The sequence below is a fragment of the Pseudomonas sp. Root569 genome, assembly GCF_001427465.1.
Classification (GTDB): domain Bacteria; phylum Pseudomonadota; class Gammaproteobacteria; order Pseudomonadales; family Pseudomonadaceae; genus Aquipseudomonas; species Aquipseudomonas synxantha.
The window spans coordinates 181,174-238,844 of record NZ_LMGQ01000024.1 but is presented as its reverse complement, the minus strand read 5'-3'; the positions used below and the strand labels follow the sequence as shown (position 1 = coordinate 238,844).

The 57,671-nt window shown below is 61.2% G+C and carries 47 protein-coding genes, 2 pseudogenes and 1 riboswitch (1 of these 50 running past the window's edge); of the genes and pseudogenes, 34 read left to right on the top strand and 15 right to left on the bottom strand.

What is annotated here, in order from left to right:
- Nucleotides 1–808 carry the 3' portion of a glycosyltransferase family 4 protein gene (locus tag ASD70_RS18615; RefSeq protein WP_056847120.1) on the top strand. Its footprint begins 341 nt before the window's first position, so the window shows 808 of its 1,149 coding nt (coding positions 342–1,149); its start codon lies off the left edge, out of view; it ends in the stop codon at nt 806–808.
- A complete protein-coding gene (locus ASD70_RS18610; RefSeq protein ID WP_056847119.1) occupies nt 805–1,686 on the top strand; it encodes a glycosyltransferase in 882 nt (293 codons plus the stop codon). The genes ASD70_RS18615 and ASD70_RS18610 overlap by 4 nt, the downstream gene beginning before the upstream one ends.
- A gap of 120 nt (nt 1,687–1,806) precedes the next feature.
- On the opposite strand, the gene ASD70_RS18605 is transcribed toward ASD70_RS18610, so the two are convergent.
- Complete coding sequence (locus tag ASD70_RS18605) at nt 1,807–3,648, bottom strand: bifunctional O-antigen ligase/aminoglycoside phosphotransferase family protein (RefSeq protein WP_046070616.1); 1,842 nt, start codon at nt 3,646–3,648, stop codon at nt 1,807–1,809.
- 158 nt (nt 3,649–3,806) lie between these two features.
- On the opposite strand from ASD70_RS18605, the gene msbA reads away from it, so the two are divergent.
- Nucleotides 3,807–5,612, top strand: coding sequence for a lipid A export permease/ATP-binding protein MsbA (gene msbA, locus ASD70_RS18600; RefSeq protein ID WP_043047927.1), 1,806 nt, complete (start codon nt 3,807–3,809; stop codon nt 5,610–5,612).
- Nucleotides 5,613–5,863: 251 nt separating this feature from the next.
- Nucleotides 5,864–7,288, top strand: coding sequence for a bifunctional D-glycero-beta-D-manno-heptose-7-phosphate kinase/D-glycero-beta-D-manno-heptose 1-phosphate adenylyltransferase HldE (gene hldE, locus ASD70_RS18590; RefSeq protein WP_046070617.1), 1,425 nt, complete (start codon nt 5,864–5,866; stop codon nt 7,286–7,288).
- 33 nt (nt 7,289–7,321) lie between these two features.
- Here hldE and ASD70_RS18585 read toward each other — a convergent pair whose 3' ends face one another.
- Genes ASD70_RS18585 through ASD70_RS18570 form a run of 4 tightly spaced genes read right to left on the bottom strand, consistent with a single transcriptional unit; the run spans nt 7,322 to nt 10,698 of the window.
- A complete protein-coding gene (locus ASD70_RS18585) occupies nt 7,322–8,281 on the bottom strand; it encodes a hypothetical protein (RefSeq protein ID WP_043047922.1) in 960 nt (319 codons plus the stop codon).
- A 41-nt stretch (nt 8,282–8,322) separates the two neighbouring features.
- On the bottom strand, nt 8,323–9,135 hold the full coding sequence (locus tag ASD70_RS18580; RefSeq protein WP_056847118.1) for an aldo/keto reductase: 813 nt from the start codon (nt 9,133–9,135) through the stop codon (nt 8,323–8,325).
- Complete coding sequence (locus ASD70_RS18575; RefSeq protein ID WP_056847117.1) at nt 9,132–10,307, bottom strand: NAD(P)/FAD-dependent oxidoreductase; 1,176 nt, start codon at nt 10,305–10,307, stop codon at nt 9,132–9,134. Before ASD70_RS18575 ends, ASD70_RS18580 begins: the two co-directional genes overlap by 4 nt.
- Nucleotides 10,308–10,362: 55 nt before the next feature.
- On the bottom strand, nt 10,363–10,698 hold the full coding sequence (locus tag ASD70_RS18570; protein ID WP_043047919.1) for a DMT family transporter: 336 nt from the start codon (nt 10,696–10,698) through the stop codon (nt 10,363–10,365).
- 199 nt (nt 10,699–10,897) lie between these two features.
- Here ASD70_RS18570 and ASD70_RS18565 point away from each other — a divergent pair, with 199 nt between their 5' ends.
- Nucleotides 10,898–11,788, top strand: coding sequence for a LysR family transcriptional regulator (locus ASD70_RS18565; RefSeq protein ID WP_056847116.1), 891 nt, complete (start codon nt 10,898–10,900; stop codon nt 11,786–11,788).
- Nucleotides 11,789–11,811: 23 nt separating this feature from the next.
- On the top strand, nt 11,812–13,089 hold the full coding sequence (waaA, locus tag ASD70_RS18560; protein ID WP_056847115.1) for a lipid IV(A) 3-deoxy-D-manno-octulosonic acid transferase: 1,278 nt from the start codon (nt 11,812–11,814) through the stop codon (nt 13,087–13,089).
- Nucleotides 13,090–13,150: 61 nt separating this feature from the next.
- Here waaA and ASD70_RS18555 read toward each other — a convergent pair whose 3' ends face one another.
- Entirely contained in the window at nt 13,151–14,590 is a 1,440-nt protein-coding gene (locus ASD70_RS18555) for a TolC family outer membrane protein (protein WP_046070623.1), read from the bottom strand.
- Nucleotides 14,591–14,785: 195 nt separating this feature from the next.
- A riboswitch (TPP riboswitch) is annotated at nt 14,786–14,891 on the top strand.
- 149 nt (nt 14,892–15,040) lie between these two features.
- Between ASD70_RS18555 and thiC the strand changes: the two genes are divergently transcribed.
- Both thiC and cytX read left to right on the top strand, forming a co-directional pair.
- Nucleotides 15,041–16,930: a phosphomethylpyrimidine synthase ThiC gene (gene thiC, locus ASD70_RS18550; RefSeq protein ID WP_056847114.1), complete on the top strand. Its 1,890-nt coding sequence runs from the start codon at nt 15,041–15,043 to the stop codon at nt 16,928–16,930.
- A gap of 140 nt (nt 16,931–17,070) precedes the next feature.
- Nucleotides 17,071–18,360: a putative hydroxymethylpyrimidine transporter CytX gene (gene cytX, locus ASD70_RS18545; protein WP_056847113.1), complete on the top strand. Its 1,290-nt coding sequence runs from the start codon at nt 17,071–17,073 to the stop codon at nt 18,358–18,360.
- On the opposite strand, the gene ASD70_RS18540 is transcribed toward cytX, so the two are convergent.
- A complete protein-coding gene (locus ASD70_RS18540; protein ID WP_056847112.1) occupies nt 18,329–19,075 on the bottom strand; it encodes an RsiV family protein in 747 nt (248 codons plus the stop codon). The two genes, cytX and ASD70_RS18540, sit on opposite strands and share 32 nt — an antisense overlap.
- A gap of 194 nt (nt 19,076–19,269) precedes the next feature.
- Between ASD70_RS18540 and ASD70_RS18535 the strand changes: the two genes are divergently transcribed.
- The 8 genes from ASD70_RS18535 to ASD70_RS18500 all read left to right on the top strand — a co-directional run bounded on the left by ASD70_RS18535 (nt 19,270) and on the right by ASD70_RS18500 (nt 28,219).
- Nucleotides 19,270–19,887, top strand: a complete 618-nt coding sequence (locus ASD70_RS18535; RefSeq protein WP_046070627.1) for an NUDIX domain-containing protein — start codon at nt 19,270–19,272, stop codon at nt 19,885–19,887.
- Nucleotides 19,878–20,327: a DUF1249 domain-containing protein gene (locus ASD70_RS18530; protein WP_043047907.1), complete on the top strand. Its 450-nt coding sequence runs from the start codon at nt 19,878–19,880 to the stop codon at nt 20,325–20,327. The genes ASD70_RS18535 and ASD70_RS18530 overlap by 10 nt, the downstream gene beginning before the upstream one ends.
- 98 nt (nt 20,328–20,425) lie before the next feature.
- Nucleotides 20,426–21,241, top strand: a complete 816-nt coding sequence (gene cpdA / locus ASD70_RS18525) for a 3',5'-cyclic-AMP phosphodiesterase (protein ID WP_046070628.1) — start codon at nt 20,426–20,428, stop codon at nt 21,239–21,241.
- Nucleotides 21,242–21,443: 202 nt separating this feature from the next.
- The gene (locus tag ASD70_RS18520; RefSeq protein ID WP_043047904.1) at nt 21,444–22,052 is read left to right on the top strand and encodes a YqiA/YcfP family alpha/beta fold hydrolase; all 609 of its coding nucleotides are present in this window, start codon (nt 21,444–21,446) and stop codon (nt 22,050–22,052) included.
- 46 nt (nt 22,053–22,098) lie between these two features.
- Nucleotides 22,099–24,003, top strand: coding sequence for a DNA topoisomerase IV subunit B (gene parE / locus ASD70_RS18515; RefSeq protein WP_046070629.1), 1,905 nt, complete (start codon nt 22,099–22,101; stop codon nt 24,001–24,003).
- The gene (locus ASD70_RS18510) at nt 24,003–24,998 is read left to right on the top strand and encodes an esterase-like activity of phytase family protein (protein ID WP_046070630.1); all 996 of its coding nucleotides are present in this window, start codon (nt 24,003–24,005) and stop codon (nt 24,996–24,998) included. Before parE ends, ASD70_RS18510 begins: the two co-directional genes overlap by 1 nt.
- A 73-nt stretch (nt 24,999–25,071) precedes the next feature.
- On the top strand, nt 25,072–27,336 hold the full coding sequence (gene parC, locus ASD70_RS18505; RefSeq protein ID WP_046070631.1) for a DNA topoisomerase IV subunit A: 2,265 nt from the start codon (nt 25,072–25,074) through the stop codon (nt 27,334–27,336).
- Between the two features lie 172 nt (nt 27,337–27,508).
- A complete protein-coding gene (locus ASD70_RS18500) occupies nt 27,509–28,219 on the top strand; it encodes a PqiC family protein (protein WP_043047900.1) in 711 nt (236 codons plus the stop codon).
- A 174-nt stretch (nt 28,220–28,393) separates the two neighbouring features.
- Here ASD70_RS18500 and ASD70_RS18495 read toward each other — a convergent pair whose 3' ends face one another.
- Complete coding sequence (locus tag ASD70_RS18495; RefSeq protein WP_056847111.1) at nt 28,394–29,929, bottom strand: AhpA/YtjB family protein; 1,536 nt, start codon at nt 29,927–29,929, stop codon at nt 28,394–28,396.
- A 133-nt stretch (nt 29,930–30,062) separates the two neighbouring features.
- On the opposite strand from ASD70_RS18495, the gene serB reads away from it, so the two are divergent.
- Nucleotides 30,063–31,277, top strand: coding sequence for a phosphoserine phosphatase SerB (serB, locus tag ASD70_RS18490; protein WP_056847110.1), 1,215 nt, complete (start codon nt 30,063–30,065; stop codon nt 31,275–31,277).
- A gap of 132 nt (nt 31,278–31,409) precedes the next feature.
- Here the strand turns inward: serB and asd are convergent, their stop codons facing one another.
- The 3 genes from asd to ASD70_RS18475 are packed head-to-tail and all read right to left on the bottom strand — an operon-like array spanning nt 31,410 to nt 34,694.
- A complete protein-coding gene (asd, locus tag ASD70_RS18485) occupies nt 31,410–32,270 on the bottom strand; it encodes an archaetidylserine decarboxylase (RefSeq protein ID WP_056847109.1) in 861 nt (286 codons plus the stop codon).
- Between the two features lie 15 nt (nt 32,271–32,285).
- Nucleotides 32,286–33,101: a rhodanese-like domain-containing protein gene (locus ASD70_RS18480; protein WP_056847108.1), complete on the bottom strand. Its 816-nt coding sequence runs from the start codon at nt 33,099–33,101 to the stop codon at nt 32,286–32,288.
- Nucleotides 33,102–33,158: 57 nt separating this feature from the next.
- Nucleotides 33,159–34,694 carry an HDOD domain-containing protein gene (locus ASD70_RS18475; RefSeq protein ID WP_046070636.1) on the bottom strand — a complete coding sequence of 512 codons (1,536 nt, stop codon included), beginning with the start codon at nt 34,692–34,694 and terminating at the stop codon, nt 33,159–33,161.
- A gap of 166 nt (nt 34,695–34,860) precedes the next feature.
- Between ASD70_RS18475 and motA the strand changes: the two genes are divergently transcribed.
- The gene (motA, locus tag ASD70_RS18470; protein WP_043047893.1) at nt 34,861–35,712 is read left to right on the top strand and encodes a flagellar motor stator protein MotA; all 852 of its coding nucleotides are present in this window, start codon (nt 34,861–34,863) and stop codon (nt 35,710–35,712) included.
- Between the two features lie 3 nt (nt 35,713–35,715).
- Nucleotides 35,716–36,735, top strand: a complete 1,020-nt coding sequence (motB, locus tag ASD70_RS18465; RefSeq protein WP_046070637.1) for a flagellar motor protein MotB — start codon at nt 35,716–35,718, stop codon at nt 36,733–36,735.
- Nucleotides 36,736–36,903: 168 nt separating this feature from the next.
- Here the strand turns inward: motB and rsgA are convergent, their stop codons facing one another.
- On the bottom strand, nt 36,904–37,935 hold the full coding sequence (gene rsgA / locus ASD70_RS18460; RefSeq protein WP_005784215.1) for a small ribosomal subunit biogenesis GTPase RsgA: 1,032 nt from the start codon (nt 37,933–37,935) through the stop codon (nt 36,904–36,906).
- A 108-nt stretch (nt 37,936–38,043) separates the two neighbouring features.
- On the opposite strand from rsgA, the gene orn reads away from it, so the two are divergent.
- Both orn and ASD70_RS18450 read left to right on the top strand, forming a co-directional pair.
- On the top strand, nt 38,044–38,586 hold the full coding sequence (orn, locus tag ASD70_RS18455) for an oligoribonuclease (protein ID WP_010213620.1): 543 nt from the start codon (nt 38,044–38,046) through the stop codon (nt 38,584–38,586).
- Between the two features lie 131 nt (nt 38,587–38,717).
- Nucleotides 38,718–39,335, top strand: a complete 618-nt coding sequence (locus ASD70_RS18450; RefSeq protein WP_172833454.1) for a trimeric intracellular cation channel family protein — start codon at nt 38,718–38,720, stop codon at nt 39,333–39,335.
- Here ASD70_RS18450 and queG read toward each other — a convergent pair.
- Entirely contained in the window at nt 39,332–40,396 is a 1,065-nt protein-coding gene (gene queG, locus ASD70_RS18445; protein ID WP_046070638.1) for a tRNA epoxyqueuosine(34) reductase QueG, read from the bottom strand. The two genes, ASD70_RS18450 and queG, sit on opposite strands and share 4 nt — an antisense overlap.
- A 63-nt stretch (nt 40,397–40,459) precedes the next feature.
- On the opposite strand from queG, the gene ASD70_RS18440 reads away from it, so the two are divergent.
- From ASD70_RS18440 to ASD70_RS30000, 13 genes and pseudogenes are all read left to right on the top strand, one after another.
- The gene (locus tag ASD70_RS18440) at nt 40,460–41,320 is read left to right on the top strand and encodes an NAD(P)H-hydrate dehydratase (protein ID WP_046070639.1); all 861 of its coding nucleotides are present in this window, start codon (nt 40,460–40,462) and stop codon (nt 41,318–41,320) included.
- A complete protein-coding gene (gene tsaE / locus ASD70_RS18435) occupies nt 41,308–41,778 on the top strand; it encodes a tRNA (adenosine(37)-N6)-threonylcarbamoyltransferase complex ATPase subunit type 1 TsaE (RefSeq protein ID WP_046070640.1) in 471 nt (156 codons plus the stop codon). The genes ASD70_RS18440 and tsaE overlap by 13 nt, the downstream gene beginning before the upstream one ends.
- Before the next feature lie 17 nt (nt 41,779–41,795).
- On the top strand, nt 41,796–43,217 hold the full coding sequence (locus ASD70_RS18430; protein ID WP_056847107.1) for an N-acetylmuramoyl-L-alanine amidase: 1,422 nt from the start codon (nt 41,796–41,798) through the stop codon (nt 43,215–43,217).
- Nucleotides 43,217–45,133 (top strand): DNA mismatch repair endonuclease MutL, encoded by a 1,917-nt coding sequence (gene mutL / locus ASD70_RS18425; RefSeq protein WP_046070642.1) that lies wholly within the window; start codon nt 43,217–43,219, stop codon nt 45,131–45,133. The genes ASD70_RS18430 and mutL overlap by 1 nt, the downstream gene beginning before the upstream one ends.
- Complete coding sequence (gene miaA / locus ASD70_RS18420; protein WP_046070643.1) at nt 45,133–46,104, top strand: tRNA (adenosine(37)-N6)-dimethylallyltransferase MiaA; 972 nt, start codon at nt 45,133–45,135, stop codon at nt 46,102–46,104. The genes mutL and miaA overlap by 1 nt, the downstream gene beginning before the upstream one ends.
- 94 nt (nt 46,105–46,198) lie before the next feature.
- On the top strand, nt 46,199–46,459 hold the full coding sequence (hfq, locus tag ASD70_RS18415; protein WP_003188059.1) for an RNA chaperone Hfq: 261 nt from the start codon (nt 46,199–46,201) through the stop codon (nt 46,457–46,459).
- 12 nt (nt 46,460–46,471) lie between these two features.
- The gene (gene hflX, locus ASD70_RS18410) at nt 46,472–47,773 is read left to right on the top strand and encodes a ribosome rescue GTPase HflX (RefSeq protein ID WP_043047876.1); all 1,302 of its coding nucleotides are present in this window, start codon (nt 46,472–46,474) and stop codon (nt 47,771–47,773) included.
- Nucleotides 47,774–47,869: 96 nt separating this feature from the next.
- Complete coding sequence (gene hflK / locus ASD70_RS18405) at nt 47,870–49,045, top strand: FtsH protease activity modulator HflK (RefSeq protein ID WP_046070644.1); 1,176 nt, start codon at nt 47,870–47,872, stop codon at nt 49,043–49,045.
- Nucleotides 49,045–49,911, top strand: coding sequence for a protease modulator HflC (gene hflC / locus ASD70_RS18400; protein ID WP_010213607.1), 867 nt, complete (start codon nt 49,045–49,047; stop codon nt 49,909–49,911). The genes hflK and hflC overlap by 1 nt, the downstream gene beginning before the upstream one ends.
- 293 nt (nt 49,912–50,204) lie before the next feature.
- A complete protein-coding gene (locus ASD70_RS18395; RefSeq protein WP_056847106.1) occupies nt 50,205–51,392 on the top strand; it encodes an ATP phosphoribosyltransferase regulatory subunit in 1,188 nt (395 codons plus the stop codon).
- 54 nt (nt 51,393–51,446) lie between these two features.
- Nucleotides 51,447–52,736, top strand: coding sequence for an adenylosuccinate synthase (locus ASD70_RS18390; protein WP_043047871.1), 1,290 nt, complete (start codon nt 51,447–51,449; stop codon nt 52,734–52,736).
- Nucleotides 52,737–52,848: 112 nt separating this feature from the next.
- Nucleotides 52,849–53,904, top strand: a pseudogene (locus ASD70_RS30005) (methyl-accepting chemotaxis protein); the annotation flags it as partial.
- Between the two features lie 390 nt (nt 53,905–54,294).
- A pseudogene (locus tag ASD70_RS30000) lies at nt 54,295–54,810 on the top strand (methyl-accepting chemotaxis protein); the annotation flags it as partial.
- Nucleotides 54,811–54,901: 91 nt separating this feature from the next.
- Here ASD70_RS30000 and ASD70_RS18380 read toward each other — a convergent pair.
- Nucleotides 54,902–56,455, bottom strand: coding sequence for an ABC transporter permease (locus ASD70_RS18380; RefSeq protein WP_056847104.1), 1,554 nt, complete (start codon nt 56,453–56,455; stop codon nt 54,902–54,904).
- On the bottom strand, nt 56,455–57,480 hold the full coding sequence (locus tag ASD70_RS18375; RefSeq protein WP_056847103.1) for an iron ABC transporter substrate-binding protein: 1,026 nt from the start codon (nt 57,478–57,480) through the stop codon (nt 56,455–56,457). The genes ASD70_RS18380 and ASD70_RS18375 overlap by 1 nt, the downstream gene beginning before the upstream one ends.
- Between the last annotated feature and the right edge of the window lie 191 nt (nt 57,481–57,671).

Genomic DNA, 57,671 nt, shown 5'->3' with positions numbered 1-57,671 from the left:
GCTGTGCATCGGCATCTCCCACGGTTTCGGCGAGTACGCCCGTGGTTACCGTCGACGCCAGACCCAGCGCTGGGTCAGTCCGGCATGGCGGTTTGTCGGGGTGTCGGAGGCGGTGAAGGACTACCTGGTGAACCTCAACTGCGGCTTTACCCGCGACAACACCACCTATGTCACCAACGCCATCGACATTCCCCAGGCCGAAGCCTTGCAGTTGACCCGCGAGGACGCCCGCAAGGCCCTGGGCCTGCCAATGGACGCACGGATGATCGGCGCCCTGGGCCGCCTGGTACCGATCAAGGGCCACACCCATCTGCTGCAGGCCTTTGCCACCCTCAAGGACAAGTATCCTGAGGCGCAGGTAGGCATCATCGGCTCCGGTCGCGCCGAAGCCGACTTGCGTGCCGACATCGAGCGCCTGGGCCTGACTGGTCGCGCGCACTTGCTGGGCTTTCGCGAAGACGGCATGAAGTACGTGCGCGGCTTCGATATCTGGACCATGCCGTCGTTGTTCGAGGGCCTGGGGCTGGCGCTTCTGGAAGGCATGAGCGGCCATCTGCCGGTGATTGCCTCCAATGGCCCGGCGATGCTGCCGCTGGTGCAGGGCGCGGGCGGCCTGTCCCACGATCCTGGCAACGTCGAGCAACTGGCCGCGGCCCTGGATACCTACCTGGCGCTGAGCGATGAACAATTGCGCGCCAAGGGTGAAGAGGTGTTCCGCTATCTGCAGGCCAATCACACTCTTGAAGAGTTCAAGCACAAGTACCTGACCCTGATTGAAACCGGTTTGCGTGAAGTAGGTAGAGCATGAATCAGCCACAACCCATGGTCTCGGTGATTATCGCCTCCTATAACCACGGCCAGTACATCGAACAGAGCATCCTTAGCGTGTTGGGGCAGACCTACCCCAATATCGAATTGCTGGTGGTGGATGATGGCTCCAAGGATGATAGCGTCGAACGTATCCTGCGCTTGCAGGCCGAGCACGGCTTTGATTTCCAGGTGCAACAGAACCAAGGCCTCAGCGCCACCCTGAATGGTGCGATCGCGCGCGCCAAGGGCAGCCTGATCGCACCGTTTGGCTCGGATGACATCATGCTGCCTGACCGTATAGCCACCCAGGTGGCGTATATGGATGGCAAGCCGAAGGTGGGAATGTGTGCCGGCAACATCGAGCTGATCGATGGTGATGGCAACCTGCATCCGGAGAAAAAACAACGTCGTGACCTGCCGTTTCGCAGTCTCGACTTCGACGATATTTTCATGGACCGCAAGCCGTTCCCACCGGCGCCGACCATGCTGATTCGTCGGGAAGTGCTGGAGCAAGTCGGTGGCTTCGACCCGCAGATTCCCCTGGAGGACCTGCTGATCCAGTTGAAGATCACGGCAGCGGGCTACACCATCGACGCCCTTGGCGTGGTGATGGCCAAGTATCGCCAGCACGCGAGCAATACGTACAAGAACCACCGCTACATGATCCAGAACATTCTCAAGACCTATGCCAAGTTCAGCGACCACCCGGCCTATGACGCGGTGCGCTACAACTTCCTGAACTCGATGTTCCTCAAGACCGCCGACCGCGATCGCCCACTGGCGCGGGAGATTCTCCAGCAGATCCCGTTGAAGTTCTGGGGGCGCAAGACATTGCGCGGTTTGGTGCGTTTGTACCTGGCGCCGCTCAAGAACTGAAACGGCGCCTCACCCTGTAGGAGCGAGCTTGCTCGCGAAAAAACGGAGAACACCGCGGGCAACTTGAATGCCCGCGTCATTGTTCACGATTTTCGCGAGCAAGCTCGCTCCTACAGATGTTTAAAGGCTCTGGACCTGCTCGCGGATTTTCGCGGTAGCCGCTGGGCTTGCCACCGAGGCGTAGCCTTTGACCAGTTGCTCGAAGTGCGTTTCGAACAGCCAGTTACGGTCCTGCGGATAACGCTGCATATGGCGCAGGTTACGCTGGCGCAGCGCGTAGCGCAGTGAGGACGGGTAGATGCGCAGGTCGGCCACGTCGATCAGGCCGAACTCACCGTCGTCCATCAACAGCACGTTACCCAGGTGCAGCGAGCGGAAGTACACGCCACGCTCGTGCAGTTGCGCCATGAACCGGCCAAAACGCTCGACCAGCGATTCGCGCAAGCTGCTGTCCAGGCTTTGCAAGGCCTGGCGCAGGGTGAGGCCGGGCAATGGCGTATAGGTCACGGCGCTGCTGGCATCGCTCAGGCGATAGAGTCCGAGGATTTCCGGCGTGGGGATGCCCAGGGTGCGCAACTGCTCGCTGTTGCTGGCAAAACGCTCCGAATACGGGTTGAAGCTGCCGGAGGTGTACCAGCGGCGTGGGCGGAATATCTTTAGGAAGCTGCCGTCTTCCAGGCGTAGAACTTTAGGTCCCAGGCCATCGGCTTCAATGACATGGGCATTGCTGCACATCTGCTCGAAGGCTGCGGTCTTCAGGTTTTGCACCGGCATACGCAACAGGCTGCGATGGCGCTGGGCGATGCTCAGGCCGGTGATAATCGCCAGGGGAATCCACAGCAGGAACCAGTGTTCCTTGGGTCGCGAAAGAATGCCGCCGCCTTCGGTCAGGCCGGCGCCGATGCCATAAGCCAGCAGCGAGGAGGCCAGGATGAACAGCGGCTGCGCGCGTTCCTTGAGGCTCTTGTACAGGGCCCAACCCAGCATGAATATCCAGGGGATAAAACCGATGATGCCGACGTAATAGAGCACCCCGAGGGCGAAACTATGGGGTTCGCGCAGTTGGTAGCCATCTGAGACTGTCAGGTATAGCTCAGAGTCGTAGCTATGCCCGAGCCAGGGATGCTCGGCGATAAGCTGCAAGGTCATGCTCCACAGCTCGAGGCGGAACGAGCTGCCACGCCCAGTGACCAGCTCGGGGAAGAACAGCAGGAGTGCGGCAGCCCCCAGGACCATGCCAGTGATAAGCAGTGCGGCGCGGCGATTGCGGCTGACAAAACTCATCCACAGGATGGCCAGCGTCAGCGCTACCAGGGGCGTGCGTGATCCAGTCGCCAGAACGGCCGCGGTCATGATCGCCAGGGCCGGTACGCTGAACCACAACACTTTGAGGCGCTGGGTCGTCATGCAGACGTACAGCCAATACACGCTGAAAAAGCCGAAAAGATGCGAGCTCAGTAGCGGGTTGTCGAGGGCGCCAAGGCCTCCGATCATGCGCATGCCTGGTTGAAAGCCTTTGGCGAACGCCACCAGGTTGCCCAGGCTGACCGCCAGCGCAATGACAGCGGCGCTGAAGAAGATCGGCTTGAACAATTCATTGCGATAATGCAGCAACAGCCCGCACCCGCCAAACAGCATGAAAGTGTTCAGCGGTCGCTTGAACAGGTCGGTGTCGGTGCTGTGTTCCGGACTCCAGAGCAGGCTGGTCAGCGCCCAGGCGGAAAATGCCAGGAAGGCGATCGCCAGGGGCTCGCGCAACAGATCCTTGAATTCCCTGGGGCGCATGCACAACAGAAACAAAGTCGGTACGCTGAACAGGATGTAGAAAATCCGGTGCAGTACATTACGATTGCCGACGAAGAACAGTGCACTCAGGAGCAGCAATAAGCCAACAGGCAAAATCCATAGGACCAGGAAGTCGAAAACGCGATTTGAGCCATAGTTAAGGCGCTTGGAGTGCATACAGTAGAGCCATTCCAGAAAGAGAAAGCCAACCATCTTAAGCTAGTGGCCATGTAATGTCGCCGGTCGGATCCAACCGGGCCGCGGGTTACACCGGGTGCAAGTACAACAGAGAAGCTGTGCTAAAGTCAGCCTCCTTTTTCAAAACGCCGCGTGATATGACCGACTCCAGTCCGAGCGCAAGCCCTTCGAGCTTGAAAATATACTTCCGTCTGCTCAGTTACGTTAAGCCCTATATGGGCTTGTTCGCCTTGAGTATCCTCGGATTTCTGATTTTCGCGTCGACCCAGCCGATGCTGGGTTACATCCTCAAGTACTTTGTCGACGGCCTCTCCAACCCGGAAGCCGTGCTGTTCCCGACCGTGCCATTCCTGCGCGACCTGCAATTGCTACAGGCTGTACCGCTGCTGATCATCCTGATCGCGGCCTGGCAGGGCCTGGGTTCGTTCCTGGGCAACTATCTGCTGGCCAAGGTTTCCCTGGGCCTGGTCCACGACCTGCGGGTGCAGTTGTTCAACAACTTGCTGACGCTGCCCAACCGTTATTTCGATAACCACAACTCCGGGCATCTGATTTCCCGCATCACCTTCAACGTGACCATGGTCACGGGGGCGGCGACCGACGCCATCAAGGTGGTAATCCGCGAAGGCATGACGGTGATCTTCCTGTTCGCCTCCCTGCTGTACATGAACTGGCGCCTTACGCTGGTGATGATCGCGATCCTGCCGTTGATTGCCGTGATGGTCAGCACCGCCAGCAAGAAATTCCGCAAGCAGAGCAAGAAGATCCAGGTGGCCATGGGCGACGTCACCCACGTGGCCTCGGAGACCATCCAGGGCTATCGCGTGGTGCGCAGCTTCGGTGGTGAAGTCTATGAAGAGAAGCGCTTCCTCAAGGCCAGCCAGAGCAACACCAACAAGCAATTGCGCATGACCCGCACCGGGGCGATCTACACCCCGGCGCTGCAGTTGGTGATCTACTCCGCCATGGCTGTGCTGATGTTCCTGGTCCTGTACCTGCGTGGCGACGCCTCTGCCGGTGACATGGTGGCCTACATCACCCTGGCCGGTTTGTTGCCCAAGCCGATCCGCCAACTGTCGGAGGTCAGCTCGACCATCCAGAAAGGTGTGGCGGGCGCCGAAAGCATTTTCGAACAACTGGACGAAGACGTTGAGGTCGACCACGGCACCATCGAGCGTGACAAGGTCAGCGGTCGCCTGGAAGTGCGCAATCTGAACTTCACCTACCCTGGCACCGAACGCCATGTGCTCAAGGACATCAGCTTCACCGCCGAGCCTGGGCAGATGATCGCCCTGGTGGGACGTTCGGGCAGCGGCAAATCAACCCTGGCCAGCCTGATCCCGCGTTTCTACCACCATGAAAGCGGCGAAATCCTGCTCGACGGCGTAGAGATCGAAGACTACAAGCTGCTCAACCTGCGCAAGCACATTGCCCAGGTCACCCAGCACGTGACCCTGTTCAGCGACACCGTCACCAACAACATCGCCTACGGCGATCTGGCCGGTGCACCTCGCGCCGACGTTGAAGCGGCGGCGGCGGATGCCAACGCCAAGGACTTCATCGACCAGTTACCCAAGGGCTTCGATACCCAGGTTGGCGAGAACGGCGTGCTGTTGTCCGGCGGCCAGCGCCAGCGCCTGGCAATTGCCCGGGCCTTGCTCAAGAATGCGCCGCTGCTGATTCTCGACGAAGCCACCTCGGCCCTCGACACCGAGTCCGAGCGGCATATCCAGGCGGCACTGGACAAGGTCATGCAAGGCCGCACGACCCTGGTGATCGCACACCGCTTGTCGACCATCGAGAAGGCTGACCTGATCCTGGTGATGGACGACGGCCGAATTGTCGAACGCGGCACCCACGGCGAGTTGCTGGCGCAGAACGGTTATTACGCTCGCCTGCATGCCATGGGGCTGGATGCGCCGGTAGCGGCTGACATCACCTGATCAACAGGCGTCACGGCTCGAATGTGGGAGGGGCTTGTCCGAAGGTTTTTTTGTAGGAGCGAGCTTGCTCGCGAAAAACGTCAACGATTACGCGTGCTTCCTGAATAAACGCGGCGCCTGTGAGTTTTTCGCGAGCAAGCTCGCTCCTACAGAGGGTTGCCCCCTCCCACATTTGGCCAGCAGTGGGCGCAAGCGACCGCAAACCCTGTGCTAATATCGCGCCCCTGTTCATTTTGTATGTGGGTTGCTCCATGAAGTTGTCCATGCCGCGATTCAATCAAGCCGCTGTCTTGGTGGTCGGCGATGTCATGCTCGACCGTTACTGGCATGGCGGTACCTCACGGATTTCCCCTGAGGCACCGGTACCGGTAGTCAAGGTCGAGCAAATCGAAGACCGCCCAGGTGGCGCTGCCAACGTCGCCCTCAATATTGCCGCCCTCGGCGCCCCGGCCTCCCTGGTGGGGGTGACCGGTGACGACGAAGCTGCCGACAGCCTGGCCAACAGCTTGCAGGGTGCCGGCGTGCGTGCGCTGTTCCAGCGCATCGCCCATCAGCCGACTATCGTCAAGCTGCGGGTCATGAGCCGTCACCAGCAATTGCTGCGTATCGATTTCGAAGAACCCTTCGCCACCAATGCCCTGGCCCTCAGCGACCAGGTCGATGCGTGGCTCGAAGGTGTCAAGGTGCTGGTGTTGTCCGACTACGGCAAAGGCGCCTTGCAGAATCACCAGGTGTTGATCCAGGCCGCCAAGGCCCGCAACATTCCGGTGCTGGCCGACCCCAAGGGCAAGGACTTCTCGATTTATCGAGGCGCGAGCCTGCTGACGCCAAACCTCAGCGAGTTCGAGACCATCGTCGGCGGCTGCGTTGATGAGCACGAGTTGGTGAGCAAGGGCGCCGCTCTGATGGCTGAACTCGACCTGGGCGCCTTGCTGGTGACCCGTGGCGAGCACGGCATGACCCTGCTGCGACCTGACCATCCGGCCATGCACCTGCCGGCGCGGGCCCGTGAAGTGTTCGACGTTACCGGTGCCGGTGACACCGTGATTTCCACCCTGGCGGCGTCTATCGCGGCCGGTGAAGAGTTGCCCCACGCCGTGGCCTTGGCCAACCTGGCGGCGGGTATTGTGGTGGGCAAGCTGGGTACCGCCGCCATCAGCGCGCCGGAATTGCGCCGTGCGATCCAACGCTCCGAAGGCTCGGAGCGCGGCGTGCTGGGCCTGGAGCAATTGCTGCTGGCGATTGACGATGCCCGCGCCCACAACGAGAGCATAGTCTTCACCAACGGCTGCTTTGACATCCTGCACGCCGGGCATGTGACTTACCTGGAGCAGGCGAGTGCCCAAGGCGATCGCCTGATCGTCGCGGTCAACGACGATGCGTCGGTCAGCCGACTGAAAGGCCCGGGCCGTCCGATCAACAGTGTCGACCGACGCATGGCGGTGCTGGCGGGGTTGGGCGCGGTGGACTGGGTAATCAGCTTCTCCGAAGATACCCCGGAGAACCTGCTGGCCCAGGTCAAGCCCGACGTGCTGGTCAAGGGCGGTGACTATACCGTCGATAAGGTGGTCGGTGCGGATATCGTGAGTGCCTATGGCGGCACGGTCAAAGTGCTGGGGCTGGTTGAAAACAGCTCTACCACTGCTATCGTCGAAAAGATCCGCAACAACGAGTAACACCCGTGACGCCCGGGGCGAGCCTGCTCGCCCTTAGCTCTTCTTCGGCACGATCTTGCGCAGCATCTGCCGCGCCTTGCCGGTCAGACGCTTGAGTTTCGAGTCCTTTTCCGGTTCTGCCAGGCCCTGCTGCCTTAGCCAATCCTTCCAGCGAATCCGCTCATCGCGCACCAGCCAGCCTTCCTGCCGGGCGAAGCTTTCCGCCAGGTATAAACCGCGTGTGCTGGCCGGGTACAGCTGGTCTTTCTTTACGGTGTACAGCTCGGCGAGCGGCTCGCCGTCTTTCAATGGCATCAGGTACAGGTCCGGGCGCTGGCGGTCCAGGCGCGCCACCAGTTGGTCGCCTTCGAGGCGTTCATCCACATGGAACAAGCTGAGGGACTTGGCTTCCTTCGGCACTTCCAGGCGCAGGTCATAAATCAACTGCAGTGACGCCGTCGGCAGGTGCACGTAGGCCCGCGGGCGCTCGATCAATTGAGTGGTGGCGCAGCGTACCGGGCGAGCGGCGCCGGACAAGGGGCTCAGGCGAAACGGCAGGGCTTCGCGGTAATGCAGGGCGGCGGAGTAGGGCGCCGGCAGCCAAGTGTCGTTGAAACGCCCGCCGAGCCAGCCTTCCGGGGTTTCGAGCAAGCATTCCTCGGCAATTTCCTGGATGGCGGTGTGCAGTGGCAGGTTCAGTTCATGGGCCGGGACGTAGCCGGAGATCAACTTGAGCACCACGTCGCCGCGGTCCTGGCGGCGTTGGCGCACCAATACCCAGTAATCCTTGTTCTGCCAATGCAGGGTCAGGCGTACCGAAACGCCGAGGTTCGCCAGTTCGAGGGCGAAGCGCTCGGCGTCCGGAACCTCTACCGGCTTGCGCCGTTGCAGGGTCTGGGCAAAGTTGAGCGGCATGCCGACGCTCTGGTAGCTCAGGCCCTCGGGGGTGGCTTCGACGTGCAGCGGCAGTGTCTTGAAGTTACTCGGGTTTTTTCGAATCAGCGTTCGCGGCATGTCGGCTCCTTCTTGCGACGGGGTCGGCCGCGTCGGCGGCATCAGAGTTGACGGATGACCCGGGCAGCGGTTGCCGCATTATGGGCCAGGTGCAGCGGATTAATGGTCCCGACAATAGCACTGGCGACGCCCGTTTGCGCAAACAACAGCTTGAAACTGGCATCAATTGGATCCATTCCTGGCTCCAGGCACACGTGGCCGCTGGCCAGGGCCTTTTTCACCAGGATGCCTTTGCCATGGGCTGCTGCATAATCGATCACGGCTTTTTCGGCCTGCTCATTGAGGTTGTAGGTCACCATCGCGCAATCACCCTGTTCCAACGCTTTTATGCCGCCTTCGACGGTCTTGCCGGAAAAACCGAAAGCGCGAATCTTGCCGTCTTTTTTCAGCTCTGCCAGGGTCTGGTAAACCTCGCAATCGTTGAGGATATGCAAGTCGTTGCCATCGGAATGCACCAGCACCAGGTCGATAAAATCCGTTTCAAGGCGTTTCAGGCTGCGTTCAATCGACATCCGCGTATGGTCCGCGCTGAAATCGTGCCGGGACACGCCATTGGCAAACTCTTCGCCGACCTTGCTGACGATTACCCAGTCCTTGCGTTGCCCGCGCAATAACGGGCCCAGGCGCTCTTCGCTCATGCCGTAGGCCGGTGCGGTGTCGATCAGGTTGATGCCCAGCGAGCGGGCCAGGAGCAGTAGCCTGCGTGCCGCTTCGTCGCTGGGGATCTGAAAGCCGCTGGGGTATTTCACCCCCTGGTCGCGGCCCAGCTTGACGGTACCCAGGCCCAGTGGCGACACCCGCAGGCCGGTGTTGCCCAAGGGTCGATGAAAGTCGTGCAGGGTTAGCAGGCTCATGGCAACAGTTGCTCCCAGGCAGGTTGGCCGATAGTCGGTTTTGGCAGGTCGGGCAGCGCCTCGCCCGCGCCAGGGCGGATGCCGTCGCGCTCCAGGGCGTGCAGGACCCGGTCGGCGAAGTCCGGCGCCAGGGCCAGCTTGGTCGGCCAACCAACCAGCAGGCGGCCGTCTTCGGCGAGGAAGGCGTTATCGGGGCGGGTCAGCCCAGATTGCAGCGGTTCGGCGCGATCCACCCGCAGGGTTGCCCACCGGGTTTGGCTCATGTCGATCCAGGGCAGCAATTGCGCCAGCTCTTTCTGTGCGGTGGCGATCTGTTCTTCTGGTGTGCGTGCCACGCCATCAGCCTCGGCGATATCGCCGCCCATGTACCACACCCAGTTGCCGTCGGCAGCCGGGTGGGTGGTCACGGTGATGCGCGGCTTGGTGCCGCCGCCCAGGCAATGGGCATACAGGGGTTTGAGGCCCGGACCTTTGGCGATGATCATATGCAGCGGGCGTTTTTGCATGGCCGGCTGGCTCAGACCCAGGGCCGTGAGCACATCGGCGGTACCGCCGCCGGCACTCAATACGATGCGCTGGGCACGGATCTCGCGGCCGTCGACTTTCAAACCCACCAGGGTGCCGTCTTCGAGCAGGGGCTCGATGTGCTGGCCGGCAAGCAAGCCGTCACCCGCCAGTTGCGCCAGGCGTTCAATCAGACTTGGCACGTCGACCACCAATTCCGCCAGGCGATAGACCTTGCCCTTGAAACGGCGGTCTTGCAGGGCTGCGGGCAACTCGTCGCCCTTGACCTGATCGACGCGGCCGCGCACGGCCTTGCTGGCGAAGAAACTGGTGAGGTTGCCGGCGAGGGTGCCCGGTGACCACAGGTAATGGGCTTGGGACAGTACGCGTACGCCGGACAGGTCCAGCTCACCGTCACCCGCCAGGGCTTCACGCCAGCGGCGCGGCATGTCGGCAATGGCTTCGGAGGCGCCGGTGAGGGCGCCGTGCAAGGCATATTTCGCGCCGCCGTGGATGATGCCCTGGGACTTCACGCTTTGCCCGCCACCCAGGGTGGCGCTTTCCACCACTACCGTGGAAAACCCCTGGCGGCGCAGGCGTGCGTTGAGCCAGAGGCCGGCAACCCCGGCGCCGACAATCAGAACGTCGGTGGAAATAACGGATGGCATCGGCGACCTCAGTGTTCAAGACAAGAGGCGCAGTATACAGGCTGTTGAGTGGTGGTCAGTGCCCCACGGTTTTCGAGAACAGCTGAATCACCACCACGCCCAGCACAATCAGGCCCATGCCCAGCATCGCCGGGACATCCAGCTTCTGCCCATAGATGAACAACGCTGCGACGCTGACCATCACAATCCCCAGCCCTGCCCAGACCGCATAGGCTATGCCCACTGGCACGGTGCGCACCACCAGGGTGAGCATCCAGAATGCGACGCCATAGCCCACAATCATCAACAACAACGGGATCGGTGTGCTCAAGCCCTTGACGGCTTTCATGGAGACGGTCGCAACCACTTCCGAGCAAATGGCAATGGCCAGGTAAACGTAGGCGGCATTCATGGGGAAATCCTCGGTAGTTTCAAAATCTGTAGGAGCGAGCTTGCTCGCGAAAAACGTCAACGATTACGCGGGCTTCCTGAATAAACGCGGCGCCTGTGCGTTTTTCGCGAGCAAGCTCGCTCCTGCAGTGGTCGGCATTCTAGTTGTTTGCCAGATGCGGTAAAGTCATTACCTATCTGGATTGGAGATAGGTTGAGCCATGAGCGTGCAGTGGAACCTGGAACAGATGCGCCTGTTCGTCAGCGTCGCTGAGCGGCGTTCGTTTTCGGCCGTCGCCCGCGATCAGCGCAAGGCCCAATCGGCAATCAGCAATGGTATTGCGCTGCTGGAAGCGGACTTGGGCGTGAGCCTGTTTGAACGTAGCAGCGGCCGTCAGCCGAGTTTGACCGAGGCCGGCGCCGTATTACTGGAGGAAGCCCGTGAAGTGCTGCGCCAATGTGAGCGGCTCAACGGCCGGGCGCTGTCCTTGACCCGCGGCGAGGAAGCCTGCCTGCGGCTGGCCCAGGATGAGGCGATGTTGTTCCAGCCGGTGCTCGACAGCCTCGAGGCGCTGGCGGTGCACTACCCGCTGCTGGAAGTGCAGCTGTCCAGCGCCGCCCAGGGCGACGTGGCGCGCAAGCTGGTGGAGCGCAAGGCGGACCTGGGGCTGTTGTTCTATCACGATCAGATCCCCGAGACCCTGGAGCGACGGGTGGTAGGCAGTGTGGAAATGGTCACGGTGTGCGGTGTCAATCACCCGCTGGCCAAGGAAAAGTACGTGACGTGCCAGCATTTGGCTCAGTTTCGGCAGTTGCTGATGTCGACCCAGACTAGCGTCTACCCTGGCAGCGAGGCGGCCAGCCCGCTGGTGTGGCGCGCCGACAGCTTCTACGTACTCGCCGAATGGCTGATGAGTGGCCTGGGCTGGGCCTGGCTGCCTCGGCATATCGTGCAATACCCAACCTATCAACAACAGATGGTCGAGTTGGCCAGCGAATGGACGCCGCCGGCGCTGGTGGTCGAGTTGGTGTGGCGCCGCGATGAACATCTGGGGCCCGCCGCCCGCTTCCTCGCCAAACGTTTTGCCGAGTGCTTACAGGCGATCGACTGAAAAAGCCGATAAACTCCGCCGCCATGAATAGAACTCTCTATAGCTGTCTGTTTTACCTGGCGCTGCCGTTGGTGGCCTTGCGTTTGTGGTTGCGTGCGCGCAAGGCGCCGGCCTATGCCAAGCGTGTGGGCGAACGGTTTTCCTATGGCTTGCCGGCGATGCGTCCCGGCGGGATCTGGGTGCATGCCGTGTCGGTGGGCGAAAGCATTGCCGCCGCGCCGATGGTTCGTGGTTTGTTGGAGCGTTATCCACAGCTGCCGATCACCGTCACCTGCATGACGCCCACCGGTTCCGAGCGGATCCAGGCACTGTTCGCCAATGAGCCGCGCATCCAGCACTGCTACTTGCCTTACGACTTGCCTTGCGCCGCCAAGCGATTTCTTGATCGCGTGCAGCCCAAGCTGGCGGTGATTATGGAAACGGAGCTTTGGCCTAACCATATCCATGCCTGCGCCCAGCGCGGTATCCCGGTGGCGCTGGCCAATGCGCGATTGTCGGCGCGTTCGGCCAAGGGGTATGCGCGTTTCGCCAAGCTGACTGCGCCGATGCTCTCGCAAATGAGCCTGTTCGCTGTGCAGACTGAAACCGAGGCCGAGCGATTTCGCAGTCTTGGTGCGCGTCCTGAAACCGTGGAGGTTACCGGCTCGATCAAATTCGACCTGAGCATCGATCCGCAATTGCCGGAACGCGCCGCCGCGTTGCGTGAACAATGGGGCGCCAGTGAACGGCCTGTGTGGATCGCGGCCAGTACCCACGAAGGCGAAGATGAAGTGGTGCTTGCGGCGCATCGCCAATTGCTCGCCAGCTACCCCAATGCGTTGCTGATTCTGGTACCGCGTCACCAGGAACGCTTTAGCCCGGTGTTTGAGCGTTGCGTGCAGCAGGGCTATGCCACGGTGCGCCGCTCCAGTGGCGAGCCGGTCAGCGCGCATACCTCGATTTTGCTTGGCGACACCATGGGCGAATTACTGTTCCTCTACGCCTTGGCCGACAGTGCCTTTGTCGGCGGTAGCCTGGTGCCGACGGGGGGGCACAATCCGCTGGAGCCGGCGGCTTTGGGTAAGCCGGTGATCATGGGGCCCCATGTATTCAACTTCCTCGACATCACCGCGATGATGCGCGACGCCGGGGCGTTGCGCGAGGTGGATGACGCAGAAGGTTTGGCCGAAGCCGTGAGGCAACTGTTCGAACTGCCGCAGGATGCGCACAGGATGGCGCAGGCGGGGTTGAAAGTGATGCAGGCCAACCAGGGGGCGTTAAAACGCCTTTTGGACGGTTTGGAAAGATTGATCGCTTACTGACCCAACACCCATCAAATGTGGGAGGAAGCAAGCCCCCTCCCACTTTGGTTTTGCAGTGTGATCAATAACCCGGACGGGCCTTGAGCTGCTCGGCGGCGGCTTTGGCCAAATCCGGTGGCAGGAAGTCCTTGTCCGGGTTGTAGTCGGCCTTGAGGTAGCGCGCCAGGTCTTGCAAGTCCCCCGGGTTCAGGGTGCCCGCCGCTTGTTTCAAGCGCAGGTTGTCGAGGATGTAGTCGTAGCGGCTGTTGTTGTAGTTGCGCACCGAGGAGTACAGCTGGCGCTGTGCATCCAGCACGTCAACGATATTGCGCGTGCCCACCTGATAGCCGATTTCCGTGGCTTCCACCGCGCTCTGGTTGGAGATGATCGACTGGCGGCGTGCTTGTACCTGTTCTACATCGGTGTTCACAGCACGGTGCAGGTTGCGGGTGTTTTCCACCACCTGGCGGCGCAGGCCCTCGCGTTGTTGCTCGGTCTGGTCCAGGCGTGAATAGGATTCGCGCACTTGCGAGCTGGTAAGCCCGCCGCTGTAGATCGGGATGTTCAAACGCAGCCCAATTGTGCGTTGGGAGACATCACCGCCGTACGGGATGGGCAACTGATTCGGGTTGCTGAAACCCAGGGCGTCGTTGTCGCCTTTTTCGTATTGCGCGACGGCATCGAGCGTCGGCAAGTGCCCGGCCTTGCGTTGGCGCAGGGTTTCTTCGGCGGCGGTCACCGCGTAGTTGCTGGCCAGCAGGTTGAGGTTCTGGCGACCGGCCGTTTCGACCCAGGCTTTGGCGTCGTTCGGTGCCGGCGGCAGCACGGGCAGGGTGTGGACGATGCCCTGGATAGAATTGTATTGGCGATTGGTCAGGGTGATCAGCGCTTGGAAGGCGTCATCTACCTGGCGCTGGGCAACGATGCGGTTGGCCCGGGCCGTGTCATAGCTGGCCTGGGATTGCAGTACATCGGTCTTGTCCGACAGGCCCACGTCAAAACGTTCGTTGGACTGGTCGAGCTGGCGCTTGAAGGCATTTTCTTCGGCCTTGGTCGAGGCCAGGTTGTCCTGGGCGCGCAGCACGGCGAAGTAGCTCTCGGCGCTTTGCAGGATCAGGTTCTGCTCGGTGGCCGACAGTTGCAGCGAGGCTTGTTCGTTGACGGCTTCGGCGGCTTGCAGTTGGAACCAGCGATCGGCGCGGAACAGCGGCTGGCTCAGTGTGGCGCGCCAGGAGTGGGCGTCGCGGTTGGCCGTGGCGGCCGGCTGATCGATCTGGGTGCGCACGTTATTGCTGTCGGCACCGGCCGACAGGTTTGGCAGCAAGCCGGCACGAGCCTGGGGCACTACTTCTTTTTGCGCGCCATATTGGGCGCGGGCAGCGGCCAGGTCGGCGTTGTTGTGCGCCGCTTCCTGATAGACGCTGACCAGGTCGGTGTTGGTGGACAAGGGCGCTTCAGCTGCCCAGACCATTCCATTGGTCGCACAAGACACGGCAACAGCCAGTGAGAGTTTGCGCAGCATGAGGCGATCCCTAGTTTAAATATTACGGCGATAATTTAGCGCTCAAGGCTAAGGCTGGCCATTCCTGGCGTCAAGTCCTGGGCAGTGCCCGAGTGTAGTGGCCGGATCACGGCACAACAATCCCACGATCACGCCATTCATCACGCTGAATGCACCGCTATTGGCAATTTGCCCGCGCCATGGTCTAGACTGGCCGAGTTCTTGTCGGGGTGCCTTGTTGGAAGGCTGAGATCGGTAAATACCGGATCCCGTTGAACCTGATCAGGTTAACGCCTGCGTAGGGAACAAGATTTCTCGTCACCCGGCGAGTCCTCTTGTGCTTCGTCCGGGATGTAGTTCGACCATCGAACGGCCCTCGAGTACCAAGCACAGCACTGGTTTCAGTGCGTCCATCCGTCACAGGTTCGCTCCGACAAAAATCCACCGCCTGGATAAGTTGGAGAGCCCGTGATGACGACAAAACTAAAAAATACCGTGCACCTGAGTGAATCGGCCAAGGTCGACTCCGGCTCCGTGCAGCCGTTTACCCGCTCGCAAAAAATCTACGTACAGGGCTCGCGCCCCGATATCCGCGTACCCATGCGGGAAATCAGCCTGGATGTGACTCCCACTGAGTTTGGTGGCGAAATCAACGCCCCCGTGGTGGTCTACGACACCTCCGGCCCCTACACAGACCCCAATGTTGTCATCGACGTGCGCAAGGGCCTGGCTGATGTGCGCTCGCCCTGGATCGAGGAGCGGGGCGATACGGAGCGCCTTTCCTGCCTGAGTTCCAAATACGGCCAGGAACGCCTGGATAACCCGGACCTGGCCTACCTGCGCTTTGCCCACCTGCAAAACCCGCGTCGTGCCAAGGCCGGCGCTAACGTCAGCCAGATGCACTACGCGCGCAAAGGCATCATTACGCCTGAGATGGAGTTTGTGGCCATCCGCGAAAACATGAAGCTCGAAGAAGCCCGTGCCGCCGGCCTGCTCAAGCAACAACATGCCGGGCACAGCTTTGGCGCGAGCATTCCAAAAGTCATCACGCCTGAATTCGTGCGCGAAGAAATCGCCCGCGGCCGCGCAATCATCCCGGCCAACATCAACCACACCGAGCTGGAACCGATGATCATCGGCCGTAATTTCCTGGTGAAGATCAACGGCAACATCGGCAACAGCGCCCTGGGTTCGTCCATTGAAGAAGAAGTGGCGAAGATGACCTGGGGCATTCGCTGGGGCTCGGACAACATCATGGACTTGTCTACCGGCAAGCACATCCATGAAACCCGTGAATGGATCATCCGTAACTCGCCGGTGCCGATCGGTACCGTGCCGATCTACCAGGCCCTGGAAAAAGTCGACGGCGTTGCCGAGGACCTGACCTGGGAGCTGTTCCGCGACACCCTGATCGAACAGGCCGAGCAAGGTGTGGACTATTTCACCATCCATGCCGGCGTGTTGCTGCGCTATGTGCCGCTGACCGCCAACCGCGTTACCGGTATCGTCAGTCGTGGCGGCGCGATCATGGCCAAGTGGTGCCTGGCCCACCACAAGGAAAACTTCGCCTACACGCATTTCGAAGAAATCTGCGAAATCATGAAGGCTTATGACGTCAGCTTCTCCCTGGGCGACGGCCTGCGCCCGGGCTCGGTCGCCGATGCCAACGACGCCGCTCAGTTCGGCGAACTGGAAACCCTGGGCGAGCTGACCAAGATCGCCTGGAAGCACGACGTGCAAACCATGATCGAAGGCCCTGGCCACGTGCCGATGCAACTGATCAAGGAGAACATGGACAAGCAGCTGGAGTGCTGCGACGAGGCGCCGTTCTACACCCTCGGCCCGCTGACCACCGACATAGCACCGGGCTATGACCACATCACCTCGGGTATCGGTGCGGCCATGATCGGCTGGTTCGGTTGCGCCATGCTCTGCTACGTCACGCCCAAGGAGCACCTGGGTTTGCCGAACAAGGATGACGTGAAGACCGGGATCATCACCTACAAGATCGCCGCCCACGCAGCGGATCTCGCCAAAGGCCATCCGGGTGCGCAGATTCGCGATAACGCCTTGAGCAAGGCGCGCTTCGAGTTCCGCTGGGAAGACCAGTTCAACCTGGGCCTGGACCCGGACACCGCACGGGCATTCCACGACGAAACGCTGCCGAAAGAATCGGCCAAGGTCGCGCATTTCTGCTCGATGTGCGGGCCGAAATTCTGTTCGATGAAGGTGACTCACGAAGTGCGTGAGTATGCGGCCAACCAGCGTATTGAGGCGGTGGATGTGGACGTGGCCAAGGGCTTGGCTGAGCAGGCTGAGCGGTTCAAGCGCGAAGGCAGCCAGCTCTACCAAAAGGTCTGATCCGGGATTTCAGGCGCCTGTAAGGGCCTCATCGGAAGCAAGCCCCCACATTTGACTGTGTTCACAAATTCAAATGTGGGAGGGGGCTTGCCCCCGATAGCCATCTGTCAAATAACAAATGCCCCTCAGAGATAGCACCCTTGAGCTTTCAACCCAGTACTTATTCTCCCGGCACCGCGGTGCCTGCTGACAAGCGCGTCTTCGGCGCCCGCGACCTGTTCTCCCTGTGGTTCTCCCTCGGCATCGGCCTGATGGTCCTGCAAACCGGCGCTTTGCTGGCGCCGGGTCTGGGGCTGTCGGGTTCGTTACTGGCCATTTTTCTCGGCACCCTGGTCGGCGTGCTGCTGCTGGCTGCCGTTGGCGTGATCGGCAGCGACACGGGGCTGTCTGCCATGGCTGCGCTCAAACTTAGCCTCGGTAGCCGGGGCGCCAGCCTGCCGGCGCTGCTGAACCTGCTGCAACTGATCGGCTGGGGCTCGTTTGAGATCATTGTGATGCGCGACGCCGCCAGCTTGCTCGGCACGCGGGCGTTCAGCGAGGGTAGCCTGCTGGCGAACCCCTTGCTGTGGACGCTGTTTTTTGGTGGCCTGGCGACCTTGCTGGCGGTCAGCGGGCCGCTGGCGTTTGTGCGGCAGATCCTGCGCAAATGGGGCATCTGGCTGTTGCTCGCCGCCTGCCTGTGGCTGACCTGGAACCTGTTCGCCAAGGCTGACTTAGCTGCCCTCTGGGCCCAGGCCGGTGACGGTTCGATGCCGTTTGCAGTGGGGTTCGATATTGCCATCGCCATGCCGTTGTCCTGGTTGCCGCTGATTGCCGATTACTCGCGCTTCGGCAAGCGCGCAAAAAGCGTATTCGGCGGCACGGCGCTGGGGTTCTTCATCGGTAATTTCTGGCTGATGAGCCTGGGCGTGGCCTACACCCTGGCGTTTGCGCCGAGCGGTGAAGTGAATGCGTTGCTGCTGGCCCTGGCTGGCGCGGGCCTGGGGATTCCACTGCTATTGATCCTGTTGGATGAATCGGAAAACGCCTTTGCCGATATTCACTCGGCGGCGGTGTCCAGCGGGATGCTGGTGCGCTTGAAGGTCGAGCACTTGGCGTTGGCCATTGGCGTAATCTGCACCTTGATTGCCTGCCTGGCGCCCTTGGCGCAGTACCAGAACTTCCTGTTGCTGATCGGCTCAGTGTTCGCGCCGTTGTTCGGCGTAGTGCTGGTGGATCACTTCATCCTGCGTCGCCGTGCCCCTGGCGCCATCACGGCATTGCGCTGGACGGCATTGCTGGCCTGGCTGGGAGGTATCGCCACTTACCATCTGCTGGCCAACCTGTATCCGCAGGTTGGCGCAACCCTGCCGGCACTGTTGCTGGCAGGGCTGTTGCAGCTGATCCTGGGTCGGGCGTTCAGTGGCGAGCCGGCACCAGGTCAGGCTTGATCACACCGCTGAGGCGCGCATAGGGGATGGTCATTTCGATCAGCCCCATGGCGTATGGGGCGATGGTGGCGACGTTGTACTTGAGTACCACGCCGCTGCTGGTCAGGGCCACGTTCGGGGTTTTCTGGAACGGCCAGTTCTTCACGAACTCTGGGTCGCGATCCATCTGCGAGTTGATCAGCCAGGTGTTGTGGGCGACCTTCGCGGTGTTCCAGAACGCCTGTTCCTGGCCGGGCAGCAGCATGTCGGCCAGGTTCAGTTCCTTATGTAGCAGGCGTGAATAATTAATGAAGCCGCGCCCCGGCTCGCCGTGGGCGACGCCGGTGTCCAGGTAGCTGGACACTTCAATGATCACCAGTCCGTCATGCTGCTCGCGTACCTTGGCCTGCAAATACATGCTGTGGCGGTTCGGCGATTCACGCAGGAACTTGTCACGATAGGCATTCAAGGTGGCCGGTACGGCAGCACCCGGGGTGGTGCGGGTCATTTGCAGCAGGCGTTGCTCTACCAGGGTGTCGAGCTGTGGCTCGGCCGGGAAGTGCAGGGTATCGATGTTCACCAGCGGGCAGTCAGGGCTGCCGCAGCCGGGCTTGATCTGCTCCGTTTTGTCGGGGGTGGTGTCCAGTGGCTTGAGATGGCCGGGTTGGAACAGGCTTTGGCAGGCACCCAGGGTCAAGGCAATACAGGCCACGGAGGCGATTCTTAAAAGCGACATGTGTGTCCTTCGTAAATCGGTGGAAAGCGAAAAAGAGTAGCGCTTGGACTGCCGACGAGGCCGTCAGTTCGCCACTAGACTGATAAGGGTGAGTTTGACGTCCGCCGCCTGTCCCGGCAACCGGAAAGGGGCTGCATCAACGGGCATTGGCGCGTTAGGATGGCGCGAATTGCACGCAGACATTGAGGAAAAATATGACGGACATTGCCAAGTCCACGCCGAACAGGATCGAGATCGTTCAGCGCGACAATGCCTACCAGGGTTTCTACAAGCTTGATCGTGTGCAATTGCGCCACGAGAAGTTCGATGGCGGCATGAGCCGGGTGATCAACCGCGAAGTCTTCGTGCGTCATGATGCTGTGTGCGTGCTGCCCTACGACCCACAACGTGATGAGGTGGTGTTGATCGAACAGTTCCGCATCGGCGCCATGGGGCGCGCCGGCAACCCGTGGCTGGTGGAGATGGTCGCCGGCCTGATTGATAAGGATGAACAACCGGAGGAAGTTGCACACCGCGAGGCCGAGGAGGAAGCTGGGCTGACATTCTCCGCACTGTGGCCGATCACCAAGTATTTCCCGTCGCCCGGCGGCAGTACCGAATTTGTCCACCTGTACCTGGGCCGTTGCGACAGCTCGGGCGCTGGCGGCGTCCATGGACTGGAAGAAGAAGCAGAAGATATCCGCGTTACCGCCTGGGCATTCGAAGACGCCTTGCAAGCGGTGCGCGACGGCAAGATTTCCAATGCAGCCAGCATCATTGCCCTGCAGTGGCTTGCGCTTAATCGCGCGGAAGTGAGGGGGTTATGGCAGTAAAGGCACGAGAACGTTACCGAGTTGACCTGATCGGGCTGCAAGCCGCCTGCGAGGCCAACTATGCGCGGCTGATGCGCCTGCTCCCCGACATGCGCCACACCCCCGAGGCGCGGCGTATCGCGGTGACCCATGGCGACCAGATGCTCGGCGTGCTGGCCCTGGAAGTCATCCTCACCTGCCCGTACACCACGACGCTGCGCGTGCGCCAGGAGCACAGCCTGCCTTGGCTGCCGGTACCGCAATTGGAAGTGCAGGTGTACCACGATGCGCGTATGGCCGAAGTGATCAGCGCCGAGCATGCGCGACGCTTTCGCAGCATCTATCCTTACCCGAATGTGTTCATGCACCAACCCGACGAAAAAGCACAGCTCAATGTGTTCCTCGGGGAATGGCTGAGCCACTGCCTGGCCTTGGGCCATGAGTTTGAAGTCGTGCGGTAGATGTGAACTGCGTCTGCTTACCCTGCTTTCCTCTTTGTGTCCTGCCCTAGCATAATCGCGCCACCTATCCATTCCAGTGATTGCCTTGGGAGAGCGCCTTGTCGAGCGTATCCAACGTGAACCCCGATGCCAGCGCGTTGTTGGTGCAACTGTCCGACAGCCATTTGTTCGCCGAGGCGGACACTGCCCTGCTGGGCATGAATACCCGTGCCAGCTTGCAGCGGGTGATCGAACTGGTGTGCGAGCAACAGCCGCGGATCGATCTGGTGCTGGCCACCGGCGACTTGTCCCAGGATGGCACGCTCGAGTCATACCAGCAGTTTCGTGACATGACCCGGCCGATTGGCGCCCCGGCGCGCTGGATCCCGGGCAACCACGACGAACCGCAGGTCATGGCCCTGGCGGCCGTGCACAGTGATTTGCTCGAGCCGGTGGTGGATATCGGCAATTGGCGCATTACCCTGCTGGACTCTGCCGTACCTGGTTCGGTGCCGGGCTACTTGCAGGACCAGCAACTGCAGCTGCTCGCTCAGGCCCTGAGCGAAGCGCCGAGCCGCCACCACCTGGTGTGCTTGCACCATCATCCGGTGCCCATCGGTTGTGCGTGGATGGAGCCTATCGGCCTGCGCAATCCCGAGGCGCTGTTTGCTGTGCTTGACCGCTTCCCGCAAGCGCGGGCGCTGCTCTGGGGGCATGTGCACCAGGAGATCGACCGCGAGCGCAACGGGCTGCGGTTGCTGGCGTCGCCGTCCACCTGTATCCAGTTCGCGCCGGGCAGCGAGGACTTCCAGGTCAGCGAGCAAGCGCCGGGGTATCGCTGGCTGCGCTTGCATGCCGACGGACGGTTGGAAACTGGGGTGGAGCGGCTTCGGGACTTCGCGTTTACCGTCGACTACGGCAGCAACGGCTATTAAGACCTGCAAACACTGATCAAATGTGGGAGGGGGCTTGCTCCCGATGGCGGTGGGTCAGTCACAGCTATTGGGGCTGACACACCGCCATCGGGACCAAGCCCCCTCCCACATGGGTTCTGCGGTGTCTGGAAGATCGGGTGCTCACACCTCACTCCGATCCCTGTAAACTGCGCCTCTTTGGCCCAAGCACGGAGAGCCCGGCATGTCCGCTTCGATCCTGTATATCCACGGTTTCAACAGTGCCCCGGCCTCCAACAAGGCCAGTCAGCTGATTACCGTGATGGGCGCCCTCGGTCTGGCCGAGCAACTGCGTGTGCCGGCTCTGCATCACCACCCGCGTCAGGCTATTCCGCAATTGGAGCAGGCCATTGACCAACTGGGACGGCCGCTGCTGGTCGGCAGCTCACTCGGCGGCTACTATGCAACCCATCTTGCCGAACGCCATGGCCTCAAGGCGCTGCTGGTCAACCCGGCGGTCAGCCCCCATCGGATGTTCGACGGCTACCTGGGCACCCAGAAGAACCTCTACACCGATGAGACCTGGGAGTTGACCCACGATCATGTCGCGGCGCTGGCCGAACTTGAAGTACCGGCACCCCAGGATGCCGCGCGTTATCAGGTGTGGTTGCAGACCGGGGATGAAACCCTGGACTATCGCCTCGCCCAGCAGTATTACCGGGCCTGTGCCTTGCGCATCCAGGCCGGTGGCGACCATGGTTACCAGGGGTTCGCCGAGCAATTGCCGGCACTGTTGAGCTTTGCCGGCATTGGCGCAGATCAGTATCAATCCTTCGATTTTTCGTCACTGTAGAAAATCGCAGGTCACTTTTTAATCGAACGACTCACGACGAGACCCCATGGCCACTCCCAGCGCTAGCTCTTATAACGCCGACGCCATCGAAGTCCTCTCGGGCCTCGACCCGGTGCGCAAACGTCCCGGTATGTACACCGACACCAGTCGGCCGAACCACCTTGCCCAGGAAGTCATCGACAACAGCGTCGACGAAGCCTTGGCCGGGCACGCGAAGTCGGTGCAAGTCATCCTTCATGCCGACCACTCCCTTGAAGTGTCCGACGATGGTCGCGGCATGCCGGTGGACATTCACCCGGAAGAGGGCGTGTCGGGCGTCGAGCTGATCCTCACCAAACTGCACGCCGGCGGCAAGTTCTCCAACAAGAACTACCAGTTCTCCGGTGGTTTGCACGGTGTGGGTATTTCGGTGGTCAACGCCCTGTCGACGCAAGTGCGGGTCAAGGTCAAGCGCGACGGCAACGAGTACCAGATGACCTTCGCCGATGGCTATAAAGCCACCGAGCTGGAAGTGGTTGGCACCGTTGGCAAGCGCAACACCGGCACCAGCGTGTACTTCGCCCCGGACCCGAAATACTTCGATTCGCCGAAATTCTCCATCAGCCGCCTCAAGCATGTGCTCAAGGCCAAGGCTGTGTTGTGCCCGGGTCTATTGGTCAGCTTTGAAGACAAGGGCACCGGCGAGAAGGTCGAGTGGCACTACGAAGACGGCCTGCGCTCGTATCTCGAAGACTCTGTCAGCGACTTCGAACGCCTGCCCAACGAGCCGTTCTGCGGCAGCCTGGCCGGTAATAAGGAGGCCGTCGACTGGGCGTTGCTGTGGTTGCCCGAAGGTGGCGACAGCGTACAGGAAAGCTACGTCAACCTGATCCCCACCGCCCAGGGCGGCACCCATGTCAACGGTTTGCGCCAGGGCTTGCTGGACGCCATGCGCGAATTCTGCGAATACCGCAGCCTGTTGCCGCGTGGTGTGAAGCTGGCGCCGGAAGACGTATGGGAGCGCATCGCGTTCGTGCTGTCGATGAAGATGCAGGAGCCGCAATTTTCCGGCCAGACCAAGGAGCGCCTGTCGTCCCGTGAAGCGGCAGCGTTTGTCTCCGGTGTGGTCAAGGACGCTTTCAGCCTGTGGCTCAACGAGCACCCGGAGCTGGGCCTGGCCCTGGCCGAATTGGCGATCAACAACGCCGGTCGGCGCTTGAAGGCCAGCAAAAAGGTTGAGCGCAAGCGCATCACCCAAGGCCCGGCATTGCCGGGCAAGCTGGCCGATTGCGCCGGGCAGGACCCGATGCGCTCCGAGCTGTTCCTGGTCGAAGGTGATTCCGCCGGCGGTTCCGCCAAGCAAGCGCGGGACAAGGAGTTCCAGGCGATCCTGCCGCTGCGCGGCAAGATCCTCAACACCTGGGAAGTCGACGGCAGCGAAGTGCTGGCCAGTCAGGAAGTGCATAACATCGCCGTGGCCATCGGGGTCGACCCAGGTGCGGCGGACATGAGCCAGCTGCGCTACGGCAAGATCTGTATCCTCGCCGACGCCGACTCCGACGGCCTGCACATCGCCACCTTGCTGTGCGCGTTGTTCGTGCAGCATTTCCGCCCGTTGGTGGATGCCGGTCACGTCTACGTCGCCATGCCGCCGCTGTATCGCATCGACCTGGGCAAGGAGATTTTCTACGCTCTGGACGAAGCTGAGCGCGATGGCATCCTTGATCGCCTGGTGGCCGAGAAGAAACGCGGTAAGCCTCAGGTCACGCGATTCAAGGGCCTGGGTGAGATGAACCCGCCCCAACTGCGCGAAACCACCATGGACCCGAACACCCGGCGCCTGGTGCAGTTGACCCTGGAAGACTTCGCCGGCACGTCGGAAATGATGGACATGCTGCTGGCGAAGAAGCGTGCGCCGGATCGCAAGGCCTGGCTGGAATCCAAAGGCAACCTGGCCGAGGTTCTGGGCTGATGCGCACAGGCTTCGCCCTGGCAATCCTGATGTTGAGCGGGCTGGCGGCCACCCAGGTGGTTGCCGCGCCCGTGGCGGAGCTCAAGCTGGTGTCCGAGCACCCGGTGGACGGCATGCGCGGCGGTAACCTTTCGGGCCTGGCGTTGTGTGGCAAGGAACTGTGGACGGTTTCTGATCGGGATGACGATCAGATCTACCGGCTGGATACCGGCGCGCCTACCTGGAACGCCGAAGCGGTGCAGATCGATGTGCCGCCCGTGCCCGAGTCCGGTCTGCCTTGGGGGTTGCGTTCGCGCACCAAGGCTGCTTCGTTCATTCGCGGCGGTGACCTGGATTTTGAAGGCATCAGCTGTGATGCCGTGGGTAATCGCTACATTGTCAGCGAAGCCCATGCGGCGGTGTTGCAGGTCCCGGCGACTGGCGCGCCCGAATGGTTGAAAATTGCCCCCGGCATGGTGCGCGAAGCCCGGGCCAGTGGCATGTTGCTGCACTTCAATGCCTTGTTCGAAGGCCTGGCGGTAAACCCCGAAGGCAATCAGATCTGGCTGGCCGCCGAGCGTGAACGCCGTGGCTTGATCTCGATCAAGCGTGGCCAGAGCGTATGGGATTGCGACGGCGCCTGTGTGTTGTTGAGTGAGGCCGGCCAGGAAGTGCAGCCGGCGCAGTTCACCAACGCCAAGGCGGTATCCAAGGACTTTGCCGACCTGGCGCTGTTCAACGGCAAGCTGTTTACCCTGGAGCGCAATGCGTTCCAGATTTGCCGGCGCGATACGCTCACGGCCAAGGTCGAGCTGTGCTGGTCGTTTGCCGACCAGATGCTCACGCCGCCGCGACGTTATGCACAGGCTTATGGACTGGCCGAAGCCCTGGTGGTGGATGCCGACGGCGCGTGGATCGGTATCGACAATAATTTTGGCCCCCGCGCCGATGGTGAAAAACGCCCCATGGTCTATCGTTTCGCCGCCCCCGACGGTGGCTGGAGCGCCCAGCCATGAGCCCGCAGTTTTTTCAAATGACCCGGCGCAGCGGCAGTCCCGCTGCGCGTTACCCAACAATGATGAGGCCCGCATGAGTGACATCCTCGCAGACAGCTTAGATGGCGTAGAACGCCGGTCGCTGGCTGACTTCACCGAAAATGCCTACCTCAACTACTCCATGTACGTGATCATGGACCGTGCCTTGCCGCATATCGGCGACGGCCTGAAGCCCGTGCAACGGCGCATCATCTATGCCATGAGTGAGTTGGGCCTGGACGCCGATTCCAAGCACAAGAAGTCGGCGCGTACCGTCGGTGACGTGCTCGGTAAGTTCCACCCCCACGGCGATTCGGCGTGCTATGAGGCCATGGTGCTGATGGCCCAGCCGTTCAGCTACCGCTACACCCTGGTGGACGGCCAGGGCAACTGGGGGGCGCCGGATGATCCCAAGTCCTTCGCTGCCATGCGTTATACCGAGGCGCGGTTGTCGCGTTACTCCGAAGTACTGCTCAGCGAATTGGGCCAGGGCACTGCGAACTGGGGCCCGAACTTTGACGGAACCCTCGACGAACCTTTGGTATTGCCGGCACGTTTGCCGAATATCCTGCTCAATGGCACCACGGGTATCGCGGTCGGCATGGCCACCGACGTACCGCCGCACAACCTGCGCGAAGTCGCCACTGCCTGCGTGCGCTTGCTGGATGAGCCCAAGGCTACGGTCGAGCAGCTTTGCGAGCATATCCAGGGCCCGGATTACCCGACCGAAGCGGAAATCATCACGCCCCGTGCCGACCTGTTGAAGATGTACGAAACCGGCAAGGGCTCGGTGCGCATGCGCGCCGTGTACCACATCGAAGACGGCGACATCATTGTCACCGCGCTGCCGCACCAGGTGTCCGGTGCCAAGGTGCTGGAGCAGATCGCCGCATTGATGCAGGCCAAGCCATCGAAACTGCCCCAAGTGACCGATCTGCGTGACGAGTCTGACCATGAGAACCCGTGCCGCATCGTGATCATCCCGACCAATAGCCGGGTGGATCATGAAGTGTTGATGCAGCATTTGTTTGCCAGCACCGACCTGGAGTCCAGCTACCGGGTCAACGTCAATATCATCGGCCTGGACGGCAAGCCGCAGTTGAAGAACCTGCGCAATCTGCTGGTGGAGTGGCTGGAGTTCCGCGTACAGACTGTGCGCCGCCGCCTGCAATTTCGCCTCGACAAGGTTGAGCGCCGTCTGCACCTGTTGGACGGTTTGCTGATTGCCTACCTCAACCTGGATGAAGTGATCCATATCATCCGTACCGCCGAGCACCCGAAGGCCGAGCTGATCGCGCGTTTCGAGCTGAGCGAAATCCAGGCTGACTACATCCTCGACACCCGCTTGCGCCAGTTGGCACGCCTGGAAGAAATGAAGCTGCGCGACGAGCAAGACGCGCTGCTCAAGGAGCAAGCCAAGCTGCAGGCGCTGCTGGGCAGCGAAGCCAAGCTCAAGAAGTTGGTGCGCAGTGAGCTGATCAAAGACGCCGAAACCTACGGCGATGACCGTCGTTCGCCTATCGTTGAGCGTGCTGAAGCGAAGGCGCTGACAGAAACCGAGCTGTTGCCTAACGAGAAAATTACCGTCGTTCTGTCGGAAAAGGGTTGGGTTCGTTCCGCCAAAGGGCATGATATTGACGCCACCGGCCTTTCGTACAAAGCTGGTGATGGCTTCAAGACCGCTGCGGCCGGGCGTTCCAACCAGTTCGCGGTGTTTATCGACTCGACCGGGCGCAGTTATTCGGTGCCGGCCCACACCCTGCCATCTGCACGAGGGCAGGGCGAGCCGTTGACCGGGCGTCTCACGCCACCACCGGGGGCAAATTTCGAGTGCGTGCTGCTGCCGGACGATGATGCGCTGTACGTCATCGCCTCCGACGCCGGTTACGGTTTCGTGGTCAAGGGCGAAGACCTGCAGGCCAAGAACAAGGCGGGCAAGGCGCTGTTGAGCCTGCCGAACAACGCCAAGGTGATCTTGCCAAGGCCGGTGGATGATCGTGAGAGCAATTGGCTGGCCTCGGTGACCACCGAGGGGCGTTTGCTGGTGTTCAAGATCAGCGATTTGCCGCAGCTGGGCAAAGGCAAGGGCAACAAGATTATCGGGATTCCCGGCGACCGGGTGGCCAGTCGCGAAGAGTACGTGACCGACATCGCGGTGGTCCCGGAAGGCTCTACCCTGGTGCTCCAGGCTGGCAAGCGCACGTTGTCATTGCGCCCTGACGACCTGGAACACTACAAGGGCGAACGCGGGCGGCGTGGTAATAAACTGCCTCGCGGCTTCCAGCGAGTGGACGCCTTGCTGGTGGAAACGCCTGTTTAAGCTGTACTAGAGGCCTCGATCTACGATTTAACGCGTAGATCGACGCTTTCGCGCTGGAGTCATGGCGCATATTCACGGATGATATGGCCTTTCCAGCGCCGGCGTGGCCGAGCGTGTCAGGTTATTTTTAGTATTACATTGTGGTTCGCCTTGTGGCAGCCACCTGGATGGGATGATGACTGCTCCACGCCTTCCTCTATTTTTGATGCTCGCTGGCCTTTTGGGGCTGGCGGGTTGCAGCACGCACCAGCCAGTGTCGCTGTACCAGCTGGACAGCGGAAGTCCGGCTCAGCCAGCCCAGACAGCGGGCATGGCGGTATTGCTTGGCCCGGTAGTCGTTGCCGATTACCTGCAACGTGAAACCCTGCTACAACGTCAGAACGACGGCAGCCTGCAAGGTTCCACCGATGGTCGTTGGGCGGGCAGCCTGTCGTCCGATATCAATCAACTGATGTTGCGCCAGGTGGCCGGCCAACTGGACAGCCAGCGCGTAGTGCTGGCACCAGGGCCATCCGGGTTTACTCCGGATGTGCAGGTGCTGTTGACGATCACGCGGCTTGACTCCGGCAAGTCGCAACCTGCAATCCTGGATGCACAGTGGCGCCTGATAGACCGTCGTGGGCAGGTGCGGGATAACCGCATCGTACATCTGCAGGAAGAGCATGCCGGCACCACCGCCTCTCAGGTCCAGGCCCAGGGTGTGCTGTTGCAGCACTTGGCACAGCAGTTGTCGGTGGCGCTCAAGCCACTGGCCAATCAGCCGCCGGTCGCTGCCGAGACACCTCGCAAACAGGCTTCCCAGCCTAAGCCTGCCGCCCCGGAAAAGCCGAAGATGCCGATGGCGACGCCGATTCGTACCGATCTGGAAGTATTCAGGTTCTGACCTGCATCGCAGACAAACAAAAAGGCCCGCTAAATAAGCGGGCCTTTTTGTTGGGCTGTTCTGTAGGAGCGAGCTTGCTCGCGAAAAGCGTCAACGATAACGCGTGTTTTCTGAATAAGCGCGGCGTCTGTGAGTTTTTCGCGAGCAAGCTCGCTCCTACAAAAAGCCTTAGCCTCAGGGTTTGCGGGTCTCATGCATCCGCGCCAACTGGCGCTCGAGCATCGACGGATACGGCTCCATCAACCGCTCCACGCAGCTTGCCCCTTCAGGGCTGGCAATCGGGCGAATACGGGCGCGTTGGCGGATCAGCGTGTCTTCACTGATCTTGCGCTCCACCAGCAGCAGGTTACGGCTGTGTTGGGACAACGCCAGGGCGTCCTGGGCGATTTCGGTCAGCAGCAGGTCGATCTGGCTCATGCCAAACAGGTCATCGCCTACCGTCAAGCCCAGCTGCAGTTGCAGGGTGATGCCGCTGTCGGCCACTTCGATCTGCAGGGCGTGGCCCAGGGCGCGCAACAGCTCGCCACAGCAGATTGCATTGGTCAGGTAGTCTTCGCCGCTGTCTTCACTATGGAACAGCATCAGTGTGCTGCCATCGTTCAGGGTGTGCAGTTCGCTCTGGTAGAGCGAGGCGGCCTGGTCGAGGCAGTCGCGGTAGCGTTCGAGCAGCTCGGTCAGGCGCGCACGCGGCAGGCGCCGCAATTGCTCCTGCGCACCCAGTTGAACGGCGAGTACGGCGCTGTGCTGCGGCTCGGTGTTCCTTTCCACCGCAACCGGCTTCGGCGCAGCAGTTGGGGCTACGGCCGAGGTATCGCGCAGGTCGGCGAACGGATCTTCGTCGTCCAGCTCGTCTTCTTCGGCCTTTATCACATGGCGCGGCGCTGGCTTCAGGCCGGCTACCGGCGCGCTTTCGTCGAAGCCCGGGTCGCGCAGGTCGCGTACTTCAAACTCAGGCTCGTCGTTGTAGTCGTCGGTGTCGTCGTGCTCTGGCTCAGGTTCGACTTCCGGCACTTTAGGTTCCGGTGCAAAGCTGGCGTGAAGCTGGCGTGCGAGGTCGCCGATTTCGTCCTGGCGATCAGTGGCCGGGGTGTGTTCGTCGATATCCCGCAGCCAGATGCGCAGTTGCATCAGCGGCGTGGAGATATGCCGCCCGAGGCGCAAGCTCAAGGCCAAGGCCAGAGCCAGCAGGATCGCACTCAAGATACCCATGCTCTGCAGGCTGATGGTCATCGGTTGCTGGAACTGCTGCATATCAAGGCTGATACGCAGTTGGCCGGCCTTCACATCCTGAAAGGTGATATTGCTCTGGTACAGGCCCTCGGCTTCACCCAACAGGCCGTTCTTCGGGCGCTGCCCGGCCTCGGCCATAATCCGGTTGTCCACGCTGTAGATAGCGGCATGGGCCACCAGCGGGTTCTTGGTCAGGTTATTGAGCAGCACGTTGAGGCTGAGGATGTCGTTGGACACCAGCAACTCAGTCGCCGACGTGGCGGTCTGGGTCGTCAGGCTCTCGCCCAGGGCATCGGCTTGCTCATGCATGGCCTGCTTGAACTGCAAACCCATCACGCAGGCATAGATCACCAGGGCCAAAGCGACCAGGATCACGTTATGGCTGGCGATGCGTAATGCGATCGGTACACGGCGGTGGCGCAGTGCCCGGAAGATCAGCAGGAAGAAGTTATCGGTTTTTACTGGCGTGGGCCGGTTCACTTGCGCTCGGCTCTTGGTCCGTGAAGTTGACGCGCAGTATAGCGACAGGCCCATGGCCGGCAAAGCGTTGGCTGTGCCCGATGGTCACTGAAAGTGGGTAGAATGCGGTTTTTTTCCAGCCTGGGGGTGCGCTTTGCGCGAAATTGTCCTGATCAACATCACAGGTCTTGACCGACCGGGTCTCACTGCGGCCATTACCGGCGTCCTGGCCCAGGGTGGTGTGAACATTCTCGACATCGGCCAGGCGGTGATCCACGACACCCTGTCGTTCGGCATCCTGGTGGAAATTCCCAGCACCGAGCAGGCCTCTTCGGTACTCAAGGACATCCTGTTTACGGCCTATAAGCTGGATCAACAGGTGCGTTTCACCCCGGTGTCCGAAGCGGACTACCAGCACTGGGTGCAAGGCCAGGGCAAAAAGCGCCATATCGTCACCCTGTTGACGCGCAAGGTCACGGCCGAGCAGTTGCAACGCGTCAGCTCCATTACTGCGCAATACGGTTTGAATATCGACCATATCGACCGTCTGTCGGGTCGTATGCCATTGGACACTCCTGCCGACAAGGGCAAGGGCTGCATCGAGTTCTCCGTGCGCGGCGAACCGGCGGATGCGCAAGCGCTACGTGCCGAATTCCTCAGCGTCGCCCAGGAGCTGAACGTCGATATCGCCTTCCAGGAGGATTCGCTGTTCCGTCGCAACCGTCGCCTGGCGGTGTTCGACATGGATTCCACCCTGATCGAAGCCGAGGTCATCGACGAGTTGGCCAAGGCGGCCGGTGTGGGCGAGCAAGTGTCCGCGATTACCGAGCGGGCGATGGCGGGTGAACTGGATTTCCGGGCCAGCTTCAAGGAGCGTCTTGCGTTGCTCAAGGGCCTGGACGTGAGTGTGCTGGACTCCATCGGCGCGTCACTGCGCCTGACCGAGGGCGCCGAGGTTCTGTTCGCCGAACTCAAGCGCCTGGGCTACAAGACCGCCATCCTGTCGGGCGGCTTCACCTACTTCGCCAAGCAGTTGCAGGCGAAGTTGGGCATTGACTATGTATTTGCCAACGAGCTGGAAGTAGTGGATGGCAAGGTGACCGGCGTGGCCGTCGAGCCGATTGTCGATGCGCAGCGCAAGGCGGATCTGCTCAAGGAACTGGCCCACAAGGAAGGCTTGCGGCTGGAGCAGACCATTGCGGTCGGCGATGGCGCCAACGACCTGCCGATGCTGGCGATTGCCGGGCTGGGTGTGGCGTTCCGTGCAAAGCCGTTGGTCAAGCAATCGGCCAAGCAGGCGATCTCGACCTTGGGGCTGGATGGCGTGCTGTACCTGCTGGGCTTGCGCGACCGCGACGGTCAGCTCTAACTGACGAAATGCGGTCAAAAATGTGGGAGGGGGCTTGCTCCCGATGGCGGTGGAACAGTCTATACATCTCTGACTGGAATACCGCCATCGGGAGCAAGCCCCCTCCCACATTTGATCTTTGCAGTTTTCAGATCAGGCTTTAGGCAGTGCGATAGCCTGGCCCATCTGTACTGGCGAACCTGCCAACAACGCTTCGGTCCATTTCACCTGGTCTGGCCCGAACAGCACGATGGCGGTCGAGCCCAGCTTGAAGCGACCCATCTCCGCACCCTTTTCCAGGTGAATCGGCGCGCGGGCAGCTTCGTCGTAGTGGAAGGTTTTCAGCTCACGCTTAGGCGGAGTCACCAGGCCTGCCCACACAGTTTCAATCGACGCCACGATCATCGCACCCACCAACACCACCGCCATCGGGCCGCGTTCGGTGTCGAACAGGCAGACCGCCCGTTCGTTGCGCGCAAACAGCTCCGGCACGTTTTCGGCGGTGGTCTGGTTGACCGAGAAAATCCGCCCGGGCACGTACACCATCTCGCGCAAGGTACCGGCCAGTGGCATGTGCACCCGGTGGTAGTCCTTCGGCGACAGATAAATAGTGGCGAAGTCGCCACCCATGAACGGTGCAGCCAGCGCCGCATCGCCACCGAGCAATTCCAGCACGCTGAAGCTGTGGCCCTTGGCCTGGAAGATGCGGCCATGCTCGATCGGGCCTACCTGGCTGACGGCGCCGTCGGCCGGGCTGAGTACCGCGCCTGGGGTCGGGTCCAGCGGGCGGGCGTCGTCTTTCAAGGCGCGGGTGAAGAAGGCGTTGAAATGCTCATAGGCGGTCAGGTCTTCCACCAGGGCCTGGGACATGTCCACCTGATAGCGCTTGGCGAACCAGGCGGTGAAGGCGTTCTTGAACCAGCGCACGCGGCACTCGGCAACGCAGCCGGCCAAGCGTGAGAGCAAGTGGTGCGGCAGCAAGTACTGGCTGAGGATAAACAACTGCTTTTTCATAACTGTCCTTAAACCTTAAATCTCAACGGGGGTGTCGGGGTGGTTGCCCCATTCGCCCCAGGAACCGGCATAACCTTTGACTCGCGGATAGCCGAGCGCCTTGGCCACCAGGTAGGTGAAGCCAGAGCGGTGGTGAGTCTGGCAGTGGGTGATGATTTCTTTATCGCGGGTCAGCCCGAGGTCTTCGAGTATCTGCGGCATGTCACGGCGGATACGCAGGTTGCGCGCCTTGTCCATGCCGGCGGTCCATTCGAAATTCACCGCGCCGGGGATGTGACCGCCCTTGGCCGCGAGCACTTTTTCACCGGAGTATTCCAGCGGGCCGCGGGCGTCCCAGATGCCCAGGTCGGCGGCGCCGAGACGGCTTTGCAGGTATTCGCGGGTGGCGGTGGGGCCATCGTGCAGCGTGAGGCTGACCGGGCCGGCGACGGGGGCGGGGGCTTTGGTGGAGAGGGGGAGCTTTTCCTCGAGCCATGCCAGCAGGCCGCCGTCGAGGTAGTGGTATTTCTGATGGCCGATCACGTCGAGCATCCAGATAAAGCGCCCGCCCCAGCCGCCGCCTTCGTCGTCATAGACCACGTAGGTCGCGTCCGGGGTGTGGCCCAGTTCGCCGAACAGTTTTTCCAGGTCGGCTTGGCTGGGCAACAGGCCGGGTGCCGGGGGCTGGCCCAGTTGGGTGCGCTTGGGGTCAACGAAATGCGCGCCGGGGATATGCCCTGCGGCGTAGCGGGCGTCACTGGTGAGGTCCACGACAATCAGGTGTTCGGCATCAAGGCGGCCAAGCAGATCGCTGGATTCGATCACCAGCGGCAAGCCAGAGAAGTCAGGCATGTGAGGTCTCCTGGGCACAAATGTTGGCGATTAAAGACGGCGATTGTAGCGCAAGCATCAGGTGCTGCGGTTGGTAAAGCTGTGCAAGGCCTTTTCGATGCATTGGGCGGTTTTGCCGAACGCCTGCACGGTGGTTTCCGAGAACGGGCCCCCGCCCTGGTCCGCGACGATCAGCATCACCACGCGGCCGTTGCAACTCAAAGAGCGCAACAGCAAGTGCTCGCCGGTGAACAAGCGACGCAGGACCGGCGGTAGCAAGGCCGAGAACTGCGCATGGTTGTCGGGGCTGAGCCGCACCTGTGCGGATTTTTCCAGCAGGCGTTGCAGCAATGTGCTATTGACCACATCCAGGCTCAGGTGCGCGGCGTCCTTGGGCAACCCGTCGGCCTGATGCACGCGCAAGGTACTCAAGGCGCGATCGGCCATGAACAGCAAAACCCGCTGCATACCGCTGGCTACCAAGGCGTTCTTGGCGCAGGTGGTCAAGTGCATGGCATTGGCGAAGCGATTTGGCTCGACGAGCAGCTCGGTGCAGTGCTTGCGCCATACAGCCAGAGACTCGGCGGTGGGCGGCGGCGCCGGCAGCAGGCCGCGATGGACCTTCTGCACATGCCACGGCCAGATCAGCGACAGCGCCGGGTGCCAGAGGTCAGGCATCAAGGTGGTGCGGGCACTGGTCACCGCCTGCTGGTGCACCTGCTGCTGCACGTCACTCAATGGCACTTGCAGGTACAGCGCGGTCAGGTATTGCCAACGCTCGGTGTGCGGGCAGGTCCAGGATTCCTGGGCCGACATCGCCAGGCCGTTGGCCAGCAGCACGGTGTTGGCCGGCTGGTTCAGCCAGCGGCGCAGGCTGGGCTCGGCATCGAGCAGTTGCTGGTGACGCAGGGCATCGTCTTCGCGGGCAATGTGCAGCGCCTTGACCAGCAAACGCTGCTCCGCTAACAAAAGCTTGTAGCCCTGTGACACCCAGATCGGCAGGTGCCAGGCGTGGGTCAACTCCAGGCAAAGGTCCAGCAAGCGCACGCCGAACAACTCTTGCTCGACCTGGCGCGCCGACTGGCCTTTATGGATCACCCGCAGCTCCCATTCCTCCAGGAGCTTGGGGAAGGCGACGGCCATCGGCCACAGCGGTGACAGAAACAGCAGGCTGCCCCAGTGGATGTCCTGCCACAACCGGGCCAAGCGGCTGCCGAACAAACCGTTGGCTTGCTGGGACGCGTGCTGGCTCACCAGTAGCAGTTGGCGCAATGCCACGGGGATTTCCCGTGCTGGCACTGAGGGCAGGCGCGTCAGCAGTTCTTCGGCGCGCTCGAGGCCGAGGCGGTTAAGCGCGACTTCGAGGTTTTCCGCGGGTTCGGCCAGGCTGCCATGGGTTTGACTGTTGGCTTCGCGCATGACGCTTAGCACCAAGGCCGGACTGTCTTGCATCAGCTCGGCAATATCTCGCAATGAACTGCGACTATCGCGAATGGCCTTGCATACGCGTTCATGGCTGGCCTGGGGCACGGGCAGCAACACATCGTCCAGGCGCTTGATCCAAGCGGCGAGGGTGGTGGGTTTTGCATTGGATACGGTCGTTTCGTTTGCCATGATTGGGGCGCGATCATCACTTGCGTTTAACACGCCCGGAACGGGCCGAATTGGCTTTTCGCCTTAACGGGCTATAGTCTGGCGCAGTTTTGCCGATAAGTAGAACAAGAGTTTTCCGCAACACCCAATATGTCCATGAACCCGACGGCGCAAGTACCCATCTCCTATGGCTAAAATTATCGGCATCATTGTCGTCATCGCAAGTGTGCTCGGAGGGTACGTCCTCTCCCACGGTAAAATCGCCGCGTTGATTCAACCTTTCGAAGTGCTGATTATTGGCGGTGCGGCGTTTGGCGCATTCTTGCAGGCCAACCCCGGCTACATGACCATGCATGTGATCAAGAAGTCGCTGGGCATGTTCAGTTCGCGCTTCTCTCACACCTTCTATCTGGAAGTGCTGGGGCTGGTGTACGAGATCCTCAACAAGAGCCGCCGTGAAGGCATGATGGCGATCGAAGGCGATATCGAAGACGCCGCCGCCAGCCCGATTTTCGCCAAGTACCCGGCGGTGCTCAAAGACGAGCGCATGACCGCGTATATCTGTGATTACCTGCGCATCATGTCCTCCGGCAATATGGCGCCCCACGAGCTGGAAGGCCTGTTCGACATGGAATTGTTCAGCCTCAAGGAAGAGCTGGAGCATCCGTCCCACGCCGTGACCGGCATCGCCGACGGCATGCCGGGCTTTGGTATTGTCGCGGCTGTACTGGGTATCGTGGTGACCATGGCCTCCCTTGGCGAGGGCGACCAGGCGGCCATCGGCATGCACGTCGGCGCGGCGCTGGTGGGGACCTTCTTCGGTATTCTTGCGGCCTATGGTTTCTTTGGGCCGCTTGCCACATCCCTGGCCCACGATGCCAAGGAAGAGGTCAACCTCTATGAAGCGATCAAGGCATGCCTGGTAGCGTCCGCGTCGGGCATGCCGCCGTCGTTGGCCGTGGAGTTCGGGCGCAAGGTGCTCTACCCGAAGCATCGCCCAAGTTTCTCCGAGCTGGAACAAGCGGTTCGCGGTCGCTAAGCCATGGAAAACAACCAGCCAATCATCATCAAGCGCGTCAAGCGCTTCGCTGCGGGGCACCATGGTGGTGCCTGGAAAATCGCCTTCGCAGACTTCGCCACGGCAATGATGGCGTTCTTTCTGGTGCTGTGGCTGATGTCTACCGCCACGCCGGAGCAGAAAATCGCCATCGCCGGTTACTTCAAAGACCCGATTGGCTTTTCGGAAAGCGGCACGCCCTTCGTGATCGACCTGGGCGGCTCTCCGCAGTTGGCGCCTGAACGTACCATCAACCCGGAAGTGCAGACCGAATCGCCCCAGGAAAAAATCCCTATCGAGCGCGATACGGTTGAAACCATGGCCGAGCAGGTCGAGCAGGAGCGCCTGGAGCTGTTGCTGCAGGAATTGCAGAATAAAGTTGAGGAAAATCCGCAGCTGCTGAAATTCAAGGACCAGATTTCCTTCGAGATCACCCCCGAGGGGCTGCGCATCCAGATTACCGACGCCGCCAACCGGCCGATGTTCGACTCCGGCAGCGCGCGGTTGAAGCCATACTTTGAAGACATCCTGCTGGCCATGGCCGACACCATCAAGGCGGTGCCGAACAAGATCAGCATCAGCGGCCATACCGATGCCAAGCCTTACGCGGGCCAGGGCGACTTCGGTAACTGGGAACTCTCGGCCAACCGCGCCAACGCCGCCCGCCGTGCGCTGGTGGCCGGCAGCTATCCAGACCCGCAAGTGGCACGGGTGGTGGGCTTTGCCTCATCGCAGTTATTTGATCCCAAAGACCCGTTCAACCCGGTCAACCGCCGTATCGATATCGTGGTGCTGACCAAAAAAGCCCAGCGTGCGATTGAAGGCGATCAACCACCGCCACCGGTACCGACTCAGGGCGATGGTGCCCCTGGCGAAGTGCCAGCCGACCCCAACGCACTGCCGCCTGAGCAGGAACCACTGCCGGCCCATGAGTTGCGGCAGAAGCTGAACCTGTTTGATGATGGCGGGATGAAGGATCCTACGGTGCCTGCGCCGGCCTCCTAAGCTCCAGATACAACAAGGCCGCGATGATCGCGGCCTTGTTGTATCTACCGTTTCACTGTAGGAGCGAGCTTGCTCGCGAAAAACGTCAACGATAACGTGTGTATTCAGGATGCCCGTGTTGCTCTTGGGGTCTTCGCGAGCAAGCTCGCTCCTACAGAGGCTGGCGGTTTAGTAGCTGCTCTCAGGCAAGCTCGCAATAATCGACCGATAGCTGTTCATCCGCTGCTGTTGCACGCGGCCATCTTCCAGGGCCTTGAGCAATGCACAGCCCGGTTCGCGGTCGTGTTTGCAGTCGCGGAAGCGGCAGGTGCCGATCAGGTCGTTGAACTCGATAAAGCCCGCTTCCACATCGCTGCGGCTGACGTGGCCCAAGCCGAATTCACGAATACCCGGGGAGTCGATCAATTCGCCGCCGCCGGGGAAGTGGAACAACCGCGCGGTGGTGGTAGTGTGAGTGCCCTGGCCGGACAGTTCCGACAGTGGGCCGACGCGGGTGTCGACTTCCGGCAACAGGCTGTTGACCAGCGATGACTTGCCCACGCCAGACTGGCCGACAAACACGCTGATGCGCCCGTCCAACTGCTGTTGCAGTTGTTCCATGCCGTTGCCGTGATGGGCCGACACTTCCAGCACCGGGTAGCCCAGGGTGCGATAGACCGCCAGCAACGCATTGAGCGCCGGGGCGTTCTGCTCGTCGATCAGGTCGAATTTGTTCAACAGCAACAGCGGGCGGATGCCGGCGTGTTCGGCCGCGACCAGGTAGCGGTCGATCAGGTTGGCATGGGGCTCGGGCAGCGGCGCGAACACGATCACGATCATGTCGACGTTGGCGGCTACCGGCTTGAGCTGGCCACGGCTGTCGGGGCGGCGCAGTTCGGTGCTGCGTGGCAATTGGGCGACGATCACGCCGATGCCCTGGTTGCCGGCACGCCACACGACTTTGTCGCCGGTGACCAGCGCAGGCAGGTTGGCGCGCAGGTGGCAACGGGATACTGAGCCTGCGAGCTCGCCTTCCAGCGCCTCGACCTCGACCTGCACACCGAAGTGCGCGATCACCAGGCCGGTTTGTTCTGGGCCCAGGTCGCCGCCCTCGAGTGCTTCCACGGCGGAGGATTCACGTTTGGCGGCGCGTGCGGCGCGTTCACCTTGAATCTTTTCGATGCGCCAGTTTTGGCGACGATTGAGCTGGCGTTTGGCCATTGGTGTTCCGTGTCGATAATGCAAAGGTTAGGTAAAACGGTCGCGAGTCTAGCACGCCCCCGCCTGCTAAACTGCCTGGCTACGCCAAGGTGCCAAGAGAATCAAGCCATGCAAAACCCACAGAACCTGATTTGGATCGATCTGGAAATGACCGGTCTGAACCCTGACACCGACGTCATTATCGAGATGGCGACCATTGTCACCGACAGCAACCTCAACACCTTGGCCGAAGGTCCGGTGATCGCCATACACCATAGTGACGCCGTGCTCGCCACCATGGACGAGTGGAACACCCGCACCCACGGTAACTCCGGCCTGACCCAACGCGTGCGCGACAGCCGCATCAGCATGGCCGAAGCCGAGGCTGAAACCATCGCCTTCCTGGAAAAGTGGGTACCCAAGGGCAAGTCGCCGATCTGCGGCAACAGCATCTGCCAGGACCGACGCTTCCTTTATACGCATATGAAGGCGCTGGAGAGCTACTTCCACTATCGCAACCTCGACGTGTCGACGTTAAAAGAGCTTGCTGCGCGTTGGGCGCCGGAGGTCAAGGACAGCTTCCATAAAGGCAGCACGCACCTGGCGCTGGATGATATTCGCGAGTCGATTGCCGAGTTGCAGCATTACCGCAAGCATTTCATCAAGGCTTGAAAACCGGGCGACTGCTGAACATGTGGGAGGGGGCTTTAATGGGTTTGCAAATCCAAGTGTTGGAGAGCGTTTGCCCCCTTTTGGTGCCATCAGCAAATGATTAGACTGCCGGCCTCTCTGCAAGGATCGCCATCATGCTGCTGATGCTCTACCTCATTGCCATCACCGCTGAAGCCATGACCGGCGCGCTGTCCGCCGGCCGGCGCGGCATGGACTGGTTTGGCGTGGTGCTGATCGCCTGCGTGACGGCTTTGGGCGGTGGTTCGGTGCGTGATGTATTGCTTGGTCACTACCCGCTGACGTGGGTAAAACACCCGGAATATCTGGTGCTCACCTCCGTCGCGGCGTTGGTGACGATCTTTATCGCACCGCTGATGCGCCGCCTTCGCTCGCTGTTCCTGGCGCTGGACGCCTTGGGCTTGGTGGCATTTACCCTGATCGGCTGCATGACCGCCCTGGAAATGGGCCACGGCATGCTAGTGGCATCGGTCAGCGGGGTGATCACCGGGGTGTTTGGCGGCATTCTGCGGGATATCTTCTGTAACGACATTCCGCTGATTTTTCGCCGGGAGCTGTACGCCAGCGTGTCATTCCTGGCCGCGTGGTTCTATCTGCTGTGCCTGTATCTGGAACTGCCGAGCGAACAAGCAATTCTGCTGACGTTATTCAGCGGCTTTCTATTGCGCCTGCTGGCGATCCGTTTTCACTGGGAAATGCCCAAGTTCGTCTACAACGACGACGTACACTAGCGGGCCGCGTGCTGGTTCAGCGCCCATTCCACATGCTCGCGCACCAACTCCGAGGGGTAATCCCGCCGCGCCTTCAAGGCTTCCAGCACCGGTATGCTCGACGGCGCATTGCCCAGGCCTACCGCCAGGTTGCGCAACCAGCGCTCGTACCCGGCACGGCGCAAGGGTGAGCCTTCGGTGCTGCTGAGGAATTTATCCTCGTCCCACATAAACAGTTCGGCAAGTTCCGCGTTATCCAGATTGTGCCGTGGCTTGAAATCGCTTTCGGCGGTGGGTCGTGCGAAACGATTCCACGGGCAAACGATCTGACAGTCATCGCAGCCAAATACGCGGTTGCCGATTAACGGGCGCAGGTCCTCGGGGATGGCGCTCTTGAGTTCGATGGTCAGGTAGGAAATGCAGCGCCGGGCGTCCAATACATAAGGGCCGACGAAGGCATTGGTGGGGCAGATGTCCAGGCAGGCGGTGCAGCGGCCGCAGTGTTCGGTGGCGTGGGGTGGGTCCACCGGCAGCGGCAGATCCACAAACAGTTCGCTCAAGAAGAAATAACTGCCGGCCTTGCGATTGAGTACCAGGGTGTTTTTACCGATCCAGCCCAGTCCGGCTTGTTCGGCGATGGCTTTTTCCAATACGGGGGCGCTGTCGACAAAGGCCCGAAAGCCGAAGGGGCCGATCTGTGCCTGGATGCGATCGGCCAACTGCTGCACGCGCTTGCGGATCAGCTTGTGGTAGTCGCGGCCCAGGGCGTAGCGCGAGATGTAGGCTTTTTCCGGCTTGGCCAGCTGTTGTGCCATCTGGGTATCGCCGGGCAGGTAGTCCATGCGCAGCGACACCACCCGCAAGGTGCCGGGCACCAGTTCGTCGGGGTGTGAACGTTTGCTGCCGTGGGCGCCCATGTAGTCCATCTCGCCGTGGTAGCCCGCGTCGAGCCAGCGTTGCAGGTGCTGTTCATGCTCAGCCAGGTCGAGGCCGCTGATGCCGACTTGTTGGAAGCCCAGCTCGCGGCCCCAGTCTTTGATCGATTGGGCGAGGGCGGGCAGATCGGAGGTAATAGCAGGCATGAGACACAGGAAACCACGGGTTAGATGCGTATAATTCTGCCAGACATCGGAGCTTGAAGACGCATGCCTCAGACAAAACACCCAATAACCGACGTTCAGCCCCTGTTGCCCGGCCATTTGCCGCAACTGGCTGCGCGTTCCCCGGATGCCCATAAAGGCCAGTTCGGCCATGTATTAGTCATCGGTGGCGACCGCGGCTTTGGTGGCGCGGCGTTACTGAGTACCGAAAGTGCCCTGCGCAGCGGTGCCGGCATGGTGTCCCTGGCGACCCGCCCTGAGCATGTGCCGGCGGCGCTGGCACGGCTGCCGGAAGTGATGACGGTGGGCGTCAGCTCTGCGAACCAGTTGATGAGCCTGCTGGAAAAAACCTCGGTCATCGTGATTGGCCCTGGCTTGGGCGCCGCGGCGTGGGGCAAAAGCCTGTTGTCCGTGGCGGCCAATGCCCAGCAGCCGCAGGTCTGGGATGCTGACGCCTTGAATCAGCTGGCCACAGGCAGCGTCAGTCTTCCTGCCAATAGCGTGATCACCCCGCATCCAGGTGAAGCCGCGCGGTTGTTGGGCATTTCGACAGCCGAGGTTCAGGCAGACCGCCTTAAGGTGGCGCGCGCGTTGAGCCATACATTCAATGCAGTGGCTATCCTCAAGGGTGCTGGCAGTTTGATTGCCAGCCCTGACGGGCGGGTTGCTCGCTGTGATCAAGGCCACCCGGCCATGGCGACGGCGGGGCTCGGTGATGTCCTGGCGGGCCTGGTCGGTGCCTTGTTGGCCCAGGGCATGCCCGCGTATGACGCAAGCTGCCTGGCCGTGTGGTTGCACGCCACGGCGGGGGATCGCCAAGGCAGTTTTGGTCGCGGTCTGGCGGCCAGCGACCTGATACCTGCCATTCGTCAATTGCTGGAGGAGCAATCGCCGTGCCTGAATTAGTGCTTTTCCTGGCGAATGAAGACGCCATGGTTGCGTTCGGTCAACGCATCTCGCAGGTCACCGCCGGGGCAGGATTGATTTTTCTCGAGGGTGACCTTGGGGCCGGCAAGACCACACTGTCGCGAGGAATTATTCGCGGTCTGGGCCATACGGGCGCGGTGAAAAGCCCGACGTTCACTTTGGTAGAGCCCTACGAGATCGGCGACGTGCGTGCCTTCCACTTCGACCTCTATCGCCTGGTAGACCCCGAAGAGCTTGAATTCATGGGCATCCGTGATTATTTCGACGAAGATGCGCTATGCCTGATCGAATGGCCAGATAAAGGCACAGGCTTTTTGCCAAAGCCAGACATGACCATTACCATTACGCCGCATGAGCACGGACGTCAGCTGAAGTTGTTGCCCCAGAGCGAGCGCGCTAAAGCTTGGTGCGCCAGTCTGGCATTGGAATTCAAATAAAATTGGTGGGGTTAGGTATGCGCTTTCGCGCGTTGGTTGCTGTCGTGGGGGTGTTGCTTGCGGCAATGACTGTCAATGCTCTGGCTGCTTCACAGGTAAAGAGTGTTCGCCTGTGGCGAGCGCCGGATAACACGCGACTGGTGTTCGACCTGTCTGGCCCGGTCCAGCACAGCGTCTTTACCCTGACGGCGCCTGATCGCCTGGTGATCGACATCAACGGTGCGAGCCTGGCCGCGCCGCTGAAGGTGTCTACCGCCAACACGCCAATTACCGCCATGCGCTCGGCCCAGCGTACGCCGACCGACCTGCGCGTGGTCATCGACCTGAAAAAGGCCGTGACCCCCAAAAGTTTTTCGCTGGCACCCAACGCCCAATACGGCAACCGCCTGGTGGTCGACCTGTTCGACAACCCTGCCGACGCCGCACCGCCGCCTGCGCCGACGCCAAGCGTGGCGACGGTACCGGCGGTGCCGGTCAACCCTTCGCAACCCCAGGTCAAGCTGCCACCTCCGCCGCCCGCACCTGCTGGCAAGCGCGACATCATCGTGGTGATCGACGCCGGCCACGGTGGCGAAGACCCGGGTGCCTCCGGCTCCCGCGGCCAGCATGAGAAGGACGTGGTACTGGCGATCGCCCGCGAGCTGCAGCGCCAGATCAACGGCATGAAGGGCTACCGCGCCGAGCTGACGCGCACCGGTGACTACTTCATTCCTTTGCGTGGCCGTACCGAAATCGCCCGTAAGAAGGGTGCTGACCTGTTCGTGTCGATCCATGCCGACGCCGCGCCGTCCACTGCCGCCTTTGGTGCTTCGGTGTTTGCCCTGTCGGATCGCGGCGCCACCTCCGAGACCGCCCGCTGGCTGGCTGACAGTGAAAACCGTTCCGACTTGATCGGCGGGGCCGGCAACGTGTCCCTCGACGATAAGGACAAGATGCTCGCCGGCGTGCTGCTCGACCTGTCGATGACCGCCTCGCTGACCTCCAGCCTGAACGTCGGCCAGAAAGTCCTGAGCAACATCGGTCGCGTCACCTCGCTGCACAAACAGCGCGTGGAACAGGCCGGGTTCATGGTGTTGAAGTCGCCGGATATCCCGTCGATCCTGGTGGAAACCGGGTTTATCTCCAACGCCAACGAGGCGTCGAAACTGGCCAGCGCCAGCCACCAGCAGGCGTTGGCACGCTCGATCAGCGCCGGCGTGCGCCAGTTCTTCCAGCAGAACCCGCCGCCGGGCACCTATATCGCCTGGCTGCGCGACTCCGGCAAGATCGCCCAGGGCCCGCGTGACCATCGCGTGCAGCCCGGTGATACCGTCGCCATGCTGGCAGTACGTTTCCAAGTCACGCCTGCGGCGTTGCGCAGCGCCAATAACCTGAAAAGCGATGAATTGAAGATCGGCCAGGTGTTGACCATTCCCGGCACTGAATTGGCGGCGCAGTAATGAGCGAATCCATCTTGAACAGCGGCTCGCGCATTGAATTGCTCAGCCCGCGTCTTGCCAACCAGATCGCCGCCGGTGAGGTCGTTGAGCGCCCGGCTTCGGTGATCAAGGAGTTGCTGGAAAACAGCATCGACTCGGGCGCCAAGCGCATCGATGTCGACGTGGAGCAGGGCGGTGTCAAGCTGCTGCGGGTGCGCGACGACGGCAGCGGCATCTCCGCCGATGACCTGCCGCTGGCCCTGGCCCGCCACGCCACCAGCAAGATACGCGACCTGGAAGACCTGGAGCGGGTCATGAGCCTGGGCTTTCGCGGTGAGGCCCTGGCCTCCATCAGTTCCGTGGCCCGCCTGACTCTCACTTCCCGCACACGCAGTGCCGAGCAAGCCTGGCAAGTGGAAACCGAAGGTCGCGACATGGCGCCTCGGGTTCAGCCGGCGGCGCACCCGGTGGGCACTTCGGTGGAAGTACGCGACCTGTTCTTCAACACCCCGGCACGGCGCAAATTCCTCAAGGCCGAGAAAACCGAATTCGACCACCTGCAAGAAGTCATCAAGCGCCTGGCCCTGGCCCGCTTCGATGTGGCGTTTCATCTGCGCCACAACGGCAAGACCATCCTCAGCCTGCACGAAGCCCACGACGACGCCGCACGCGCTCGCCGGGTGGCGGCAGTGTGCGGTAGCGGGTTCCTGGAGCAGGCACTGCCGATTGAGATCGAACGCAATGGCCTGAGGCTGTGGGGCTGGGTCGGGTTGCCGACGTTTTCCCGTAGCCAGGCCGACTTGCAGTATTTCTTTGTGAACGGCCGTGCGGTACGCGACAAGCTGGTGGCCCACGCGGTGCGCCAGGCCTACCGCGACGTGCTGTTCAACGGGCGGCACCCGACGTTTGTGCTGTTCTTTGAGGTCGACCCGTCGGTGGTCGACGTCAACGTGCACCCGACCAAGCACGAAGTGCGCTTCCGTGATGGGCGCATGGTGCATGACTTCCTGTATGGCACGCTGCACCGCGCCTTGGGCGATGTGCGTCCGGATGACCAACTGTCAGCGCCGATTGTCACGGCCGTGGTACGGCCAACTGGCCCGGAAGCCGGAGAGTTCGGCCCCCAGGGTGAAATGAGCCTGGCCGCCAACCTGCTGCAATCGCCACAGTCGCAACCGACCTACACGGCGCCGAACTCGGGTGCCGGTGCGGGCTATCAGTATCAATACACGCCGCGCCCGCAATCAACAGTGCCGGTGGCCGAGGCCCAGGCGGCGTACCGTGAGTTTTTCGCGCCGCTGCCGGGCGCCGAGCCGGGTATTGCTCCTTCACTGCCGGAAGGCGGCGGTGATATTCCGCCACTGGGCTATGCCCTGGCGCAGCTCAAGGGCATCTACATTCTTGCGGAAAATGCCCATGGCCTGGTGCTGGTGGACATGCACGCCGCCCACGAACGAATCATGTACGAGCGCCTGAAAGTTGCCATGGCCAGCGAAGGCCTCAGCGGTCAGCCGCTGCTGGTGCCGGAGTCCCTGGCGGTGAGCCAGCGCGAGGCCGATTGCGCCGAAGAGCATCACAGTGTGTTCCAGAAACTTGGCTTCGAATTGCAGCGCCTGGGCCCGGAAACCCTGGCGATCCGTCAGATACCCGCATTGCTCAAGCAGGCCGAGGCCAACCGCCTGGTGGCCGACGTGCTGGCAGACCTGATGGAATACGGCACCAGTGACCGTATCCAGGCGCATATCAATGAGCTGCTTGGCACCATGGCCTGCCACGGTGCCATTCGCGCCAATCGCCGCCTGGCCCTGCCGGAAATGAACGGCCTGCTGCGCGACATGGAAAACACCGAGCGCAGCGGCCAATGCAACCATGGCCGACCGACCTGGACCCAGATGGGACTGGACGATCTGGACAAACTCTTCTTGCGCGGCCGTTGATGAGCGCCTTGCCCCCCGCGATCTTCCTGATGGGCCCCACGGCCGCCGGCAAGACCGACCTGGCCATCGAGCTGACCAAGGTGTTGCCCTGCGAGCTGATCAGCGTTGACTCTGCCCTGGTTTACCGGGACATGGACATTGGTACGGCCAAGCCGTCGAAAGCGTTGTTGGCCCAGTATCCGCACCGTTTGATCGACATCATCGACCCGGCCGAGAGCTATTCGGCCGCGGATTTTCGTACCGACGCCCTGGCGGCCATGGCTGAGATCACCGCGCGGGGCAATATTCCGCTGCTGGTGGGCGGTACGATGCTCTACTACAAGGCTTTGCAGGAAGGCCTGGCCGATATGCCGCCTGCTGACGCCCAAGTGCGCGCCGAACTCGAAGAAGAGGCTGCACGCCTCGGCTGGCAAGCCTTGCACGATCAATTGGCGGCGGTGGACCCGGTGTCCGCGGCGCGCATTCACCCCAATGACCCCCAGCGCCTCACCCGTGCCTTGGAAGTCTGGCGTGTGAGTGGCCGGACCATGACTGAACACAGGCTGAAACAAAGTGCGCAAAGTGCTGATGCCGGCGCATCTGGACAGTCACAATTGCCCTATACTGTGGCGAACCTGGCCATCGCTCCGGCAAATCGCCAGGTGCTGCATGAACGAATTGCACAAAGATTCACAATTATGTTGGAACAGGGGTTTGTGGAGGAGGTCGTAGCACTGCGTTCAAGAGGTGACCTGCATCCCGGGCTGCCTTCGATACGTGCTGTAGGCTACCGCCAAGTCTGGGATCATCTGGATGGCAAGCTGACGTCAGCCGAAATGCAGGAGCGCGGCATCATTGCCACGCGCCAATTGGCGAAGCGCCAGTTCACCTGGCTGCGCAGCTGGAGCGATTTGCACTGGTTGGACAGCCTGGACAGCGACAATCTGTCACGCGCCTTGAAATACTTGGGAACGGTCTCCATATTGAGCTGAGTCCTTGCAATTGCCGTCTATCCTTGGGGGTGTGGCGGCCATAAGCTATCTATTTTCCGATTTTTTATTATTGATCCTTAAAGGAGTGCGGCACATGTCAAAAGGGCATTCGCTACAAGACCCTTACTTGAATACTTTACGTAAAGAGAAAGTGGGGGTTTCCATCTACCTGGTCAACGGTATCAAGCTGCAAGGTACGATCGAGTCGTTCGACCAGTTCGTGATCCTGCTGAAAAACACCGTCAGCCAGATGGTCTACAAGCACGCTATCTCGACAGTCGTTCCAGTTCGTCCAATCCGTCTGCCTAGCGCAGCAGGTGACGAACAGGGTGACGCTGAGCCAGGTAACGCCTGATAGGAGTCTCCTTTGTTCTTTGAGCGCCACGGTGGTGGTGAGCGAGTAATCCTCGTTCACTTGGATGGACAGGACCCTGAGGCGCGCGAAGATCCGCAGGAGTTTCAGGAGTTGGCAAATTCGGCCGGCGCCGAGACCGTTGCGTTTTTTAACGTGCCGCGTCATCGGCCAACCGCCAAATACCTGATAGGCAGCGGCAAGGTCGAGGAATTGCGCGACCTGGTCCACGCCGAAGAAGCCGATCTGGTGATCTTCAATCACATTCTCACGCCCAGTCAGGAACGTAACCTCGAACGTGTTTTCGAGTGTCGCGTGATTGACCGTACCGGCCTCATCCTCGATATTTTTGCCCAGCGCGCCCGTACCCATGAAGGCAAGCTCCAGGTCGAACTGGCCCAGCTTGACCACATGAGCACCCGCCTGGTTCGCGGCTGGACTCACCTTGAGCGCCAGGGTGGTGGTATCGGTATGCGAGGCCCGGGTGAAACCCAGCTGGAAACCGACCGGCGCCTGCTGCGGGTTCGCCTGCGCCAGATCAAGGGCCGCCTCGAGAAAGTGCGCAGCCAACGCGAGCAATCGCGACGTGGGCGTACCCGCGCGGATATCCCGACCGTTTCCCTGGTGGGTTATACCAACGCCGGCAAATCCACGCTGTTCAACAACGTGACGAAATCGGACGTGTACGCGGCCGACCAACTGTTCGCAACCCTCGACCCGACCCTGCGCCGCCTGGATATCGACGACCTGGGGCCGATTGTCCTGGCCGACACCGTGGGTTTCATTCGTCACCTGCCGCACAAGCTGGTCGAGGCATTTCGGTCTACGCTCGAAGAGTCGAGCAATTCCGACCTGCTCTTGCACGTGATCGATGCGGCCGAACCGGATCGCATGCTGCAAATTGAACAGGTCATGGTGGTGCTGGGCGAGATTGGTGCCCAGGACTTGCCGATCCTCGAGGTCTATAACAAACTCGATTTGCTCGAAGGCGTTGAGCCACAAATCCAGCGCGACGAAAACGGCAAGCCCCAACGGGTCTGGTTGTCGGCGCGTGATGGCAGTGGCCTGGAGCTGCTTGAACAAGCCATTGCCGAATTGCTCGGCAGCGATTTGTTCGTCGGTACCTTGCGCTTGCCTCAGCGTTTTGCTCGACTGCGTGCACAGTTTTTCGAGTTGGGCGCGGTACAGAAAGAAGAACACGACGAAGAAGGTGTCAGCTTGCTGGCCGTTCGATTGCCGCGCTCGGAGCTCAATCGACTGGTCAGTCGCGAGGGTGTTGTACCGGCCGAGTTCATCGAACAACACACTTTGCAATAAAAGCCTCCTAAAGCGGTTGTGCCGCGGTAGCAGGCATTCTGTAGCATTGGTCGGCGCGCCGTGGGTGCGTCTTTGCTTTATCAGATGGAGAGCGCTATGGCTTGGAATGAGCCGGGTGGCAACTCGAATAATCAGGATCCTTGGGGTGGTAAGCGCCGCAATAATGGCGACCGCAAGGGGCCACCGGATCTCGACGAGGCCTTCCGAAAGCTGCAGGAAAGCCTGAATGGGTTGTTCGGTGGTGGAAAAAAACGTGGTGGTGACGACGGCGGTCGCACAAGCAAGGGCGGTGGCTATGGCCTGTTGGGCCTGGGTCTTGTCGTGCTGGCGGCCGTGTGGCTCTACAGTGCGGTATACGTCGTGGACGAGCAGGAGCAGGCCGTGGTGCTGCGCTTCGGCAAGTACTACGAGACTGTCGGCCCGGGCCTGAATATCTATTTCCCGCCGATCGACAAGAAGTACATGGAGAACGTCACGCGTGAGCGGGCGTACACCAAGCAGGGCCAGATGCTGACCGAAGACGAGAACATCGTCGAAGTGCCGCTGACCGTGCAGTACAAGATCAGCAACCTGCAGGACTTCGTTCTGAACGTCGACCAGCCGGAAATCAGCCTGCAACACGCAACCGAAAGTGCCCTGCGCCACGTGGTGGGTTCCACCGCCATGGACCAGGTGCTCACCGAAGGTCGTGAATTGATGGCAAGCGAAATCAAGGAGCGTCTGCAACGCTTCCTCGACACCTATCGCACCGGTATCACCGTCACCCAGGTGAACGTACAGAGCGCAGCGGCACCGCGTGAAGTGCAGGAAGCCTTTGACGACGTGATCCGCGCCCGTGAAGACGAGCAGCGTTCGCGCAACCAGGCTGAAACCTACGCCAACGGCGTCGTGCCGGAAGCCCGCGGCCAGGCCCAGCGTATCATCGAGGATGCCAACGGCTATCGCGATGAGGTGGTCTCCCGTGCCAAGGGTGAGGCAGATCGCTTTACCAAGCTGGTAGCCGAGTACCGTAAGGCGCCGGAAGTCACCCGTGAGCGTCTGTACCTGGACACCATGCAGGAAGTCTTCAGCAACACCAGCAAGGTTCTCGTGACTGGCAGCAAGGGTGGGCAGAACAACCTGCTGTACCTGCCGCTGGACAAGATGATCGAAGGTGGTCGTAGTGGCACCAGCGCACCGTCTACCGGTTCCAGTGCCGCTGCCAACGAAGCGAGCGCCCGTGCGGCCGCTGACTTGCTGCAACAGCAAACACGTACCAGGGAGAGTCGTTGATGAGCAATAAATCGCTGACCGCCCTGATTGTGGGCGTCGTCGTGGTCATCGCTGCCTGGAACTGCTTCTACATCGTGGCTCAGACCGAGCGTGCGGTGCTGCTGCAATTCGGTCGTGTGGTCCAGGCGGATGTCCAGCCGGGCCTGCATGTGAAAGTCCCCTACGTCAACCAGGTGCGCAAGTTCGACGCCCGCCTTATGACCCTGGATGCACCGACACAGCGCTTCCTGACCCTGGAAAAGAAAGCCGTGATGGTTGACGCCTACGCCAAGTGGCGCGTCAAGGATGCCGAGCGCTTCTACACAGCGACCTCCGGCCTCAAGCAGATTGCTGACGAGCGTCTGTCGCGTCGTCTGGAATCGGGCCTGCGTGACCAGTTTGGTAAACGCACCCTGCACGAGGTGGTATCCGGTGAGCGGGATGCGCTGATGGCTGACATCACGCGTTCGCTGAACACCATGGCGGAAAAAGAGCTGGGTATCGAAGTGGTCGATGTCCGGGTCAAGGCCATTGACCTGCCCAAGGAAGTCAACCGCAGCGTGTTCGAGCGCATGAGTACCGAGCGTGAGCGCGAGGCCCGTGAGCACCGCGCCAAGGGTAACGAGCTGGCAGAGGGGATCCGTGCGGATGCCGACCGTCAGCGCCGTGTCCTGCTGGCAGAAGCCTATCGCGAGTCTGAAGAGGCCCGTGGTGATGGTGATGCCCAAGCCGCGGCGATCTACGCCAAGGCCTACGGCCAGGACCAGGAGTTCTACGCGTTCTACCGTAGCCTGCGCGCCTACCGTGAAAGCTTCGCGAACAAAACCGACGTCATGGTGCTGGACCCAAGTAGCGACTTCTTCCGCTACCTGGAAAAGTCCAAGTAACCAGCCTGTAATTCTGTAGGACGCACTCCGTCGGGCGGCTAAAATGCCTGGCGGGGTGCTCCTTTCAGAAAACGGGTGTATGATGCGGCAGCCGGGAAATTCCCGGCTTTTTTGCGTCTGCATGTTTGATTCGGCAGGCGTGACAGGTTTTTCGAGGAAAGTGCCCGACGAGGCCGGTTACAGGCCGTTCGTCACGTCGCTCTTGCGCGTGGTTTATGCAAGAGGCGGGTATTTTCTGCTTCACTCAAGGTTCGGCCGAGGGCTGGCCGCCCGGATCAAAGGGGAATGGCGTAATGGCAACGGTAGACCGCTGGCTGCTGCCAGATGGCATCGAAGAAGTACTGCCACCAGAAGCTGCGCGCATTGAAATAGCGCGTCGCCAGGTGTTGGATCTGTTCCAGAGCTGGGGTTACGAGTTTGTCGTGACTCCCCATATCGAGTACCTGGAATCCCTGCTGACCGGCGCGGGCCAGGACCTGGATCTGCGCACCTTCAAGGTCATCGACCCGCAATCGGGCCGGCAAATGGGTTTCCGTGCCGACATCACGCCGCAAGTGGCGCGCATCGATGCGCACACTCTGCGCCGCGAAGGTCCTAGCCGCCTGTGCTACGCCGGCAGCGTGCTACATGCCCAGCCGCGTGCCTTGTCGTCTTCCCGGAGCCCGATCCAGTTGGGCGCCGAGTTGTACGGCGATGCCAGCCCGAGCAGCGATGTTGAAGTGATCAGCCTGATGCTGGCCATGCTGCAACTGGCGGATGTGCCGGATGTGCACATGGATCTGGGGCATGTCGGTATCTACCGCGGCCTGGCCCGTGCGGCCGGGTTGTCCGGCGAAGTAGAGCAGCAATTGTTCGATGCCCTGCAACGCAAGGCCATCGATGAAGTGGTCGCTCTCACCGAGGGTGTACCTGCGGATCTGGCCGGCATGCTGCGTGCGCTGGTGGATCTGTGCGGTGGCCGTGAAGTGCTGTCGGCTGCACGTGAGCGCCTGGCCAAGGCGCCAGCGCCGGTATTGGCCGCGCTGGATGACGTGCTGGCAATCGCCGAGCGCCTGTCGGCGCGGTTCCCGCAGCTGCCGCTGTATTTTGATCTGGGTGAGTTGCGCGGCTACCACTACCACACCGGTGTGGTGTTCGCGGTATTTGTCCCGGGTGTTGGCCAAGCCATCGCCCAGGGTGGTCGTTATGACGATATCGGCGCTGACTTCGGTCGTGCGCGTCCGGCCACTGGTTTTTCCACCGATTTGAAAACCCTGGTGACCCTGGGGCGTGCTGAGGTCGAGCTGCCGTCTGGTGGCATCTGGATGCCCGACAGTACGGACGCAGCGCTCTGGCAGCAGGTTTGCCAGTTACGCAGTGAGGGTCAGCGTGTAGTCCAGGCCTTGCCTGGGCAGCCATTGGCCGCCGCCCGTGAAGCGGACTGCGACCGGCAATTGATTCAGCAGAACGGGCTTTGGCAAGTATCGCCACTGGCTTCTTGAGTTTTCCTGCCGGCCATCGCCGGCACCAAGTTTGCGCGAATGAGGACAAGTGTTATGGGTAAGAATGTCGTAGTCCTGGGCACCCAATGGGGTGATGAGGGCAAAGGCAAGATCGTTGATCTGCTGACCGAACATGCTGCCGCCGTAGTGCGCTACCAAGGTGGCCACAACGCTGGCCACACCCTGGTCATCGATGGCGAAAAAACCGTCTTGCACCTGATCCCATCGGGCGTACTGCGCGAAGGCGTGCAGTGCCTGATCGGCAACGGTGTGGTGGTTGCACCGGATGCCCTGCTGCGCGAGATCATCAAGCTGGAAGAGAAAGGTGTACCGGTGCGCGAGCGCCTGCGTATCAGCCCGTCCTGCCCGCTGATCCTGTCCTTCCACGTTGCGCTGGACCAGGCTCGTGAAAAGGCCCGTGGCGAGCTGAAGATCGGTACTACCGGTCGCGGTATCGGCCCGGCCTACGAAGACAAGGTTGCACGTCGTGGCCTGCGTGTGGGCGACCTGCTCAACATGCCGCGCTTTGAAGACAAGCTGCGTGAACTAGTGGATTACCACAACTTCATGCTGGTGGGTTACTACAAAGAGCCGGCCATCGAGTTCGAAAAGACCCTGGCCGAGTGCAAGGAATACGCTGAGCTGCTCAAGCCGCTGATGCTGGACGTGACCGCCGAGCTGCACGACCTGCGTCGCGCTGGCAAAGACATCATGTTCGAAGGCGCCCAGGGTTCGTTGCTGGACATCGACCACGGTACCTACCCGTACGTGACCAGCTCCAACACCACCGCTGGCGGCGTTGCCACCGGTTCCGGCGTTGGCCCGATGTTCCTGGACTACATCCTGGGCATCACCAAGGCCTACACCACCCGTGTCGGTTCGGGTCCATTCCCGACTGAGCTGTTCGACGACGTCGGTGCGCACCTGGCCAAGCAAGGTCACGAGTTCGGCGCAACTACCGGCCGTGCTCGCCGTTGTGGCTGGTTCGACGCCGTTATCCTGCGTCGCGCTATCGATGTGAACAGCATTTCGGGCATCTGCCTGACCAAGCTGGACGTCCTCGACGGTCTGGAAACCATCAACATCTGCATCGGCTACAAAGATGCAGAAGGCAACGATGTTGCTCCGACCGACGCCGACAGCTACGTAGGCCTGCAGCCTGTGTACGAAGAAGTGCCTGGCTGGACCGAGTCGACCGTGGGTGCCAAGACCCTGGAAGAACTGCCAGCCAACGCCCGTGCCTACATCAAGCGTGTTGAAGCGTTGATCGGCGCACCGATCGACATTATTTCGACGGGCCCGGACCGCAACGAGACCATCGTGCTGCGTCACCCGTTCGCTTAATAAGCTGTTGATGTAAAAAGCAAAGGGCTCCTTGGGGAGCCCTTTGTCGTATCTGCAGGCCAGGCGGCACGACCCTTGCTGTGTTTCTCTCTTTCGCGGTGCTATCAATTTAATGGCACCCGTGGTGGAGGGATTCCCGATGTCTGCCGTTCTCTCATTGTTACAAAGCCGGCTGTTGCGGCCGGTCTTCGTTACCCTTGGTATCGCTCTTTTAGTGCAAGTGCTGGTCGCCGTCGCTCTGACCCGGAGCACGGTCACTGCACTGGAGGCCGATTTGAGCAATCGCCTGGGTATCGACAGCCAGAAGCTGTCTGGCGAATTGGCCCAGGCGGGCAAGGAAGTCACCTCCAGCCTGGACAGCCTGTCTACCAGCACCCGCCAGCGTCTGACGGCGGGGCTATCTACGCGCTTGCAGGAAGAACAGAAGCAGCTGCGTGCGACCCTGGAAAAAGACTTGCAGGACTCCGCCAATGATATGGCGCAGTTGTTGGCCTCTGTGGCCCCTCGCGCCATGTGGGACAGTGATGTGCCGACGCTGTCGGAGTTCGCCCGGCGTGCCCAGCGCAATCCCAACGTATTGTTTGTGGTTTACGACGATGCAGCGGGGGAGCACCTGACCCGTTACTTGAACCGTGAAAACCCAATCAACCAGGTCCTGCTGGCAAAGGGCGCAGGTGAGCGTGCCCTGGACAAAGTCCTGGATGCGGCGAAGACAGATCCTTCTGTGTATTACGTCGAAGCGTCCATCAGCCCCAATGGCGTGGAAATCGGCAAGGTACGCATGGGGGTATCGACCGCTGCGGTCGAGGCTGATCTACAGGCTTTGGATAAGCGCTTTGCCGCACTGATCGCCAGTGGCGATCAATTGGTAGGCGACAGCCTCAAGGGCGCTGCGGCTGATAGTGCCGCCGCCATGGGCGCAAGGTTGCAATCGGCACAAGCCACTGCCACCCAGATGACCGCCAACACCGCCAGTGCCGTGCAGGAAGCTGCGGGCACCCTGCGCTGGCGTATCGGCATGGGCCTGGCCTTGGTGGGGCTTGGCGTATTGCTGCTGATCGCCATCGTACTCGGTCGGCGCGTGGTCAACCGCTTGAAGCTGCTGATCGCGGCCATGGATGACCTGGCGGCGGGCGAGGGCGATCTCACCAAGCGCGTGCAGATCAACAGCAAGGACGAAATCGGTGACATGGCCTCGGCGGTCAATCGCTTTGTGGATAAGTTGCAACCCATCGTGCGCGAAGCAGGCGATGTGGCCCAGCGCACCGGTGTGGAGATCGGTGCAATGACGTTGCGCAATGCCGGCGCCGATGCTGCCGCTGGCTTGCAGCGTGACGAAGTGGCGGAGAGTTTGCGCGCACTCTCGCAAATGGCTGACGAGGCCCAGGCCGAAAGCCATGCGATGCAGGCGGCGTTGCAACAGGTGGTGGATATTCGCCAGGCCACGGATGAAAACTCGCGCACTTCCGCCGAAGTCGGCAACTTGATCGAAGCGTTGGCAGGACAGGTCCAGGCCGGTTCCCAGGTCATCGAGCGTCTGGCCCAGCAAAGCGAGCAGATCGAAGTCGTGCTGACTGTGATCCACGGCATCGCCGAGCAAACCAACCTGCTGGCCCTTAACGCGGCCATCGAAGCGGCACGGGCCGGCGAGACCGGTCGCGGCTTTGCGGTAGTGGCGGACGAAGTGCGGGCGCTGGCCAGCAAGACCCAAAGCTCCACAGGCGATATCCAGGCGCATATCGTGGCGTTGCAACAGGGCGCGCGTGAGGCGGTGGAAACCATCGGCAAGGCTGGGCGCCAGGCCAGTGAAGGTTTGCTGGTGTTACGCGACAGCGTGCGCTTGCAGCAGACGGTACAGGCGTCAGTGGAGCAGGTGCACGCAGCCATTGGCCTGGCGACGCGTGCAGCCGAGCATCAGGCCCAGGGCGCCCATGCGGTGCGTGGGCGGGTCGAGGTGATCCATGCCCAGGCCGAACGTGCGGCACAGGCGGTGGTGGAGACGACGGCCAGTGGCAAGGTGCTGGATGGGTTGGCGGCGCAGTTGAAGGCGAGCCTGGGGCAGTTCAGGGCTTAGCCTCGCCTGTGCCGGCCTCATCGGGGGCAAGCCCCCTCCCACATTGGAACGCATTCCAAATGTGGGAGGGGGCTTGCCCCCGATAGCGATCTCAGCGACTCAGGTACATCCGAGTCGTGAGCAAATACACCGGCAACCCCGACACCAGAATCAGCAGTGCCGCATAAGGCGCCGCCGCCGCAAACTCCACATTCGAAGTATGTGCCCAAACGGCAGTCGCCAGGGTATTCAGCCCGGTCGGACTGAGCAGCAACGTCGCGGTCAACTCCTTCATCGCATCCAGGAACACCAGTGCAAACGCCGCTCCCAGCGCCGGGAAGATAATCGGCAATGTCACCCGGCAAAACGCACTGAACGACGAAGCGCCCAACGTGCGTGCTGCCTCTTCCAATTGCGGTGCGGCCTTGTTCAGCGCCGTGCGAATCGGCGCCTGGGCCAATGGCAAGAACAGCAGCGCATAAGCGATCAACAGCAACGCCGAGGTCTGGTACAGCACCGGCACATAATGCAGGGCGAAATACACCAGCGTCAGCGCAATCACCAAGCCGGGCAGAGCATGCAGTAGATAGGGCAGGCGTTCGGCCCAGATCGCCAGTTGACCTTTGTAGCGCACCACCAGCAGTCCCACCGGCACCGCCAGCACCAGGCACAGAGCTGCGCCGCCCAGTGACAGTGCCAGGGAGGACAGCAGCGCCTCACCTATCTCTGCCATCGGAAACGCTGCAGATGAGCCTACGGCCAGCCAGTAACCGAGCATCCCCAGGGGAATGCCGCTGCCGATGATCGCCAGCCCAAGGCAATACATCTGGCCCAAAGGCGCCCATTTGCCCAACCGGACCTGTGCGGCATGTCGCGCCGCCCCTTGGCCTATGCGCACATGCCGGCCTTTGCCGCGCACGCGCAGCTCCAGCCACAGCAAGGTCAGGCACATCACCAGCAACACCGCCGAGAGCATTGCGGCATTGGCATTGCTGAATTCCAGTTCGAATTGCTGGTAGATCGCCGTGGTAAAGGTCTGCAGGCCAATGATCGACAACGCGCCGAACTCCACCAGCATATGCAGGGCGATCAGCAGCGCGCCGGCCAGCAATGACGGCCACAGCAACGGCAAGGTGATGCGCAGGAACACGCCCCAGCGGTTCAGGCCCAATGTGCGGGCGGATTCTTCCAGGGACGGGTCAAGGTTGCGCAAGGTCGCCGCCACCGGCAGGAATACCAGCGGGTACTTGGACAGGCTCATCACCAGGATCGCGCCGCCCAGCCCTTCGAAGTTGGCGCTCAGCGACACCCAGGTAAAGCTGCTGACAAACGCCGGCACGGCAAACGGCAGGCACAGGATCACGCCCCAGATGCGCCGTCCTGGCAGGTTGCTGCGTTCCAGTAGCCAAGCCAGGGACAGGCCGATCACGCCGCAGGTCACGGTCACGCCGACCATCAGCGCGAGGGTGTTGCGCAGCAGGCCGAAGACATACGGCCGCCATAACAGATGCACCGCCTCTGCCCAGCCCGCCTGCCAGGCCTTGAGCCCGACATACGCCAGTGGCAGCAGGCTCATGCCGACCAGCAACAGCACCGGCAACAACAGCCAGATCGAAGGGCGTTTGCGCCGGGGACTGAACGCTGCGGCAGGTAGCGATGGGTTCATCAGTTCAAGCCAACGTCACGTTCCAGTTCCAAGGCTTCTTCGGCGTTGCCAAGGTCGGCCGGGGTGACTTTCGGCGGTTGCAACTCGCTAAATGGCTTGAGGCCGCGGTTGGATTCCATGCCTTTACGCAGTGGGTACTCGGCCGAAGTGTTAGTGATCACGCGCTGGCCTTCTTCACTGGCCATGAATGCCAGCAGTTGCTGGGCTTCCTTGGGGTGCTTGCTGGATTTCAGTGCGGCAGCGGAGGACACGGTAATCAGGCCGCCGGCATCGCCATCAGTGAAGTAGTGCAGTTGGGAGTCCAGGTTGGTTTTCTCCTTCTTCAGGGCAAACCAGTAGTAGTTGTTCACCAGTACGGTGGCCACTTCGCCGTTTTCCACGGCCTTGAGGGCGACCATATTGTTGCTGTACACCTTGCCGAAGGCGCGCAGGCCGGTCAGCCATTCTTCCGCGGCTTCACGGCCGTGCAGCTTGATGATTGCCACCGCTTGTTCCTGGAACGCGCCGCTGGTGGGTACGAAGCCGACCTTGCCTTGCCACTCGGGGCCGGCGAAGTCCAATACCGACTTGGGCAGGTCTTTTTCAGCAATCAGTTTTGGGTTGAAAGCCACGACGCGGGTGCGGGCGGTCACGCCCATCCAATCGCCGTTACGGCCAACGTAATCCTTGGGTAGTACATCGAGGGTGCTGGTATCGATCTTCGCCAGCAGGCCTTGCTCGCCGAGTTTGTTCAGTGGCGGCGACTCTTCGGTATAGATCACGTCGGCAGGGGAACGGTCACCTTCTTCGACGACCTGGCTGGCCAACTGATTGCTGCTGCCTTTACGCACGTTAACGTGAATGCCAGTCTTGGCTTCAAAGGCTTTGGCGAGTTCATCGCCGACTTCCTTGTGCTGGCCGTTGTACAAGGTCAGGGCGATCTTGTCGGCGGAGTAGGCGGTGGGCGAGAGCAGGGTCAGGCCAAGCAGGGTGAGGCTCAGGCCACGCAGAAGGGATGTCTTGAGTCGGTTATCGCGGATCATCATCCGAAGTGTTCCTCGCTATATGCAACAAATCATTGCAAGGATAAACGATAAAACTTCTCAAGTGCGGATGAGGGGGAAATCACTGGGGAGTTTTTCTGGCGTCAGAAACGAAAAAACCCGCTTTCGCGGGTTTGATCTGAATTTGGTGCCCAGGAGAAGACTCGAACTTCCACGACCTTGCGATCACCAGC

Excerpts from the sequence above, each read along its gene's own strand:
- ASD70_RS18610 (WP_056847119.1), top strand. The coding sequence starts at position 805 with ATGAATCAGCCACAACCCATGGTCTCGGTGATTATCGCCTCCTATAAC.
- ASD70_RS18605 (WP_046070616.1), bottom strand. The coding sequence starts at position 3,648 with ATGCACTCCAAGCGCCTTAACTATGGCTCAAATCGCGTTTTCGACTTC.
- msbA (WP_043047927.1), top strand. The coding sequence starts at position 3,807 with ATGACCGACTCCAGTCCGAGCGCAAGCCCTTCGAGCTTGAAAATATAC.
- hldE (WP_046070617.1), top strand. The coding sequence starts at position 5,864 with ATGAAGTTGTCCATGCCGCGATTCAATCAAGCCGCTGTCTTGGTGGTC.
- ASD70_RS18585 (WP_043047922.1), bottom strand. The coding sequence starts at position 8,281 with ATGCCGCGAACGCTGATTCGAAAAAACCCGAGTAACTTCAAGACACTG.
- ASD70_RS18580 (WP_056847118.1), bottom strand. The coding sequence starts at position 9,135 with ATGAGCCTGCTAACCCTGCACGACTTTCATCGACCCTTGGGCAACACC.
- ASD70_RS18575 (WP_056847117.1), bottom strand. The coding sequence starts at position 10,307 with ATGCCATCCGTTATTTCCACCGACGTTCTGATTGTCGGCGCCGGGGTT.
- ASD70_RS18570 (WP_043047919.1), bottom strand. The coding sequence starts at position 10,698 with ATGAATGCCGCCTACGTTTACCTGGCCATTGCCATTTGCTCGGAAGTG.
- ASD70_RS18565 (WP_056847116.1), top strand. The coding sequence starts at position 10,898 with ATGAGCGTGCAGTGGAACCTGGAACAGATGCGCCTGTTCGTCAGCGTC.
- waaA (WP_056847115.1), top strand. The coding sequence starts at position 11,812 with ATGAATAGAACTCTCTATAGCTGTCTGTTTTACCTGGCGCTGCCGTTG.
- ASD70_RS18555 (WP_046070623.1), bottom strand. The coding sequence starts at position 14,590 with ATGCTGCGCAAACTCTCACTGGCTGTTGCCGTGTCTTGTGCGACCAAT.
- thiC (WP_056847114.1), top strand. The coding sequence starts at position 15,041 with ATGACGACAAAACTAAAAAATACCGTGCACCTGAGTGAATCGGCCAAG.
- ASD70_RS18540 (WP_056847112.1), bottom strand. The coding sequence starts at position 19,075 with ATGTCGCTTTTAAGAATCGCCTCCGTGGCCTGTATTGCCTTGACCCTG.
- ASD70_RS18535 (WP_046070627.1), top strand. The coding sequence starts at position 19,270 with ATGACGGACATTGCCAAGTCCACGCCGAACAGGATCGAGATCGTTCAG.
- ASD70_RS18530 (WP_043047907.1), top strand. The coding sequence starts at position 19,878 with ATGGCAGTAAAGGCACGAGAACGTTACCGAGTTGACCTGATCGGGCTG.
- ASD70_RS18520 (WP_043047904.1), top strand. The coding sequence starts at position 21,444 with ATGTCCGCTTCGATCCTGTATATCCACGGTTTCAACAGTGCCCCGGCC.
- parE (WP_046070629.1), top strand. The coding sequence starts at position 22,099 with ATGGCCACTCCCAGCGCTAGCTCTTATAACGCCGACGCCATCGAAGTC.
- ASD70_RS18510 (WP_046070630.1), top strand. The coding sequence starts at position 24,003 with ATGCGCACAGGCTTCGCCCTGGCAATCCTGATGTTGAGCGGGCTGGCG.
- parC (WP_046070631.1), top strand. The coding sequence starts at position 25,072 with ATGAGTGACATCCTCGCAGACAGCTTAGATGGCGTAGAACGCCGGTCG.
- ASD70_RS18500 (WP_043047900.1), top strand. The coding sequence starts at position 27,509 with ATGATGACTGCTCCACGCCTTCCTCTATTTTTGATGCTCGCTGGCCTT.
- asd (WP_056847109.1), bottom strand. The coding sequence starts at position 32,270 with ATGAAAAAGCAGTTGTTTATCCTCAGCCAGTACTTGCTGCCGCACCAC.
- ASD70_RS18480 (WP_056847108.1), bottom strand. The coding sequence starts at position 33,101 with ATGCCTGACTTCTCTGGCTTGCCGCTGGTGATCGAATCCAGCGATCTG.
- ASD70_RS18475 (WP_046070636.1), bottom strand. The coding sequence starts at position 34,694 with ATGGCAAACGAAACGACCGTATCCAATGCAAAACCCACCACCCTCGCC.
- motA (WP_043047893.1), top strand. The coding sequence starts at position 34,861 with ATGGCTAAAATTATCGGCATCATTGTCGTCATCGCAAGTGTGCTCGGA.
- motB (WP_046070637.1), top strand. The coding sequence starts at position 35,716 with ATGGAAAACAACCAGCCAATCATCATCAAGCGCGTCAAGCGCTTCGCT.
- rsgA (WP_005784215.1), bottom strand. The coding sequence starts at position 37,935 with ATGGCCAAACGCCAGCTCAATCGTCGCCAAAACTGGCGCATCGAAAAG.
- orn (WP_010213620.1), top strand. The coding sequence starts at position 38,044 with ATGCAAAACCCACAGAACCTGATTTGGATCGATCTGGAAATGACCGGT.
- queG (WP_046070638.1), bottom strand. The coding sequence starts at position 40,396 with ATGCCTGCTATTACCTCCGATCTGCCCGCCCTCGCCCAATCGATCAAA.
- ASD70_RS18440 (WP_046070639.1), top strand. The coding sequence starts at position 40,460 with ATGCCTCAGACAAAACACCCAATAACCGACGTTCAGCCCCTGTTGCCC.
- ASD70_RS18430 (WP_056847107.1), top strand. The coding sequence starts at position 41,796 with ATGCGCTTTCGCGCGTTGGTTGCTGTCGTGGGGGTGTTGCTTGCGGCA.
- mutL (WP_046070642.1), top strand. The coding sequence starts at position 43,217 with ATGAGCGAATCCATCTTGAACAGCGGCTCGCGCATTGAATTGCTCAGC.
- miaA (WP_046070643.1), top strand. The coding sequence starts at position 45,133 with ATGAGCGCCTTGCCCCCCGCGATCTTCCTGATGGGCCCCACGGCCGCC.
- hfq (WP_003188059.1), top strand. The coding sequence starts at position 46,199 with ATGTCAAAAGGGCATTCGCTACAAGACCCTTACTTGAATACTTTACGT.
- hflK (WP_046070644.1), top strand. The coding sequence starts at position 47,870 with ATGGCTTGGAATGAGCCGGGTGGCAACTCGAATAATCAGGATCCTTGG.
- hflC (WP_010213607.1), top strand. The coding sequence starts at position 49,045 with ATGAGCAATAAATCGCTGACCGCCCTGATTGTGGGCGTCGTCGTGGTC.
- ASD70_RS18395 (WP_056847106.1), top strand. The coding sequence starts at position 50,205 with ATGGCAACGGTAGACCGCTGGCTGCTGCCAGATGGCATCGAAGAAGTA.
- ASD70_RS18390 (WP_043047871.1), top strand. The coding sequence starts at position 51,447 with ATGGGTAAGAATGTCGTAGTCCTGGGCACCCAATGGGGTGATGAGGGC.
- ASD70_RS18380 (WP_056847104.1), bottom strand. The coding sequence starts at position 56,455 with ATGAACCCATCGCTACCTGCCGCAGCGTTCAGTCCCCGGCGCAAACGC.
- ASD70_RS18375 (WP_056847103.1), bottom strand. The coding sequence starts at position 57,480 with ATGATGATCCGCGATAACCGACTCAAGACATCCCTTCTGCGTGGCCTG.